50 protein-coding genes (2 of these 50 running past the window's edge) are annotated in these 57,671 nt (G+C 57.2%); 28 read left to right on the forward strand and 22 right to left on the reverse strand.

Going from position 1 to position 57,671, the window contains the following annotated elements:
* From PH558_RS34280 to PH558_RS24775, 3 genes are all read right to left on the reverse strand, one after another.
* Window positions 1-316 carry the 5' portion of a barstar family protein gene (locus PH558_RS34280; RefSeq protein ID WP_350223826.1) on the reverse strand. 128 nt of this gene lie to the left of the window's left edge, so 316 of the gene's 444 nt are visible here — the first part of the coding sequence; it begins with the start codon at window positions 314-316; its stop codon lies off the left edge, out of view.
* 108 nt (window positions 317-424) lie between these two features.
* Window positions 425-1,831, reverse strand: coding sequence for an RtcB family protein (locus PH558_RS24770; protein WP_152094794.1), 1,407 nt, complete (start codon window positions 1,829-1,831; stop codon window positions 425-427).
* Window positions 1,832-2,363: 532 nt separating this feature from the next.
* Entirely contained in the window at window positions 2,364-3,920 is a 1,557-nt protein-coding gene (locus PH558_RS24775; RefSeq protein ID WP_152094759.1) for a TROVE domain-containing protein, read from the reverse strand.
* 210 nt (window positions 3,921-4,130) lie between these two features.
* Here PH558_RS24775 and rtcR point away from each other — a divergent pair, with 210 nt between their 5' ends.
* Window positions 4,131-5,735, forward strand: coding sequence for an RNA repair transcriptional activator RtcR (rtcR, locus tag PH558_RS24780; RefSeq protein WP_285207103.1), 1,605 nt, complete (start codon window positions 4,131-4,133; stop codon window positions 5,733-5,735).
* A gap of 126 nt (window positions 5,736-5,861) precedes the next feature.
* Here rtcR and PH558_RS24785 read toward each other — a convergent pair whose 3' ends face one another.
* A complete protein-coding gene (locus tag PH558_RS24785; RefSeq protein WP_285207104.1) occupies window positions 5,862-7,034 on the reverse strand; it encodes a glycosyltransferase in 1,173 nt (390 codons plus the stop codon).
* Window positions 7,035-7,619: 585 nt separating this feature from the next.
* Between PH558_RS24785 and PH558_RS24790 the strand changes: the two genes are divergently transcribed.
* The 6 genes from PH558_RS24790 (at window position 7,620) to PH558_RS24815 (ending at window position 16,235) form a co-directional block, all read left to right on the forward strand.
* The gene (locus PH558_RS24790; RefSeq protein ID WP_285207105.1) at window positions 7,620-8,369 is read left to right on the forward strand and encodes a hypothetical protein; all 750 of its coding nucleotides are present in this window, start codon (window positions 7,620-7,622) and stop codon (window positions 8,367-8,369) included.
* A 26-nt stretch (window positions 8,370-8,395) separates the two neighbouring features.
* Window positions 8,396-9,085, forward strand: coding sequence for a hypothetical protein (locus tag PH558_RS24795; RefSeq protein ID WP_285207106.1), 690 nt, complete (start codon window positions 8,396-8,398; stop codon window positions 9,083-9,085).
* 160 nt (window positions 9,086-9,245) lie between these two features.
* Window positions 9,246-9,926: a hypothetical protein gene (locus PH558_RS24800; protein WP_285207107.1), complete on the forward strand. Its 681-nt coding sequence runs from the start codon at window positions 9,246-9,248 to the stop codon at window positions 9,924-9,926.
* On the forward strand, window positions 9,923-12,532 hold the full coding sequence (locus PH558_RS24805) for a Tle-like phospholipase domain-containing protein (RefSeq protein WP_285207109.1): 2,610 nt from the start codon (window positions 9,923-9,925) through the stop codon (window positions 12,530-12,532). Before PH558_RS24800 ends, PH558_RS24805 begins: the two co-directional genes overlap by 4 nt.
* Window positions 12,533-12,600: 68 nt before the next feature.
* A complete protein-coding gene (locus PH558_RS24810) occupies window positions 12,601-14,778 on the forward strand; it encodes a peptidase domain-containing ABC transporter (protein ID WP_285207110.1) in 2,178 nt (725 codons plus the stop codon).
* Window positions 14,775-16,235 (forward strand): HlyD family type I secretion periplasmic adaptor subunit, encoded by a 1,461-nt coding sequence (locus tag PH558_RS24815; protein ID WP_285207111.1) that lies wholly within the window; start codon window positions 14,775-14,777, stop codon window positions 16,233-16,235. Before PH558_RS24810 ends, PH558_RS24815 begins: the two co-directional genes overlap by 4 nt.
* A 20-nt stretch (window positions 16,236-16,255) precedes the next feature.
* Here the strand turns inward: PH558_RS24815 and PH558_RS24820 are convergent, their stop codons facing one another.
* Window positions 16,256-17,182, reverse strand: a complete 927-nt coding sequence (locus PH558_RS24820; RefSeq protein WP_483314188.1) for a 3'-5' exonuclease — start codon at window positions 17,180-17,182, stop codon at window positions 16,256-16,258.
* A gap of 161 nt (window positions 17,183-17,343) precedes the next feature.
* The gene (locus PH558_RS24825) at window positions 17,344-17,508 is read right to left on the reverse strand and encodes a hypothetical protein (protein ID WP_285207113.1); all 165 of its coding nucleotides are present in this window, start codon (window positions 17,506-17,508) and stop codon (window positions 17,344-17,346) included.
* A 78-nt stretch (window positions 17,509-17,586) separates the two neighbouring features.
* Between PH558_RS24825 and PH558_RS24830 the strand changes: the two genes are divergently transcribed.
* The 11 genes from PH558_RS24830 to PH558_RS24885 all read left to right on the forward strand — a co-directional run bounded on the left by PH558_RS24830 (window position 17,587) and on the right by PH558_RS24885 (window position 27,536).
* On the forward strand, window positions 17,587-18,033 hold the full coding sequence (locus tag PH558_RS24830) for an HIT family protein (RefSeq protein ID WP_285207114.1): 447 nt from the start codon (window positions 17,587-17,589) through the stop codon (window positions 18,031-18,033).
* 140 nt (window positions 18,034-18,173) lie between these two features.
* On the forward strand, window positions 18,174-18,689 hold the full coding sequence (locus tag PH558_RS24835) for a hypothetical protein (protein ID WP_285207115.1): 516 nt from the start codon (window positions 18,174-18,176) through the stop codon (window positions 18,687-18,689).
* A gap of 140 nt (window positions 18,690-18,829) precedes the next feature.
* Window positions 18,830-19,180, forward strand: a complete 351-nt coding sequence (locus PH558_RS24840) for a hypothetical protein (RefSeq protein ID WP_285207116.1) — start codon at window positions 18,830-18,832, stop codon at window positions 19,178-19,180.
* Between the two features lie 335 nt (window positions 19,181-19,515).
* On the forward strand, window positions 19,516-19,761 hold the full coding sequence (locus tag PH558_RS24845; RefSeq protein ID WP_285207117.1) for a hypothetical protein: 246 nt from the start codon (window positions 19,516-19,518) through the stop codon (window positions 19,759-19,761).
* Between the two features lie 414 nt (window positions 19,762-20,175).
* Window positions 20,176-22,308 (forward strand): type VI secretion system Vgr family protein, encoded by a 2,133-nt coding sequence (locus tag PH558_RS24850; RefSeq protein WP_285207118.1) that lies wholly within the window; start codon window positions 20,176-20,178, stop codon window positions 22,306-22,308.
* Window positions 22,301-23,260 (forward strand): DUF4123 domain-containing protein, encoded by a 960-nt coding sequence (locus PH558_RS24855; RefSeq protein WP_285207119.1) that lies wholly within the window; start codon window positions 22,301-22,303, stop codon window positions 23,258-23,260. Before PH558_RS24850 ends, PH558_RS24855 begins: the two co-directional genes overlap by 8 nt.
* 23 nt (window positions 23,261-23,283) lie before the next feature.
* Complete coding sequence (locus PH558_RS24860) at window positions 23,284-24,453, forward strand: glycoside hydrolase family protein (protein WP_285207120.1); 1,170 nt, start codon at window positions 23,284-23,286, stop codon at window positions 24,451-24,453.
* A 9-nt stretch (window positions 24,454-24,462) separates the two neighbouring features.
* Window positions 24,463-24,993: a hypothetical protein gene (locus PH558_RS24865; RefSeq protein WP_285207123.1), complete on the forward strand. Its 531-nt coding sequence runs from the start codon at window positions 24,463-24,465 to the stop codon at window positions 24,991-24,993.
* Between the two features lie 177 nt (window positions 24,994-25,170).
* Window positions 25,171-26,097: a serine hydrolase domain-containing protein gene (locus PH558_RS24870; RefSeq protein ID WP_285207124.1), complete on the forward strand. Its 927-nt coding sequence runs from the start codon at window positions 25,171-25,173 to the stop codon at window positions 26,095-26,097.
* A gap of 3 nt (window positions 26,098-26,100) precedes the next feature.
* Window positions 26,101-27,030 (forward strand): GNAT family N-acetyltransferase, encoded by a 930-nt coding sequence (locus PH558_RS34285; protein WP_350223821.1) that lies wholly within the window; start codon window positions 26,101-26,103, stop codon window positions 27,028-27,030.
* Between the two features lie 77 nt (window positions 27,031-27,107).
* Complete coding sequence (locus PH558_RS24885; protein ID WP_285207125.1) at window positions 27,108-27,536, forward strand: hypothetical protein; 429 nt, start codon at window positions 27,108-27,110, stop codon at window positions 27,534-27,536.
* Between the two features lie 844 nt (window positions 27,537-28,380).
* Here the strand turns inward: PH558_RS24885 and PH558_RS24890 are convergent.
* On the reverse strand, window positions 28,381-28,728 hold the full coding sequence (locus tag PH558_RS24890) for a hypothetical protein (RefSeq protein WP_285207126.1): 348 nt from the start codon (window positions 28,726-28,728) through the stop codon (window positions 28,381-28,383).
* Between the two features lie 108 nt (window positions 28,729-28,836).
* On the opposite strand from PH558_RS24890, the gene PH558_RS24895 reads away from it, so the two are divergent.
* Window positions 28,837-29,421 carry a hypothetical protein gene (locus PH558_RS24895; protein ID WP_285207127.1) on the forward strand — a complete coding sequence of 195 codons (585 nt, stop codon included), beginning with the start codon at window positions 28,837-28,839 and terminating at the stop codon, window positions 29,419-29,421.
* A gap of 291 nt (window positions 29,422-29,712) precedes the next feature.
* Here PH558_RS24895 and PH558_RS24900 read toward each other — a convergent pair whose 3' ends face one another.
* The 3 genes from PH558_RS24900 to PH558_RS24910 form a co-directional block, all read right to left on the reverse strand.
* Window positions 29,713-30,090 (reverse strand): hypothetical protein, encoded by a 378-nt coding sequence (locus PH558_RS24900; RefSeq protein ID WP_285207128.1) that lies wholly within the window; start codon window positions 30,088-30,090, stop codon window positions 29,713-29,715.
* A gap of 266 nt (window positions 30,091-30,356) precedes the next feature.
* Window positions 30,357-30,977, reverse strand: a complete 621-nt coding sequence (locus tag PH558_RS24905) for a DMP19 family protein (protein ID WP_285207129.1) — start codon at window positions 30,975-30,977, stop codon at window positions 30,357-30,359.
* A 191-nt stretch (window positions 30,978-31,168) separates the two neighbouring features.
* A complete protein-coding gene (locus PH558_RS24910) occupies window positions 31,169-31,756 on the reverse strand; it encodes a hypothetical protein (protein WP_285207130.1) in 588 nt (195 codons plus the stop codon).
* 533 nt (window positions 31,757-32,289) lie between these two features.
* Between PH558_RS24910 and PH558_RS24915 the strand changes: the two genes are divergently transcribed.
* Window positions 32,290-33,075, forward strand: a complete 786-nt coding sequence (locus PH558_RS24915) for an SDR family NAD(P)-dependent oxidoreductase (protein ID WP_095437887.1) — start codon at window positions 32,290-32,292, stop codon at window positions 33,073-33,075.
* A gap of 12 nt (window positions 33,076-33,087) precedes the next feature.
* Window positions 33,088-34,479 (forward strand): FAD-dependent oxidoreductase, encoded by a 1,392-nt coding sequence (locus PH558_RS24920; protein ID WP_285207131.1) that lies wholly within the window; start codon window positions 33,088-33,090, stop codon window positions 34,477-34,479.
* A gap of 36 nt (window positions 34,480-34,515) precedes the next feature.
* Here the strand turns inward: PH558_RS24920 and PH558_RS24925 are convergent, their stop codons facing one another.
* From PH558_RS24925 to PH558_RS24935, 3 genes are read right to left on the reverse strand one after another with little or no spacing between them, the layout of a single operon-like run.
* Window positions 34,516-34,851: a hypothetical protein gene (locus PH558_RS24925; RefSeq protein ID WP_095437889.1), complete on the reverse strand. Its 336-nt coding sequence runs from the start codon at window positions 34,849-34,851 to the stop codon at window positions 34,516-34,518.
* The gene (locus PH558_RS24930; protein WP_285207354.1) at window positions 34,851-35,717 is read right to left on the reverse strand and encodes a DUF6772 family protein; all 867 of its coding nucleotides are present in this window, start codon (window positions 35,715-35,717) and stop codon (window positions 34,851-34,853) included. The genes PH558_RS24925 and PH558_RS24930 overlap by 1 nt, the downstream gene beginning before the upstream one ends.
* A gap of 57 nt (window positions 35,718-35,774) precedes the next feature.
* Window positions 35,775-36,920, reverse strand: a complete 1,146-nt coding sequence (locus PH558_RS24935; protein ID WP_285207132.1) for a mandelate racemase/muconate lactonizing enzyme family protein — start codon at window positions 36,918-36,920, stop codon at window positions 35,775-35,777.
* A gap of 139 nt (window positions 36,921-37,059) precedes the next feature.
* Between PH558_RS24935 and PH558_RS24940 the strand changes: the two genes are divergently transcribed.
* From PH558_RS24940 to PH558_RS24970, 7 genes are all read left to right on the forward strand, one after another.
* Window positions 37,060-37,818 carry a FadR/GntR family transcriptional regulator gene (locus PH558_RS24940; RefSeq protein ID WP_095437891.1) on the forward strand — a complete coding sequence of 253 codons (759 nt, stop codon included), beginning with the start codon at window positions 37,060-37,062 and terminating at the stop codon, window positions 37,816-37,818.
* The gene (locus PH558_RS24945; protein WP_285207133.1) at window positions 37,815-38,603 is read left to right on the forward strand and encodes an SDR family NAD(P)-dependent oxidoreductase; all 789 of its coding nucleotides are present in this window, start codon (window positions 37,815-37,817) and stop codon (window positions 38,601-38,603) included. The genes PH558_RS24940 and PH558_RS24945 overlap by 4 nt, the downstream gene beginning before the upstream one ends.
* Window positions 38,604-38,705: 102 nt before the next feature.
* Window positions 38,706-39,953 (forward strand): ABC transporter substrate-binding protein, encoded by a 1,248-nt coding sequence (locus PH558_RS24950; RefSeq protein ID WP_285207134.1) that lies wholly within the window; start codon window positions 38,706-38,708, stop codon window positions 39,951-39,953.
* A gap of 10 nt (window positions 39,954-39,963) precedes the next feature.
* Entirely contained in the window at window positions 39,964-40,887 is a 924-nt protein-coding gene (locus PH558_RS24955) for a carbohydrate ABC transporter permease (protein ID WP_095437894.1), read from the forward strand.
* Window positions 40,884-41,732, forward strand: coding sequence for a carbohydrate ABC transporter permease (locus tag PH558_RS24960; RefSeq protein WP_095437895.1), 849 nt, complete (start codon window positions 40,884-40,886; stop codon window positions 41,730-41,732). The genes PH558_RS24955 and PH558_RS24960 overlap by 4 nt, the downstream gene beginning before the upstream one ends.
* Window positions 41,733-41,745: 13 nt before the next feature.
* Complete coding sequence (locus PH558_RS24965) at window positions 41,746-42,822, forward strand: ABC transporter ATP-binding protein (RefSeq protein WP_285207135.1); 1,077 nt, start codon at window positions 41,746-41,748, stop codon at window positions 42,820-42,822.
* A gap of 869 nt (window positions 42,823-43,691) precedes the next feature.
* Window positions 43,692-44,834: a polysaccharide biosynthesis/export family protein gene (locus PH558_RS24970; protein ID WP_095437897.1), complete on the forward strand. Its 1,143-nt coding sequence runs from the start codon at window positions 43,692-43,694 to the stop codon at window positions 44,832-44,834.
* An 11-nt stretch (window positions 44,835-44,845) separates the two neighbouring features.
* Here the strand turns inward: PH558_RS24970 and PH558_RS24975 are convergent, their stop codons facing one another.
* The 9 genes in view from PH558_RS24975 to tssE are tightly spaced (at most 20 nt apart) and all read right to left on the reverse strand, a layout consistent with a single transcriptional unit that may run on beyond the window.
* Window positions 44,846-45,757 carry a protein kinase domain-containing protein gene (locus tag PH558_RS24975; RefSeq protein ID WP_285207136.1) on the reverse strand — a complete coding sequence of 304 codons (912 nt, stop codon included), beginning with the start codon at window positions 45,755-45,757 and terminating at the stop codon, window positions 44,846-44,848.
* Complete coding sequence (gene tagF / locus PH558_RS24980) at window positions 45,754-47,139, reverse strand: type VI secretion system-associated protein TagF (RefSeq protein ID WP_285207137.1); 1,386 nt, start codon at window positions 47,137-47,139, stop codon at window positions 45,754-45,756. Before tagF ends, PH558_RS24975 begins: the two co-directional genes overlap by 4 nt.
* 10 nt (window positions 47,140-47,149) lie before the next feature.
* A complete protein-coding gene (gene tssM, locus PH558_RS24985) occupies window positions 47,150-50,632 on the reverse strand; it encodes a type VI secretion system membrane subunit TssM (RefSeq protein WP_285207141.1) in 3,483 nt (1,160 codons plus the stop codon).
* A complete protein-coding gene (gene tssL / locus PH558_RS24990) occupies window positions 50,629-52,152 on the reverse strand; it encodes a type VI secretion system protein TssL, long form (protein ID WP_285207142.1) in 1,524 nt (507 codons plus the stop codon). The genes tssM and tssL overlap by 4 nt, the downstream gene beginning before the upstream one ends.
* Window positions 52,149-53,489 carry a type VI secretion system baseplate subunit TssK gene (gene tssK, locus PH558_RS24995; RefSeq protein ID WP_095437902.1) on the reverse strand — a complete coding sequence of 447 codons (1,341 nt, stop codon included), beginning with the start codon at window positions 53,487-53,489 and terminating at the stop codon, window positions 52,149-52,151. The genes tssL and tssK overlap by 4 nt, the downstream gene beginning before the upstream one ends.
* Window positions 53,486-54,679, reverse strand: a complete 1,194-nt coding sequence (locus PH558_RS25000; RefSeq protein ID WP_285207144.1) for a type VI secretion system-associated FHA domain protein — start codon at window positions 54,677-54,679, stop codon at window positions 53,486-53,488. Before PH558_RS25000 ends, tssK begins: the two co-directional genes overlap by 4 nt.
* Complete coding sequence (tssG, locus tag PH558_RS25005; protein WP_285207149.1) at window positions 54,669-55,694, reverse strand: type VI secretion system baseplate subunit TssG; 1,026 nt, start codon at window positions 55,692-55,694, stop codon at window positions 54,669-54,671. The genes PH558_RS25000 and tssG overlap by 11 nt, the downstream gene beginning before the upstream one ends.
* Before the next feature lie 20 nt (window positions 55,695-55,714).
* Window positions 55,715-57,496, reverse strand: a complete 1,782-nt coding sequence (gene tssF / locus PH558_RS25010) for a type VI secretion system baseplate subunit TssF (protein WP_285207150.1) — start codon at window positions 57,494-57,496, stop codon at window positions 55,715-55,717.
* A protein-coding gene (gene tssE / locus PH558_RS25015; protein WP_095437906.1) for a type VI secretion system baseplate subunit TssE crosses the window boundary here: on the reverse strand, window positions 57,489-57,671 show its 3' end. The gene runs 327 nt beyond the window's last position; 183 of the gene's 510 nt are visible here — the last part of the coding sequence; its start codon lies beyond the right edge, outside the window; the stop codon is at window positions 57,489-57,491. The genes tssF and tssE overlap by 8 nt, the downstream gene beginning before the upstream one ends.

Consider the following 57,671-nt stretch of genomic DNA (forward strand, 5'->3'; position numbering starts at 1 on the left):
GAATATGGTCTCGATTACTGGGATGGCATCGTTGCAGACGGCGCTCGAGTTGCCTCACGGTCTCGGGATAACCCAGTCTTTCCTTCGATCCATCCGAGCGAGACCATCTGATCGTGAAACCTTCATCAGGCGTTCCAAAGCCACCTCGTAGAATGTCGTCAAAGGCATCAAGATTTCTTCCCCAGTAAGCGTCAGGGATCAGCACTCGGCTGATCTCGTCGTAAAACGACTCCAGCGATGTTATCTGAGAACCGTCGATCACGTATTCGGTTGTCATGTGAACTTTCTCATAGTTGCCAGACGAATTGCGGAACATTGCCCTTCGCCGTCATTGGACGTCCTGCGTTCGATCGAGCTCCGCCCCGCTGCGATATTGTAATCGTGCTGTATGCGGGAAAGGCGAACTCGCCGCCTTTCCCGATGTTTATTGGCGTTTCTTCCGCCAAGGCGCATTCTTCTGCCAATCACCCGCCATGATGCTCCCGAACGGGATCACTTCGTCGACCACTTCGGCAAGGCCGTAATGTTCGATTTGTGCCCGCACGTTGGCGGCGCTCTTGTAGGCGCTCGGCAGCTCCGACACGTCCGCGAAGCCCGAGAAGAAGCGCACGTCGAGGCCGCTTGTCTCCTTTTCCAGGATTGCCGCGATGTTGTTCGAGCTGAGCCCACGCGAATCTGCTCCGTACTCCGCCGACAGCTGCCGCATATGCGCGCTGCGCGAGAAGTTGCGGCCCGCGCCATGCGGCGAGAAGCCGAGACCATGAGCGGCATTCGTTCCGCGAACGATGAGTACCGGTTCCGCCATGTTGAGCGGAATGATGGTCAGATCGGTCGCATCGTGTGCCCAATTGTCAAACGCCGGCGTTGCACCCTTGCCGTGGTAGAACAGCCCGTCCGACTTTCGGAAAACGAAGTTATGCTCGTTCCAGAAGCGATCGGCGACCTTGGCCGAGAGTTTTCCCGCCGCCATGTCGTGAAGGACATAATGGTTTTCCTTCGTCCACTGACGGATGGTCTGCAAGGCCGACCAGTAGAGGTCGCCTTCCTCGGTTTCCGCCGGGATCCAGGCATTCTCGCGATGGGTCTCGGGCGAGAGCTGTTCGCGAAACCGGTTGGCGACCTTCATGCCCTTGTCGTAGAGCCGTGCACCGGGAGCTCGCGATCCATGATGGGTGACGAGCGCCGTTTCGCCGGTCGACTTCATGGCTCCGACATAGGCGAAATGGTTGCCGTCGCCCTGGGTCGCGAAGTGCTCGATGCCGGCGCTCAGCGCTCCATCGCGCAAATATGGGTTCTGCTCGAAAGCCGATAGGGTCGCCTCGGAAGGCCTGAACTGCGCGCCGCGCGGACGTCCGCCCGGACCGAAATGCGTCACGGCATGCACGGCGTCCAGCAACGACTTCGGATCGACGCCTGGAAAGATCGATATCGCCATCGAGCAGCAGATATCAGCCGAATGCATGCCTGGATGGATCGCTTCGGAAGCAACCACGCCGCCGACCGGTATCGTACCGATCGGACCTGCGGGGCACGCGTCGGGCATGATTGCCGCGGACCGGACGACAGGCGTGCGCACCAATGCGCGCATCGTCGCGTGGACCTTTTCGACATTGTCCTGCTCGAAAGCGTTCTCGGCGCGGATGTTGGAATAGATCTCGATATCGCTGTCGGCCCGCAAGGCGAGTGTTGGCCCAGGCTGGAAAGCCTTTGCCGCTTCCATTGCATCCGCCATCGAGCCGCCGTTGCTCAAAACCGAATTGGCGGCGTCGAGGGCTGGGCGGAACCATTTCCCCTGGCTCATGCCGGCATCGATCAAATCCTGTCCGCTCATTACCGTTGTCATTGTCTTTTCTGCGTCTGCAGTCCTTCTGTTCAATTGTGTTTCTTTGCCCCCGCAGAGCGAGGATCTGTATGCGATCGATGCAGCGGCGACGAGGGTGGACGAAACCGGATGGCCCCGCTCGTGCCAGAGAGCGTATGCCCAGGAGGAGTCGAACCTGCCAGACCATCCAACTTTGGTGGCTGTAGTTCCGCCCGGCATTCGCCGCTGCATTCGGTCATGGCGACTAGTGGACAAGGAAACTTCCCGCTTCCAGTGAGGATGCGCGATCCCCTTGCAGGGTTCGAACCTGCCGCGGCCATGTAGTTCCCTTTTGCATTCGCCATGTCATTTCCATTCGTCCGTGACGACGAGGTGTGGTGAAACGTCCTGCTCTACCGCTGAGCTACGAGTCCATAGAATGTGGAGGACCCGACGGGATTCGAACCCGCGACCTGGAGAGTAACGATCTGTAGTTTCATCCGGCATTCGTCACGGCCTTCGCGCCATTCGCGACGCGAAGCTATTGCTTTTGACGAGCTCGTCAGAGCTCGATCGCCTCGATGGCGTTCACCCAGCCGTCCGCACCCTGACCGTTGGCCGCGAAAGCCGCGATCACGCCATAGACGGCATCGGAGAAGCCGCCGATGTTGAGTACGTCGACGCGGGTCGGCGCCTGTGTCGTGGCATGGGGCTGGATGTCGAGGCAAACCAGCTTTGCAGCCGGGTTGTGTCGCTTGATCCTTGCCCATTCCGTCATCACGGCGGTCGGCTGACCGTTCCCACGTGCATGCACCCAGGATTCGTTGTCCGAGATGAACACGACGAGATCGACCTTGGCCTTCTCGTTTGCCAGTTTGCGCAGAGGCGCGGAGCAGTTGGTTCCGCCGCCGCCGATCTTCGCGAGCTTTTCGGCATTGGTCATGACCGAATCCCGCTTGTTGAGGCTGACATGCACCACGTCGTTTTCGAACGGCAGCACCCTTGCTTTCGGGTTGCGCTGCAGGAACGCCGCGGTCATCAGACCTGCGACATCGATGCAGCGGACCGAGGAGGTCGCGCCCTTCCGGTAGCCGGTCACGGGCGAACCCATGGAGCCGGACACGTCGGGGCAGAGCACCACATCGCCCGTCAGCGGCGGAACGTTGGAGATGGCGATATCCATCGCATCCTGCAGCGCATCCCGCACGACCTCCGGAACCTGGCCATCGACCATCTTCCACGCCATCATGAGCTGATAGGGGAAGACCTTTGCCCTGCGGACTTCATCCGGATCGGCAAGCCGCGCCGCCAGCGCTTCTGCAAAACCCTTGACCTCGAACACGCCGTTGCGCGCAAAGGTATTGAGGTTCTGCCGCAGCATCTGCCAGCCGCCCTTGCGGGCGATCTCGACCCAATGCTTCCGTGTCAGCGTCAGCGAAGTCAGCATCTGGAACGGCACGTCCGGAACTGCGCCGGTCTGGTCCCGCCGGAAAGCCTCCAATGCCCTGACGAGTTCCGGCAGCGCCGCATGGTCATGCGGCTTGCCGATTGCCCAGGCGTAGAGCGCCTTGCGTTCCTCCGTCGCCGGCTTCGGATGCACCATGCGGATGACATCGGCGAGCGAAGGGTCGTTGCCGACCATCGCACGCAGAACCTGTTCCGTGCTGGCCCGGTCGAGCCATGCCTGCACCGCCTTCTTCGGCCGCGTGCCGAGCGACTTGCGGCCCGTAGCGCCGGAGCGCATGACCTGCACAAAGCCGCGCAGCATCTTGCTGCTCTTGACCACCCGCGGGAATGCACGAGCAAAGGCATCGCTCTGAAGGCTGGAGAGCATTGCAAGCAACGTCACCGGCATATCCTTCATGTGACCTTTTTCGGCCGCATAGACAGCCACCTTGGCGAGGAATTCCGGCTCGACTTCAAGAGCAAGCGCCTTCACCATCTCCAGCTGCTCAGCACCTTCCGCATAGAAGGTGCTGTTGAACGTACCTGTGACGGCATATTGCGCCAGCGCTTCGCGGGGCGTCAGCCGATAGGCGGGGGCAGCTGCGTGATTGTTCGTGTCCGTGCCCGGGAGCAGCTTCCCCAGGTAGGATTTGAAGATTGCCTTGTTGACCATGACGGCACCTCTTGTTTCGTTCGTGCCAGATACCTTTCAAGCGGCGTGCCAGTTTGGGGAAATGAGCGCGGGCGGCGAGAATATTTCTTTTATCCATTTGTTTTAATGTAATAAAATTTTTTGATGCTGCTGGAGAAGTCTGCGGTTGCGAAATCTGAGGTCTGAAAGATATTATCTATTTCTATAGAGTCTTATATTTTTGGATAAGCTATGAAGCGGCGCGTCGCCATCAGTATATTGGGAACGACCCTGGATGCGGGGAAATGGGACAATCGCTGGAGCCGCTGGCGCCCGACCGTCGCGCTCTGTCAACAGCCAGGGCTCTTTATCGATCGGCTGGAACTGATCCACGACAATCATGCACAGCCGCTCAGCCATCGCATCATCGCCGACATAGGAACAGTTTCGCCGGCAACGGAAGTGCGCAGCAATGTCATAAACTTCCGCGATCCGTGGGATTTCTCCGAGGTTTACACAAACCTCAGGGACTTTGCTCGCGGCTACAGCTTTGATCCCGATACGGAAGACTATCTCGTCAACATAACCACCGGCACGCATGTGGCACAGATCTGCTGGTTCCTGCTGACCGAGGCGCGCATCATTCCAGGCCGGCTGCTGCAGCTCTCGCCGCCACGCGATCGGGAGGGAGAACAGGATGTCGTCGGTACCCACCGGATCATCGATCTGGATCTTTCCCGTTACGACGAGATCGCCAAGCGTTTCGCGTCGGAGCGAGAGGATGCAGCCTCCTTCCTCAAGTCCGGCATATCGACCCGCAATGCCGCCTTTAACAGGATGATCGATGAGATCGAGAGAGTGGTGATCCGCTCCACCGCACCGGTTCTCCTGACCGGACCGACCGGAGCCGGCAAGTCGCAGCTTGCCCGCCGCATTTACGAGCTGAAGAAGGCCCAACGGAAAATCACCGGCCCGTTCATCGAGGTCAACTGCGCAACATTGCGTGGCGACCAGGCCATGTCGGCGCTGTTCGGTCATGTGAAGGGCGCCTTTACCGGTGCTGCCAGCGAGCGCGCGGGTCTTCTGAAATCTGCCGATAAGGGTGTCTTGTTCCTTGATGAGATTGGCGAACTCGGCCTCGATGAGCAGGCCATGTGCCTACGTGCGATCGAGGAAAAGAGATTTTTGCCGGTCGGCGCCGATCGGGAGGTTGCGGCAGACTTCCAGCTGCTTGCTGGCACCAATCGCGATCTCGGCGAAGATGTTCGCAAGGGACGCTTCCGCGAGGACCTCTACGCCCGGCTCAATCTCTGGACTTTCCAGCTGCCGGCATTGCGCGAGCGCAAGGAGGATATTGAGCCCAATCTCGACTTCGAACTCAGGCGCTATCTGGAGCGGGAAGGCGAGAATATCACCTTCAACAGGGAGGCCCGCGAACGCTATTTGACGTTTGCGACCGGCCCACAAGCCGTCTGGAGTGCGAATTTTCGCGATCTGTCCGCCTCGGTGACACGCATGGCGACGCTCGCCCCACATGGGCGCATCACGGGCGATGTCGTTGACGACGAAATCCAGCGGCTGAATGCGTTTTGGCGCCGTGCGAGCGAGGACGACGGAACGGATCTGATCCTTGAGGGCGTGCTGGGCGCGGAGGTCGCCGCGCGCCTCGACCGCTTCGACGCGGTGCAGCTTGCGGCCGTTCTTCACAGCTGCCGCGAGCATACGACGGCGAGCGCTGCCGGAAGAGCTCTCTTCGCCATCTCGCGATTGGAAAAGAAAAGCAGCAATGACGCAGATCGCCTGACGAAATACCTCGCGCGTTTCGGCATCAGATTTGAGGATGTCAAGCTACGGTAACGACCGCGGGCTCGGTGAAGCTTCCCTCCAAAATCCCGAAAGGTGAGCTTGATCTAAACAGACACATTAGTCAACGCTGTATCCCTTCAGGACAATAAGAATCTCGCTGTTGAACTTACTAAGCGGCTATAGCCGGCTCTCGACAGCTTGCAAGATCCTATTGATCGCCAACTCCGCGGAGAACGCAACATGCCTTGCGGCGAACGTTTCGGCTGCGGCGGAGAAGCGAGGATCCGACACTAAGATGGACGTTATCTCGGAGATTGCAGGCGCCGCGACCCCGACAGGGAGCAGCAAACCTGCACCCAGGCGGACGACTCGCGAGCAGACCATATATTGTTCCGCATTTTGCGGACACATGAGCACTGGGCACCTGGAAAGCAGTGCGTCGTGAATAGTGCCCGTGCCGTACGTCACCACGAGATCGCAAGATCGCAAAGCTGAGGGCACGTCGACGATATCACGTTGGATGTGGAGATGTTCGCTTTGGTAGCTCGTCATCTTTCCGGGATCGCAGTCGGGCATTACGCAAAGCACTTCAAAGGAGCTTGCCTGCAATCCAATCAGGATTGCCTCCACGTTTGGAACAGAGTTACGAAGGTATGCGAAAATGCGCTTTCGATCTGTCCGGGGCCAATTGTATGAGTCGCCGAGCAAGTACGACACCGGGCCGATATACTCTAGCCCTTCACGAGGCCCATAGTGATCCAATTCCGGAAACGTCGTCATCAGAACTGCTGCGGACGAAAACAGCTGGGCGGTATTCTCTATACCTTGTCGACCACTATCCAGCAGCGTTTGGCTTAGGTTCCTGCAAACCAGTTGCTCTGCCGCCATGATTCGATCCACAGGCGGCGCTTCCCATTCTCTGAAAGTCCGAGGACTTGCAGGCGGCAACTCAAAGCCGATGCAGGTCGCGACGGCCGGGATATCGGCATACCTCGACGCAAGCATAGCGCCCGGGGCATGATTGCAGATAATGACGTCTACCTGCACCCGCTCAAATAGCTGCCGCCACCCGGCAACCAGACTTTTAACTGCAGTACCATTGCCGTAACCGTTGGACAGAAGGATTTCGGCGTAACTCGCCGGCATGAAGGACAGCTTCGGTGGCACCAGGGCGGGAGCCTGCATACAGGAGAAACCCTGAGGTCCAAGTACCTCCTTTGCCCGCGTAAGATCTCGACATGCGAAGTAAACACTGTGACCTCGTGCGCGAAGCGCCAAAGCTACCGGAAGATCTCGAGCGATGTGTCCTAAATTGCTGCCAAGTTCCCAAGCAAAAAGAACAATGCTCATGGACGATCAACCATATCGCTGACGCTTTTGCGCTTGCGGCCCCATGACAATAAAGGAATCATCTATTCTCGCCATGGTAGAGATATCCGTGTTCCATCTATATACTCGCGTCTGACAATTAATACTTTCTGACGATAGAAAATAACCATGCATATGAGAAGATCTTAAGAAGAAGATGGAGGCGTGTACCTCTCAATATCCGAGAAGCGGGTTTATTCTTTTGTAAGACAAACAATCTTGACACACTGGTATGTTGCATCATAGCGTGAAGTGATCGCAACAGGGTAGTAAATTTAATTAGATTTACCGCCGTTGATTGGGTGGTATTCGTCATCGCCTCGGATGGCGGATTGAAATTTTGAAATGCAAATTCCGATCATAAGATTCGGGATTCTACATCCCGTGGTTACTTTCGTGCATATTGTCTTGCTTCTTCCCCCAGGAGCAAACCTAGTGAGGAATTGAACCGCCGCTGCCCGACAGATCGGGGGCATTTGATCACATTCGAAAAAGCCAAATCTCGATCCCTGGTCGCGCTAAGCAACGGCGCACATCGTCAACCTATTCAAATAGGGGCGCACCTATTTGTATCTGATTCTGTTTGGAGGATTATTCATCCTCTACCTTCCGATGCTGGCCTATGCCGCAGGCGGGATAATTATATTGTCCCGGGTCAAGCGCTGGGGACCAAAAAAATCTGTTGCCATATTGGCAATTTTCCTCGGAACGCCCTGGCTTTTCTGGGGCGGGGCTCTTGTATCGGCTAATCTTCGAGAGCGGACGGTCAGCAATTTCCTGGCGGATATTCAAACGACGCAGGTTGGCGGAACTGTACCCGACACAATCTTGATAGAAAGCAACAACACTACCCTGAAGGGACTTCGTGTAGGAGGCTGCATCAAACATGTCCTCGCAGACATGCAGATCCTCGGTGCCTTTGGCCACTACAGCGGCCCCTCGATTGTCGAGGTAGATCCAAAAACCGGAAAGCTATTGGGAGTGGCTGAATTGCCAGCGAGTTATTTGCGGTTCAGCACCGGCAACTGGGTTGTTCCGCAGGTTCCGAATTTGCCCGCCTATCGCCACGGGCCGTGGGAACTGCAAGCCGTCGATGCTAACGGTAGCAAGACTATCGCTTACTACTACGAAGAAGCCGTTCCACGCCCAGCATTTCCTCCCATTCTTGGCATTTCTGGTTGGCTGCCCCGAACCCGACCGCCAGGAGATTTCAAAATTTGGACAGACGTTGATTTTGTCGACCAAGCTCTCACGTCCTGCAACAGATCTCTTGCTGGCGTTCCGCGGTTTACGACCGAGGTGAGTATGGTCGAATGAGGATAATAAAGCGAATACTAATATGTATGGTTCTTATCCTTGCGGCAGCTGCAGGCCTTATCATGTGGCAAAGAAGCGCTGCGACCGTAGATGAATTCAGTTATCGTGTAGAGGCAACTTTCAACGAGAATGGAACCCCGGTGATCGGTTCCAATGTCGTGCATGTTGCAATCCGCCGCAACATTCCCTGTGTTGATATGTGCGGATATACCTTTGCGGTGCATGGCCAGGCAATTCCGGTCAAGTTTTCCAATGGAAAATATGTGTTTGTTTTACTCGGCGTTGCCGAGCAGTCAGTCAGAGCTGGAAACATGCCGTTTCAAGCGCTTAGACCTGCGCCTTTATATAGGAAGATAAGTGAACTTCCTCGCGTTAGTGTGTCTGTGCCGCCCCAGTATGTGCCCACGGTGATCTATTTCACCGATATCGCGGATCCCCGAAGCGCAATCCTCGTCAACGGGGACAATATCTCGACTCTCGTTGGCGCGAACGTGCGCCTCATGAACATATCAGTTGAGCTTACAGATGATCCCGTTTCAACCGGGCTCGATCAATTGCTTCCCTGGATAAGAAGACAGGAGGTAATAGACATATCAAACGGAAACATATCGACGTCGCATCGGCTTTATCCAGAAACAGACAAAAATTCAAAGGCATTGCAATCCGATTATCCACGTTTTCTAGAAAGGAATGACCGGTCATGGACGCGGATATAAAGGATGCGATTCTTGCAGTGAATGCGCATGATGCCGAAGAGCGGCTTCCGAAAAGACTCTCGAGTGTTCCTGGCCAATGGCTGCGGTCGAGCACATGTATTAGATTTGTTTTGACCAATCCTATGGCTGAATCCAGCGCCAAACTGCGGGATCTTCATTGATGCGCAAACTCATCCTGCTGCCGGTGATTGTTATCGTTTGCGCGGTCTCTGCTCTCGCTGCCTTTATCTATTCAAGAGATGTCTTTTATGTCGTGGATGCCTATCGGTATCGACTGACGGTTAATTTCATTGTGGACGGCAAGCCTTTGTCTGCTGCGGGAATAGTACAGGAAACAATTCACAAGCCACCGTGCATCTTGCTGGAACAGACGTGTGGGCGCGTATCGATAAAGGGCGACGCTATTCCAGTTACCTTCCCTAACGGCAAGACGGCGTTTGTCCTTCTGGAGGTTATTGATGGTCACAGAATTACGACCGGCGAATACGCCAGCAGCGCGCTGCCCAGCCCACCAAAAAATCAGAAGATGAATGTATTGTTGAACCAAGATTTCGGTGTGAGCAATAATCTTTTGCCTAACATTATCTATTTTTCCAATTTAGACGACCCTTATTCGATGACTATAATTGATCCGGAGAAGATTGCCGAAGTCGCGGGACAGAACGCGAGTTATCTAAATGCTACCATCAGAGTAACAGAGGAGCCAATTACCAGGACTGTAAGCAATTACCTTCTGTGGCTTTCTACGTTCAAGCCACGACTTGACGCCACTAAAGTAGATTTTTTCCGTTACACGCAGATGCAAAACCTAGTCAGTTATCTAAGGAGAGATGACCTATGACTGATGACTTGATGAATGCAATTCTCGCGATGAATGCGTATGATTTCGGCGCGAATAAAACATTAGATGGTTCGCAAAATATGCAAGTTGGCAATTGGACGGTCGAGAATGTCGCACCATCCAATGATCACAATTTTAGTGCTGTAGAATATGTAAATGGCTCAGACTACGAGATCTCATATAGAGGTACTACCGATGTTCTGGGCAGTGAGTTGCTGGATGGTGACCTCTGGAATGGCTGGACTATCGGCGGTGGCTCCGATGAGGCCGCTGATGTCAATTCAGCAATCTCGTTTTATCAGTCCGTGCTTCAGACAGTAAAGGATAGCGGAGGAACGAGCGCCAACATAACGCTGACAGGTCATTCTCTCGGCGGGGGACTGTCCGGGCTCGTTGGATCAATCTACGGAGTCAAGGCGTATCTGTTCGATAATATGCCATATGAACAGGCCGCAGCGAACGCCTACGCGGACTCGGTCCCTGGGAGCGCGCAAAATCCTGCGTTGGCTGCGTTTATCTATGGAAATTCTGCGCCGACTCCAATTGATGAATCGCAGCTGTCAGCTTATGCGACAGTTGGAGAAGCTCTGACAATCCTCCGCAATTTTCAAAATCAGCCGGTCACCGGGCTTGATTCCGGCGCGGAAAGTGTTCTCAATTCCGTGCAACTTCATAGCATGGCACTGGCAGCCATGCTGCTTTATGCCTCAGACAATAATTTGACCAATTGGTCGGCCATCGCTCCATATTGGATGCCAGAATTATGGAATGACGACGTTGCTAGCGCGGCTGGAGTCGATGTTTACAAGACCGCAACCGGCTCGTCCTCAACCGCGCTTCAGGAAATGATCGCCTATTCCGCGATTGATGAAGGCACTATGCTCTATGGTGACGTCGCTATTGAGAGCTTTTTTGACGATGCCACTGATCTTGCAACGCTAGTGCCTGGCAATGTGGGCGATATCTCCAGTACCAACGACATGGTCTATCGAGACCTTTCCCAGGTAGCAATTCAATATGCAGGTCACCTTGCGGCCGACAAGTCAACGGATGCGGCGCTCGTAACTGGGATCGTGAATTCATCATTAGGCATCGTCACCGTCAACCTCAATTCATCCACTTGGCTCGACGGCCAAAGTGCGGCAAGCGCTCCAGAGATAATTGGTGCAGAAAATCTCGTTCGTGACGTCATTATGAGCACCGTAGGCACGCCAACCCCGGAGGACTACGATGTAGGATTCCAGAATCTGTTCAAATCTGGCGGAGATGCTTTGATCGCGGGTATTACAGAAGTCAAGGCAGCGGCCAGCCCTGCGGGCGTGACGTTGGACGGAAGTGATGCACCAGATACTTTCGCGGGCACCGTCGGAGGTGCATTGCTCTTCGGTTCGCCCGATGGCAGCACCTCGTTTGTCGGTGGAAATGGCACAAATATCATGCTTGGTCAGGCTTCCGATACGTTCGATGTGGCCATCGGGAACAATATCATCCTCGAACAGAACGCGGGAACGGCAACGCTGGACGCATCGACTGCAAGCGATCCGTCGACGACATCAAACTGGAATATGGTGGAGAGCAGTCCTGATGGCGGTGAAAGTTTCGTTTTTCAGTCTGCGAATCTCGCGCCTCTGACGGTTGTCTACGGTGCTAACGGCAACGACACCTTCGACTTCGAGTCCGCCGCTGACGCGAATATCGGCGTCTACATTCTCCAGATGAACGATATCAATCAGGCGAACTTTCTTGCTCTCGATCCCAGCAAGATCGATGCCTACATCGATCAGAATTTCGGTTCAAACGACGATTCCGGCTACGGCGGTGGTTTCGATGACAAAATCGTCCTGATTAATCCCACAGCGAGCGACATCCTGAAATATAACGGACAGATCATAGGCGACCCAACGCGTTACCTCCAATATTCTCAAAGCGCCGTAGGCGGTTTTTCAGACTACAATCCCAACATGCTTGGCGGTTCCAACGGCATGGGCGAGAGAAGTGTTGACCCGACAAACAATCTCAAGCTCGTCGGCGACGCCAATGCTGCAGGTGGAACGGAAGCGTATTATACCGACGCTTGGCAAGAGTATTCGTACACGAGAAACGATTACGCGATGAAGTCGGGGAACGTCGATGTCCTGCGTGACTTTGCATATTCGAATCAATACCTAACCCAGGGTCCGCAAAACAAGCTGGTGTTGACCGGATTGACGCCCGATCAGTCGTCATTCACCTATAACCAGCAAAACTGGGACGGATCAGAAACGGATACGGATAAGTACTATTACGATTCCAATCCTGGCAGCCTTTCGCTGATCGGTTTCAACGTTGGTGATTTTGGGATCAACTTCGCCAACAATGCGGCAGCGTCCGATTATCAGGAAGCCGACCAGACCTATGCGGTGTCCGAATGGGCACAGGCTAACGTTGATACATTCAATGGGCTTCCGGACATCGTCGGTATCCAACCGGCGACACTTGGCGCAAGTCTCGGCACGTCCTCCACGCCGCTCACACCATCCTCTTGGAATTTAATCGGAGATGATGCGTTCACGTCCCAGTATAATCGTCCGTCATTGACGGCGAGCGATTTCATGCGGGCAGCGTGAACGTATAGCGATGACAAAGGCGGCGCTTCTCCAGCGCCGTCTTTTTACTTTAGGGGCGAGCCAGGGCAATGAACGAGATACCGTCAGGGGCGCAGATGCCGACGGCCGCGATCGATAGCGGTTTGGTCGCATTAAGTGCGGTAGCGGGTTACTACCGCATCGTTGCCGATCCGCTGCGATTGGCAAGAGAACTCGTGCTTGGCGACCGCAGCGCCAGCCACGGCGACGTGCTGCGAGCGGCCAATCGCATTGGTCTTAAGGCGCGGATTGTCACCGTGCGAACTGGGGCTCGGTTGCGCGCAATCCCTGCGCCAGCGATCGTCAAGCTCAAGGCGGGTGGATACGTCCTCTATGGTGGACTCACACCGACTGGTGAAATCAGACTGGTCGATCCGGTAAGTCGGATTGCGCGGGAGGTGCCAATCGCAGCCGCCTTAGGGGAGATCGAGATTGAAGCCGTTCTGGTCCAACGTCGGTTCCGGGGAGACGGTGTCGACCCAAAAACCTTTGGCTTTAGCTGGTTTTTGCCGTCAATTTGGCGGTATCGCAAACCTTTGGCGAATGTGCTTTTGGCATCCCTTTTTGTTCAGCTGTTTGCCCTGGTCACGCCACTTTTCTTCCAAGCAATCGTCGACAAGGTGGTTGTTCACAAGGGTTACTCCACGCTTGCCGTGCTCGTGGGCGGGTTGGCCGTGCTGGGCATCTTTGATGTCAGCCTGCAATATCTGCGGAGTTACGCGCTGTCACACACGACAAACCGTATCGACGTCGAGCTAGGTCGTCGATTATTTGCTCATCTTCTAAGGTTGCCGCTCGGTTATTTCGAAACTCGGTCCGCCGGACAGACGGTCGCGCGCGTGCGGGAGCTTGAAACCATTCGCTCGTTTCTGACCGGGCAGGCCCTGTTTTCTGCAATCGACCTCTTTTTCGCGCTTATCTTCATTGCGGTTCTATTGGCCTATTCATGGCGATTGACGCTCATCGTCGTGGCGTCGATCCCGCTCTACATTCTGATCACCGTCCTGATCCGCCCTGCCTTGCGCGACAAAATAAAGGAGAAATTCAATAGAGGCGCGGAAAGTCAGCAATTCCTTGTGGAGTCGATCGTTGGCGTGCAGACGTTGAAAGCGGCCGCCGTGGAGCCGGCTATGCAAGCCCAATGGGAAGAGAAACTTGCCGCCTATGTGAAAACGTCCTTTGAAGCGTCCATGTTTTCCGCGGGCGGCCAAAACGCCATTCAATACGTGAACAAGCTCGTAACAGCTGGCATCTTGTACTTTGGCGCGACGGCGGTGATGGACGGTTCACTTACCGTCGGTGGGTTGATCGCCTTCAACATGATTTCGAGCCAGGTCATGCAGCCGGTGCTCCGGCTATCGCAGCTTTGGCAGGATTTTCAGCAAGTCCAGGTTTCTGTCGAGCGGCTCGGAGATATTTTGAATACGGCCACCGAACGCGCGCCTTCGGCAAGTATTGGAAGCCTGCCGCCTCCGAAAGGGGCAATCGAATTTCGCAATGTCCGCTTCCGATATCGTCCGGGAGCCCCTGAGGTGCTGAAGTCGGTTTCGCTTTCCATTCGGCCCGGTGAGGTAATCGGCATCGTCGGGCCTTCAGGATCGGGCAAGTCTACGCTGACGAAGCTCGTGCAGCGTCTCTACCTTCCGGAAGAAGGCCAAATCCTCGTTGACCGCGCAGACATTGCCCAAATCGATCCCGCTTGGCTTCGCGGGAACATAGGGGTGGTCCTTCAGGAGAATCTTCTATTCAATCGGAGCATTCACGACAACATTGCTTTAGCCAATCCGACCACATCTCGTGCCGTCGTCATGCAGGTGGCGCGTTTGGCGGGAGCCGACGAGTTCATCGACAAGCTACCAAATGGGTATGACACCATCATCGAAGAGCGCGGCGCCAATCTTTCCGGCGGACAACGCCAACGCCTGGCAATCGCGCGAGCGTTAGCTACCAATCCTCCCATTCTGATATTTGACGAGGCCACCAGTGCGCTCGATTATGAAAGCGAGCGCGTCATTCACCGCAATATGAAGAGCATTGTTCAGGGTCGAACGGTCATCATTATTGCACACCGGCTCGCAGCGGTGCGCCCCTGCAACAGGATCATCAGCATGGCCGAGGGGCGGATTGTCGAGATCGGTTCACATGAGGAATTGGTGCGTCGGCCGGGCGGGCTATATGCCCATCTCTGGGCGCTGCAGACCGACCAATTGCAGGAGGAGCGGGTGTGAACGAAATCGTTCCGACGAAAGCGGTAAGGCGAGCTAAACGTCTCGCTGTTCACCGGCAGCGCTCAGATAATGAGTTCCTGCCGGCAGCCCTCGAGATTATCGAAACGCCTGCGTCACCGACACAGATGGCATTGATCGTTATCATCTGTCTGTTTGCGAGCGCCACATTGGCCTGGAGCTACGTTGGGCGCATCGATATTTTCGCGGTCGCTACCGGGAAAATCAGGCCGGCAAGCCAGGTCAAAGTCATCCAGCCTTTGGAAACGGGCCGTGTACGTGCTTTCAATGTCGCGAACGGCACGCGCGTTCATGCCGGAGATATTCTGCTGGAACTCGATCCGACCGAGGCTATGGCGGATGCCAACGAGCTTTCCGTTAGCCTGGCCTCTTATCGCGCTGAAATTTTGCGCCGGAATGCCGTTATTGCAGTCGCTCAGGATGGTGGTACTGATTTCAGCCCTACCATCAACTGGCCGGAGGATATCCCATCGGATATTCGAAGTCGGGAGGATCGGGTGCTGGAGCACGATATCGGTAGTCTTCGCGCGCAGATTCGGAGCCTTGAGGCACAAAAGTCTGAAAAGCTTGCGGAGCAGGCGTCGCTGAAGGCCACCACTCAAGCCGAGGCCAATCTCATTCAGACACTTCAGCAAAGGGTGGATCTTCGAAACGCTCTCATTGCTGACAATACCGGCACGAAATCGACCCTGATAGATGCTCTGCAAAGCCTCCAGGATGAAGAGGCAACGTTTGCCACGGATCATGGCCAACTCGAACAGACCGCGGCGTCCCTGGACACCCTAGCAGCCGAGAAACAGAAAACGCTCGAGGCGTTCAAAAGCGAAAATGCACAGAAGCTCGCGGATGCCGAACGACAGGCAGACGATCTGGCCCAACGGCTCGTCAAGGCTCGAGCGGCAACGAGCCATATGACCCTGGCAAGCCCTATCGACGGGATTGTTCAAGGTTTGGCTGTTACCACCATCGGTCAGGTCGTAACGACCGGCCAGCAAGTCATGCGAATAGTCCCAGACAACACTCCACTGGAGATCGAGGCCTACGCGGAGAACAAGGACATTGGTTTTGTGCACGAGGGCCAGCAGGCAATCATCAAAATCGAATCTTTTCCGTTCACCCGCTACGGGACGTTGAACGGGACCGTTACGAGCGTGGCTCGCGACTCCATCCCCAGCTCCGACGCGCAGGTGGCTGAAAACGATCCGACGCAACTGGCCAAGTCCAATACCAATAATACTTCTGTCGGTCAGACTCAGAACCTCGTCTACCCTGTTATCATCACCCCTTCAAAGGCGGCAATCAGAGCTGATGGGCGCGAGGTTCCATTGTCGGCTGGTATGACGGTAACCGTCGAAATCAAAACCGGCTCTCGCCGACTGCTGGAATACGTCTTCTCACCTTTGATCGAGGTGGAATCAGAGGCAATGCGCGAGCGTTGAGATGAGAAGCAATAATGAAACTAGATGCGCCCCCTGAATCGATCGAATGCTGTCAGACGCTGGACCGGCGGATCGGCATCCTTCCAGCGGTAGATCTCCGTTCGCAGGAAGCGGAGCTCGTCGTCCATGGCATCTTCGCCGATCTCAATCCACCATGATTTCGGCCGGCCGTCGCTGCCGTCGGACCAGCGATAGCCTCGCTCTTTCAAGCGATCCTTGAGATCGAAGGGTGAGTTCTCCGCGAAGATGCGCACCCGAGAGCGCTGGCTTGCCTCGTAGAGCTCGGCAAAAGGTGTTTGAGCGTTATCGCTCTGAGGGAGTGCCAGCACCTCCAGCAATGCGAAGCAGTCATCGATGGCGCGATGGCCGACGTGAAAATAACCACTCTGGTTGATGAGATAGCCGAGCTTGGTTCCCTCATATCCCCTAGCGCTCCAATCGATCTCGGAATTGGAACACGCCCAGGCCTTGCTGGCAAAGATGGAGGAGAAGGCCTCGCAAAAGGGCCGATCGAAGCCGGCATTGTGGGCAATGACGAGATCGGCAGGCTCGATGAGCGCACGCACCGCTGACATGTCGATCATCTGGCCGAGGACCATGGCGTCTGTGATGCCGGTCAGCCTGATAACGTCGGTCGGGATGGGAATGCTCGGTTGCTGCAGCCCCCCATAGATACCAGTGACATCGCCGATCTCGCCGTCCTCATTGAAGGTGAAGCCGATCAGGCCGATTTCGATGATCTCGTCCTTCCTCGCATCGAGCCCGGTCGTCTCGGTATCGAGGATGACACCCCGGAGCGGATAGCCAGGTCTTGGAACAGCGGCAATCGGGCGAGCTTCGAGTTTTTTCAGAACCTGGTAGCGGCCGGTCGCTTGCAGGATCCGCACCATCTCGGCCTCGTCAGGCGCTGATCCGGCCTGCCGAGCCCGCAGGTGTGGCGCCGACATTCTGCGAACGGCCTGTGCATTCTCCGAAAACATGTCCAGCTGAGACGTCATGTGTTGATTTGTGTCACGATTTCACCCAGTTTTGCATTTCGCCGTGACCCTCGAACGAAATCGATATAGCAAATGCGCCAATGAGTTCATGACGACTGAATGGATCAACGTCAAATGAAAATGCGGGTCAGAACGTTGTGAAACTCGACACGCTGGATATCAACGCGACCGCTCGAACCACCCAGGACGAGGATGCCCCATTCGTTCGGTTGAGCCGGTGTCAAAAGCTCGCCCTGTACCTTTCCACTGAGTGTCATCTGTCCGTAGGTCTGCATCGTATTCTCCGGGTTGAATGTCCGGCTCGGTCCTCGATATGCTTATCCGCACAAGCGGGCTGGACAGGACGGTACGTGATGAACATCAAGAATTCTTCGTGCCTCTTTTGCGACATCGTGAACAATCGGATTTCATGCGTCCCCGTTTTGGAAAGCTCTGAGTTATTAGCGTTCCTCGATACCTCTCCGATCCGTCGTGGGCATGTTCAAATCATCCCTCGCGATCATTTCAACTATTTCGATGATTTGCCAGCCGACCTTGCGGGCGAGATCGTCTGCACAGGGCAAAGGATTGCTCGTGCTCAAAAGAAACTTTACGGCGTAGATCGTGTCGCTTTCCTTTTCTCAGGTGGCGACATTCTCCACGTGCACGCACATGTTGTGCCGATGAGAGAGAAAACTGATATTACGTCAAGGCTGTACATTGCTGAGGAAACGTTAACCTTCAGGTCAACTCCTGCTGCTTCGCGACAAGAGCTGGAGGCTGTGGCCCGAGAGATGAGAGCCGAAATTACCCCCGTTTAGGCAGGATGCGATATCGAGGACCGTTGCCGAAAAGGGGTTTGTCGTTTTCAGAAGGAAGGGATTAGCCACTGCAGCCGAGACTTGCATGCTCTGGAACACGACCTAACTTGCTCTCCGATAGCAACCCACGGAGGCATGGCGTGAGTTTGAAATACCCGAATGCCTTCTGTGGGGCGTGGGCATTGGCAATAGGCACGTTGGTGCTGGGGGGAGTGTCTATCGCGGCCCCTCAGACGTTGGCACCCAAGCGTCTACTTGAGGTTTGCAGCTCTGAAACCATCGCTGAGGTCACCTCAAAGGGCAACCAGCTTGGCTGGGAGATCATCCCAGCAACTGACCCCAGCACCATAGAATGGCGACGAAGCTTCGTGTCCTACAATGGTGGTTCCGTCGATGTCGTTGGTTGGCGAAAGACCACAACCGAAAACGTAGAGACGATTTCGTTTCGGGTGGCGGAGGGTCCGAATGCGCACAAGGCATGTTCTTACTCGGTCAACGTTGCTGACGGACTGCTTGATGCGCTGATCGAGCTTCTTGGCCGACCGTCATCCCTCTATAAAGATGAAGTAAGCACGACCGCTTTTTGGAAGCAGGGCACGCGCGAGATTTCCTATTCGCAGGTCGGCTCGGCGGCAGGGGTCGTCATTTCTCCTTAAACTGGCAACTGCTAGGTCGGACCCGTCCGTCCGTTCACTTTGAGGTAAGGCGCAATAATGGCTACGATCTTCATATTACTCGAAAACTCAATTGGTTCGACGCGTCTCCCTCCATCGATCTTAACGAATGGCTGGCGTATGTGGACAGCGATCCTGAGCTTCGACATGATGGTTCTGCCGAAACACACGTTGGCGAGGGGGCTCTCCTGCGCATTGAAGGCGATGGCATTTGCGTCTGGACGAATTATTCGGGCGGATCAAATTCGGAAAACAAAGCACGTCTCATATGGAGCGCGGGCAATATTGTTGCGAAGAACCCGGACGAGGAGATCCGCCGAAAAATGTGGCGCATCGCGCAAGTGCTCGGCGCTAGGGTTCGGGGAGATGAGGGTGAGCAGTATGGGCGGGATGGAGAGATGATTGAAGAGGCGACGCCTCCGCTCCATGAACCGCCATCCAATTCAATGCGACCTTGGTGGAAGTTCTGGTGAGGTCGCGCAAGATGTCGAGCTTCCCAAAGTGATGCAATTTAAGTCAGTACGTTGAGCTGAGATTTTCAAATTTTGGCCTGCGTTCGGAAACTGCAATCCAATAAGCCGAGTTGGTTTCGATCATTACCTCCTCAAAGAGGTCGGCCACATCATGAAATTGGCCGACAAAAAAGGCAGTGAGTCTAACCAACTCGGCACGATTCATAAGTGACTTCGGCATTTTGCAGCTTTCATGGTGCGGGCCACCCTCTGCGGCAAGGCCAGCTCATTCAGTCGCGGTTCAGTTCAGTGATGCATAAATTTCGGCAGTCGAGTCATAGCCGAGGAGAAACCACATGAAGAAAGCTATGATTGCCTTAGGTCTGCTGGCACTTGTCGGCGCAAGTTCAGAAGCCCACGCCATCGGCTGCATCAGTGGCGGCGCGGCGGGCGCTGTTGCTAGCCATTATGCCGGACACCATGCCGTGCTCGGTGCTGTCGGCGGGTGCATTGCTGGACATGAACTCCACAAGAAACAAGTCGCCGCTAGGAAACTGAAGCAGCAACAAGACCAACAGCAGAACGTAAAGCCAGCGCAATAACCGAGCCATACCGGATGATCGGATGCGCTGCACGGCCTTCCCTGACACATAAAGTTTAAGTAAATCTGGTTTCACGGGTTGCCGTAAAAAGTCATGACTCTACCAAAGGTGGAGCTATGACAACGATTTGGGGAGCGGGGTGCAGTACAAAGTATGCTCAAACTCCTCCAATCGCCGGGTTTCAACTCAATGGCACCGCATATCGCTCCTGCGTGAAATCGGGACGGATTTTGAAATCTGCTCTCTATCATTCGTGCGGCAAGAACATCGTGATCCGGTGTATCTTGCGATCAATCCCGCCCTTGACGGTTCGCGCGAACGACCTAAGTTGCACACGCGGTCCGGGAATTACTCGGATTAGTCGTTAAGCTTGGCGGCTTGCAAGCCAGTGATTTCGTATGCCATGGAGCTTCCATGAACACCCAACCTTCTGCTGCCGATTTTATTCAGGCATCTCGTGTTCTCCGTCTCCATAGCCCACTTGGCGAAAACGTCCTCCTCCCAGAACGGGTACATATCAGCGAGGGCGTGAACCAATTTTTTGAGATCGAAGTTGCAGTACGATCCAAAGTAGACATCGCGCCAGCCGACTTGATTGGTAAGCTTGTAGATATCGAGGTGGAGATCCAGGCTGGAGAGGGCGATGATGAACCGGTCTACCGTTGCTGGAACGGTCTGGTCACCGAACTGCATGAAGGCCCTGCCGTAACGAGAGCACTTCGCTCATATCATTTATTGCTCCGTCCCTCGCTTTGGCTTTTGTCACAGACCCGGGACTCGCGTATTTGGATGGACGTTACCACACTGGATGTCCTCGATACCTTGTTGAACGAGCACGGACTTAACCGGGCCGACGCTGGCGGCGTGCTGAAACCGGCGGCGGCAATTCATTTTTCAACCCAGTTCAATGAGAGTGATCTGCGCTATTTGTTGCGTCGCTTTGAGCAAGATGGCTATTTCTGGTGGTTCTCGCACAAGAGAGGTGCTCATACGCTTCATGTCGCCAACCATCCATCAGGCTGGCTTCAGCCATCTGATGCTGTCGGCGGCGACGGCCGCGTTCGCCTCGCAATGGGGTCGAGCGACCGCAATCACATCCGCGAATGGACGCGCCGGTTTGCTTATGTGCCGGGGGTGCGGGCTGGAGCAGATTGGAACTACAAAACTTTCGGGTCCATTCCCCTGAACTCAATGCCATCACAAGTCGATTTGCCAGACAATGCCAAGCGCGAGGTATTCGAGTGGCCAGCTAGGGCCATGGCCTTCGATGAGGCGGAACAGTCTCAAAAGTTACGTTCACAGGCGAGCGAAGCGGATTACGAACGGGTGGTTGGCTCCTCGACGGTGCGCATCCTCGAACCGGGTCGTCGATTTACCCCCTATAACGTGGCGAATCATGAGGCGAAGTTCGAAGAGCACGTTGTCACCGCTGCCAAGCACGTTGTGGTCGACCGCTCTTACGAGACGGACTCCAGTTCCGAGCCCGAATACCGAAACAGTTTTGAGGCCATTCCATCAAGGATTCCGCTGACCCCACATCGGTCGACGCCCAAGCCAAAGATCGAAGGCTTGCAGGTGGCTGTCGTTGCCGGGCCTGTCGGAGAGGAAATTCACTGCGACGAAGACGGCTGTATCAAGCTCTGGTTCCCATGGCAGCGACATCGCGCCAAGAAGGACGGCTCTGATACCAAGTGGATCAGGGTGGCGACGAACTGGGCCGGGCAGGGCTGGGGTGGTCAAGTCATACCCCGCATCGGGATGGAGGTGCTCACTGCATTTCTGGATAGCGATCCTGACCGGCCGGTCGTCGTCGGCGTTGTTCCCAATCCTGCGAATGCGGTTCCTTATGACTTGCCGGGCAATAAGACCAAAACAGTCTTCCGCACCAATACCCACAAGGGAAGCGGCTTCAACGAGCTGACTTTCGAGGACGAGCGAGAACAAGAAGAGATCTATGTTCACGCTCAAAAGGATATGAATATCGATATTCTTCACGACCGTACAAAGGCAGTCGGTCATGACCAAAGCGAATCCGTCGGAAACAATAAGTCGATTTCCGTCGCTCGAAATCACACGGAAACCATCGGCGCGAACAAGACGCTGAGCGTGACGAATGCCTTCGCCAGATCTGTTGGCAAGGTTTCCACGGAGCAGGTCGGTATTCTAAAATCGACGTTTGTGGGAGGCGATCAACTCGTAGTCGTCGGTGCTAATAAGGAAGAATCGGTCGGCAAAGGACTCAATTACTCTGCAGGTGAGACAATCGGCTTTGATGCGGGTCGGGTCTTCGAAATCAAGGCTGGGGACACCTTCCGCGTCCGGGTTGGCGACGCCCGATTCGAGATGGACAAGAGCGGTGTCGTGGTAATCGAGGCACCGCAAACGACGATCGTCAAGGGAGGTGGGGCACAGCTGACGGTGGGGCCGGGTCCGATTCTCCATAGTCCTGACATCGTTCCTGGTAAAGCGCCGGTTCCCCCAGCCCAGTGCCTAAGGAAGATGGCAGCCCAGCGCGTTCCATTCATCAAGCAGGACAAGAATGCATAGCGAGATAGATGTCACTGGCAGGAAGAAGGACCTCCTGCCTGATGCCGAAATGTCGATCCTGGAAGGCTACCGGAAGATGCCGCAGCCGGTTTATGCGGTTATGGATGGTGCAAACTTCTTCGATTTGCCCAAGGCCCTTGAGGACGAAGGAATATACAGTCGATCATTGTTTCTTGAACATGCGGACGAGGAGATCGCGCGAGCTGCGGGCTGGTTAGTGCCTATTGACGACGAAAGCATGCTGAGGAAGGTTTTGGGCTTGTCGAAAGCGGTCCACTCGATGGCGCTTTGGTCTAGCGCCGCAGGCGAGGACAGGCTTTTCCGGCATCTACGTAGCATTAACCTGATCCTTATCCCCGATGACGATGAGCCACCAACAGATGGAGAGCAGGAACCTGGCGGAACCCATCGGGGCGAGCAGTCGGTCCTGTTTCGGCATTACGATCCCGAAGTATTGAACTCCGTCGTACCTCTTCTGACGCAAGACCAGTTTATACGGCTCATGGGGCCGTGCGATCAGGTCATGTGGTATGCGTCGGAGTATGGTGGCCGACGAAGAGCTGTGAAGCCAGTCACCGACGCAGTGATGCCCCGAGGACCGCTTCGCCTGTCAGACGAACAAATAGAAGAGTTGGAGGCCAATCGGAAGACGTCGTCACAAATGAAGACCGTGCGCTACCTTCGCGAGACCGAACCGCTGCGCACGAGCCAGATGACCGATGCGGAACTCCGAAGGTATACGATCCGGACTTGTGCAGAGGGGGAAGAGCTGGGCTTGAGAACGGAGCGTGGGCTCGCTTTATGGGCCTACCTGCAGCTTCATAGTGGCGGAAAAGTTGGGCGGGATCCGGGTTTGCGCGGATATTTGAGGTCCTTCCCTGAGGATGGCACACCGGATGATAAGGTGTATGCCCTCATGACCCGTCTTTCCAAAATTCCCGCTTCGAAATGACCGCTGGACAAGGATGTTCGTGAATGTCGGAAGATTTTTTCTCGGCCGTTGACTTTCGACGAATGTTGCAAGGGGACACGCTTGGAGGGGACCCGGTCTCTGGCTTCACGCCTCTCGGCGGACTGTTAGCTCCGCCGACGGACCGCTTTACCGAATGGGCAAGAGAAAATGATGCTCCGACTGGACAAGCCGCTCAGGACGCCAATGCCAGTGCCCAGCAAGCGACAACGACTGCGGAAGCCAAGCCTTGCGCCACCTGTGATAAGAACGGTCAGTACAGCCTGGCATTTCGGGTGACGGATACCAAGGATGATGGTGAAACCTGTTCTGCGGGCAGCATCTGTGCCGGGATGTATTATACGATCAAGATGGAGCAGTCTGGTCTGGTTTATCAGGGAACGACCGATGAGAACGGGCTGACTGAACGATATTTCACCTCGAGTAGCACCGAGACCGTTTATCTTTATCTCGGGCATCGCAGCGAAGACGACGGGTATCCGACAAGCCAGGATACCGACGAGAACAAGATTGATGAGGCTCCGCTCTTCAATGCTCCTGTTGCGGCGATTGCAGAGCAGAAGATTGTCGATGCATTGACCAAGCGGCAGTGGAAGCCTTGGAAGGCATCGAAGAAGTATAAAGGCGTCTTGAATAAGAGCGAAAGCCCGGAGCCAAATCAGTATCCGTCTCCGGAAGGCGGTAACGACACAATTGGTATCGGCCACAAAATCACCGATGCCGAGATTGCCTCGAAGCGCTTCACCGAAGGCGAGTGGGCGCAACCGCTATCGGATGAGAAAATGGAGCAGCTGAGAGACGAGGACATTGCCAAGAATGGCGGAAATGAAATCGAAAGAAGAGTTTTCGTCCCGCTCTATTACTACGAAGTCGATGCAATGCTTGATCTGTCTTTCAACGGTGGGCCTGGCGCGTTGAAGTCCGATGCTTCGTCTCTCTATGACGAGAACGGCAACAAAAATCCGCCAAAGACCCAGGTGCAGAACCTATCAAAGCTCGTGAATGCTGACCGATATTCACTTGTGCCGAATTATCTCAAAAATCATTTTAATACTTCGAATAAAGTATGGAGTGCAGGCGTGCAGAACAGGCGGGACATGGATGCACGCATGTTTGCAAATGAAGAGAACGGGTACACCTTCCTTGCCACCCATTCATCGAAAAAGAAAAAGTGAGACACGTTTATGCAGACCGGCAGGAGAATTAATTTATATATCCGCTTCATGGTGTTTGTTCTTGCGGCTTTTGCCTTTTCTCATGCCGCAAAGGCTGAGGGATTTGATTTATCGCTCCTTCGCTCGCCTCTCAAATTGAATGCTATTCCGAAGTCCGACAACGGCAAGAACATCGGTATGAGTGCGACGTTGACGAATGACGGATTGGAATACAAGGCCATCAAGGGCAAGTTCTTGCTAAGCCCCTATGGCAAATTCGATTTGCAGAAACTGCTTCCGAGGTATCAGCCGGTTTACAAAAATGCCGATGGCGCTTTCATATATACAATACAAAATTGGAAAGAGATTGCAGATTCCAATAGAGACTACATCTATATAAAGGCAGGGCAAATACCGAGGTACGTTTATACTTATAAAGGGAAATATGTGCCCACGGGACAGCCCGGGATTTTCGTTTGCCTCGTGTCAAATCCGGATTTCGAAAACTTTTACCAGACGGCGGCTGGTCACATGCGATGCGATGTTTTCAAAAACAAGTAGGTTTGCCCGGCCCGTGTAGCATCCAAGTAGCCCTTTGACCCACTCCGATCGAATGCGCCGGAAATGCGGGATTACTGTTTGAACGGGAGCTGAGAAATGGCGGTTCAAAGCGTTGAGGCGGTTTTTCCCGCCAGCGAATGGGAGGGAGCCAGTCCGTCAAACCAGTCCGCCAATCTCTTGGCGCAAGCCGAGGCAGCATTCGCAGCCTTTGGCTCGATCGGGACGATCGTTGTTCATGAGGGGCGGATTTTCCACGCCAGCGGTGCGACAGACCAGAAAGTTCTCATCCGTTCCATTCGCAAAAGCTTTCTCAGCGCACTGATCGGGCTGGAGGTGCGGCGGGGTAAAATTCGCCTTGATGCCACGATGGAGGATTTGGGCGTCGATGACATTGACGGTCTGACCAAGACTGAACGCCAAGCGACCGTTCGGCATCTCCTTCAGGCTCGATCCGGCATCTATCATCCTGCGCTGGCTGAATCGAAAGAGATGACTGCTGCAAAGCCGCCCCGAGGAAGCCAGGAGCCAGGAAGTTTCTGGCATTATAACAATTGGGATTTCAACGCTCTCGGGACAATTTATGAACAGGCGACCGGTCACACGGTATTCGACGGCGTGATGACCGACATTGCAACTAGGATCGGAATGCAGGATTTCCATCCGTCCGACGGAGCCTATCTTCGGGGTCCGCTGTCCCAACACCCAGCCTATCATATGCACATGACGGCCAGGGACCTTGCCCGCTTCGGATGGCTCTATCTCAACCGTGGACGTTGGAATGGTGTGCAGGTCGTACCTGAGCAATGGGTGCATGACAGCGTATCGGCGCATTCCTTCGACGGACAGGCAGGCTATGGCTACATGTGGTGGACGACAGGTCACAATGGGGAAGCACAAAATCAACAGACGTCGAAATATCGTGCCAATCTCCCGCCATTCCGATATTTCGCTCACGGAGCACACGGCCAGATGATCGCAGTTATGCCTGCCAAGCAGGTCGTGATCGCCAATCTCGCCCAATCCATCGAGAGGTCGCTCGAGCAAAATGAGAAATTGTGGGAGGGCGTATCGCTGGCGATGGAGGCTGTTACTCGCAACGGATGACCGATGGCATTTGAAATTCGACGTGCTTCAGAACGAGATGTCCCGGGGATTGCAATCGTTGTAGTCGAGACCTGGAGATCGACCTTTGCTGGTCTCCTTCCTTCCGAATATCTCTACGATCTTTCCTATGCGCATCAGGAAAAGCGGCATCGTCGCGTGTTTGGCCAATCCGACGCAATCTACCACGTTGCCGTTGATGACGACGCAGTAGTCGATTTCGCAAGCGGTGGGCCATCACGGCATGATCGCTTTTCGCAAGGCAATGAGCTTTACGCCATTTACGTCCTGCCGACCGCTCAGCGGCGGAATATCGGCTCAATCCTTTTTCGGCGCGTCGTCACAGATCTACAGAATTTCGGCCGTGAGGGTTTGGTCACAATGGCCTTGGCTCTCAATCCTTATCGGCATTTCTACTCCCGTCTTGGCGGAAAAGAAGCGGACGGCGGTGCGATTACTTTTGGTCCTGTTGAAATCGATCAAATCGCTTACACTTGGGCCGATACCTCACAGCTGACCCTGCGGGTGCTTCCCGTTCTCACCCCAGAAGATTGGGCGGCCTATCACGAAATCCGCCGTACCGTCCTGTTTGATGCTCGCGGTCTCGATGGCTATGATCCCGACCATCCGGATGATCGAAGGAACGACCACTTTCCGCTCGTGCTTTTAAGGGGCACCACTATTGTCGGCGCTGCCAGACTCGACTTCAAACAAGATAATCATGCCGTCGTTCGGACGGTTGCCATCAGGCCTGATTTTCAGCGGCAAGGCCTCGGTCGGGAGCTGATGTCAGGAGTTGAAAGCTTTGCAAGAGATCGCGGTGTACGCTCGTTGACGGTGTATGCGGCACGAGATGCAATTGAGTTCTATATGCGGTCTGGGTGGCTTATGGTTGATGAGACGAAGCCTGAGCGCGTCTTGGTGAAAGAACTATAGTCAGCGGCGGCCGAAAATCACGATATCCGTTGCTCGGGATCGATTTCGGCGGCAGTCATGTGAAATGTTGAGGTAAAATGACACGCTTCACTTGGTTGATCCTTTTTCGCGACGGATTTGATGATTTGGCACCGCTGCAAGCGGCGCTTGCTAGGTATCGGGAACCTCTCAAGGAGATCACATCAGAGCATTTCAAGTTTGGAGCACGTGCTGAATTGGATGTCCGATTGAGCACGGAGGCAAACGTCTTGGATGAATCTCGGGAGATATCCAGAAAATTCCCCCATAAAGACAGTAGTGCGATAGCGCTCTGCAATCAGCGTATTGAATTGTCTTGGGACAGCAAGGATGATCCGGGTTTGATTACCAATCTCCTTGGTTTCGTTGAACCTGAAATACATCGCCTGGTCGGCAGCTGTTGGACTTTTGACTGCGACAACTGTGCCTGGTTTTCCGTCCATGCTTATACTGCCCTTCCAGAGCGGCCATGGTGGAAGTTCTGGTAAAGTTCAACAGAAAAGCGATTTCTCGCACCGTTCGTTCAAGTCCATAAGCGGGCCGTCGTCGGACGTTCGTACGCCTCTATCCCCATTTCATCGAGATCAGGAAATTCGCCTTCGCCAACAACTTGGAAGAAATCGAGGCAATGCTGCCATTGGGATGCTGAGGGGTTTTCTTCGAGCCAACAGTAGTAGCCCAACCCTTTGAAATCCAGAGTTGGGTCTGCATTTGCCCTTCGCAGAAGTTCTTGTCCCACTTTCTTACCCCAAGCGAGGGCGCGTCGCTTGTTTCGGCCTTAATGAAGAGACCTGTCGAAGACTCGCAATCCTTGACAAATCCCTTTTGCTAAAGCGCAATCGATTCCGGCTCGTGATAGAGGATGCCAATCAGAAATTTGGCCAACCGGCCTTCCATGTCGCCTTTGCGAGTTATCGTCTGTTTCGGCAAGAGACCAAGCGTCTTCACGTCCTCATTTCCTACGTCGCCTCGCATGGATCAGTTAAATCGAGTGCCTTGCGCGTAGATTTATTTCATGGGGAAGCCTCGCCAGATCCAGACGACGCCGTGGTACCAATCTATCGCGGCCTTCGCCTGACCATTAATTATGTGGTTCTTACGCCAGCGGCTAAGGAAGGCACCAGGTATAGCTGGGAGGAGCGCAAGCGGTACGATCATGAAGATGTCGGGATAGAAATACAGGCCCAGCGACGGCAAGCCCACAAGAGCTAAGCGATAAGCCGCCAGGTGACGTTGTATGATGTTCAGCAGCTGAATCATGGAAAGCAACAGTTTTTGGTTTGCTAGTAGGGTATTCTCACCGCTGACCGAAAGTAGCCGAAGGGCCGTGGGCTAACTTGTTCTGGAGGTGACTGTCCAATATGCGATGAAATCGGGGTCGCGTACGGCATTGCCAGCGTGATCGGTATAAATACATGGCTCCGCCCGTTCAAAGACTTCAAGCATCGGAGGAAGGTTGATCTCCTCCTGAACGTCGTTGCCTTCGAGCCTGGTTGTTATTCCCCAGCGCTGATCGACGGATTTGACGTAACCGTGAAATTGCTCTTCCTTTATTACGGTCCCGTCGGTCTGGCGATGGGTAATCCCAAAGAGAACCAAGGAACCGAGGATTTCGTCAGCGAAGGCTTGATCCCAGTTGGGGTCAATCTCATTCTTGTCGAGCCAGTCGGTACGTTCCATCGAATCATCCATGATTTCTAAAATTCGACGCGGGTTCTCAGGACCCGGCGAGCATGAGCCTTACTTTTGCGATTGACACAGCTGATAGCATCACCATCAAATTCGAATATGCGATTATCGACAATCAATGAAAACCTGGCCGCACTTTTTCGACAGGTGTCTGACACGAATGACGCACGGCAGATATTCGAGGAGATATTTCAGGCCTGCCTACGCAGGATGAAAAATGTCCCGTACGACTTGCCCGAAAATGACCGCCTTGCCATTCTGATGGCGGCAGGTGAACGGCCCCAGGGCGTCGATTTCAGCCTGCTGAGCGCCGAAATGGACGAAAAATACTTCGATGCTGAAGAGGGTGGACGAGACGGGGAGGCGGCAGAATACTTCCCCTTGGCTCGCCTAATGTCGGCCCTGTCGTTTGCGGTAACAGCAAATGAAATCGCCGCCTATGCAGAAGCGACGTATGAAGCCCTCATGGCGTTGCCAATCCAAAAGAAGATTCTGCAGAGCTACTTCGGTTTCGGGATCAACCTTGATCTATCGCCACTCCGAAAGCACTTTGGATCGTCGAGGTTGCGCTTTACCACCGCCTCTGCCGAGTCAGCCACTGTTGAAAATTATTGCGCCTCTGAAACTATTCGGACAAATGGCGAATGGCGACCGCCGCGTATGAGGACGCGTCCGACAGCGTAATTGGGGGCGGCCGTCGGACGCTGTGCTGCCCGGCCCGGGGTGGCGTCGAGCCGGTACGATTAACCTATCATCCACCAGAGGTTTAATTTAGCTACCTAAAAGGGCGGGGGTTTCGGTTGAATCGTGACAGCACGTTTGTTACAAAGCCAATGGCGGGGCGGATGGGCAAGACGGGATAAGCCCGGAGGGATGATGCCCGGAACGCGGCCCGTGCCGATGCTAACCGGATTCATGCGATGGGTTCAAATCCCACACCGCCAATAACGATTATTCAGCTTGGAAATGCTGCCACTATGAAGCACGCGCGAGATCGTTTCTGACATATCGTTTGGAGAGCTTCTTGCCATTTTGCGCAAGATAGTAGTGCGCTTCTCCATCTTTGAAATGCCAGATAATGTCTCGGATGGTTGCGTGGCCGCCGCTGAACTCGACATCGTCGCCGACATGAAAATGCAACGGCTCGATAAACCTCAGGCACTGTTCCCTGACTTGGAACTGGTCTGCGCCAAAGTAAATGTCAGCCCATCCGTCTTTACGTGCGGTTACCTGCACGACGCGCTGATGCATGTTCGAGCGCGAAAGCCGCTCTACACTGCCAGGTGCAGCAAGAGTCGGGTCGGTTTCGGTGGTCCAGAACAGGATTGCAGAGTCTTTTTGGAAATGAAGCATGACCCGGAAACTGACGGAAGTTCCATCGGAGAGCAAGACGCTATGGCTTTACCCTTGCTGCGTTTTCCGTAAGTCCGAGCAGTTAACTCTACCACGCAATGGGTGCTAGCGAAGCCAACCAGTAGCGCAAAGCCGTTTACGCTCCTCGGCTCTTGGCGCTGGATAGGATCCGGTCGTCGTGTTCTACCGATAGCAGTGATCGCCGCGTGACCGAAAGTCGCATAACAGCGAGTCCGTTCAAGTCGCCTGATCCCTCTTGTGGGGCGTTAGTTAAGTCTACCCCAAAAGGCCGATAGGCGTGCCAGAAGGCCAGTTTTTCCCTGATGCTCGGGGGTACTTGCTTTCGCTGCAGAGGATTGCGGTTGTGGCTTGCGCAATCTTTGATTGTTTTCCCGGTATTGTTCCTCTGTCACGATCTCTGTGTCGCCGTTGGCCCTGAGCCAACTGGCGGCAAGATGACGGACAGTTACTTCTTCTTGGACGTTGAAAAACTCGTCGGTTAGAAGTTCCAGCGCTGGCTGCTTCACAAAGCTACGCGTGTTGAGCATGCGACGAACCTCGCTAGGTTCGGTTTTCGTCCAATAAATCATCCTGCCAAGGACGTCGGCCTGCTTGCCAGCGCCGACGCGCCTTAGGCCAGAAAGTGCGATTGCGAACTCTTCCTGATTTCCATCAAGGTTGTTGATATACTGGTTATGACCGCCATTGCTGACTTCCCCCTCGTAGCGGAAAGCGCAGTAAATCTCGATCTCGGGACATTGAATATCCTGCAGTTCCTTTCGCAGTTCGAGTACCTGCCCCTCGTAGAAGGCCCACATTGCGTCATGAAACCTTTCAATCAGGGCGAGATCGTCTGTCATATCGTGGGGAGGGAGACAAATTTTCATTACCGTGACTGGCTCCTGGCAATTGAAAGAAGTACCGGTGCGACATTTAAGTTTATTCGGCAGACCATGTTCGATTCACCCGCTGTGAGCGCCCGGCGTCATGTGAACCTGGTTGGGAGACGCCGTCCCATTGGTCGGATTGAGATCTTGAGAAAACACCCGCCGTCTCCGAGCAAAAACGTCCTTCGACATCACTGAAACTCATCCCGTCTATAGAAGCTGCCATAAATATGGGTCACCACCGAGTTTGGTGATTCCAGGTCAGCCGGATCGCCTTCGCTATAAATCAGAGCGACAAAATGGTTGGTGGTCACGCCAGCGATGCCCGTCGTAATGTCTCGCTCCTCGATGAGCGCAACTCTTTGCCCATTTTGTACCGAGCCATTCACGGCTGCGGTGGATTCGAAACTCGACTTGTTGCAGACCACATACCATAGCCAGGGATCGAAGATGGGTGCGCTGACGATCGCCATAAGGCTGGCCGGAACTATCGCAATCGCAACAAAGCTGCTTAAAGCTCCACGGAAGCGCCGATAGAACAAGTCGACAAATGCCCGAATGACCCAAAAGAAGAGCATTCCGGCCACTAGCATTAAGAATACTGGGAACCCGAACAAGTCGAGAGATCCCCGTAGCTCGTCATTTGAACCAACGGGCCAAAAATCAAAGACGCGAATGTACGCGGCACACGTAACCCCAAGCAGGCCAGCGACAGCGATACTCCGAATATTCCAAACGTCTATCTGCGGAACCGGTGCGTCCATCTCAGTGTTCTTCATTGTTCAATGCTGTTCGTCGAAGTCAAAGTTTTTGAGGGCTAAAGCCACCAAAGCCGTCTTTACCTTTCCGAAGTAGCTGGTCAGGCTTGCACGAATATAAACTGCATCAAATAGTCGCTCTTGGCGCGAGCCGAGGCAGAGATCTTGATCCTTTTGACAGGCAGCACATTGCCTTGATGAAAATTGTCGTGGGCGAGGACCGGACCGTCGCTTATGCTAAGAAGGTAGAAGTTTCCCTTAGCAACCTGTTGTAGACGGTACGTCGGGTCGGAGCTGCCACTGTCTCGCCAATCAAGCGGCAAGTCCAGTTCCATAAATCCGATTACGCCGGGTCGGATGCCTAAGTCATTGATAATGTGGGATCCGACACGAAAGGGGCGGTTCGGATCCCTTCAAGAGCTTGGGTATCCTCCATTGCACATTCCTTCCAACAGACGCTGAAATTCTTCAAGACATTTAAACATAGTTGCTAAGCTGTCTTGTCTGTGTTTAGATCGCGATCTCTCTCCCGCTGACACGCAAGGACATCGCTAATGTCTCCGAATTACTCCGTCTTCGCAGATGACGCTTTCGCTGGAAAAACGGTACTCGTCACCGGCGCTGCCAGCGGCATGGGGCTGGAAACGTCACGTGCCTTTGCCTCCAAAAGTGCGGAAGTCGTCATGGCCGATCGCGATAAGGAAGGTCTCGAACGGCATTCCCGCGAATTGCTGGATGGTGGCGCGAATGTGCATGCGGTGCCGGTCGATATCTCCGACCAGGCGAGCATTGGCAAGCTCTTTGACTACTGCGACACCAATCTCGCCAGGCTGGACAACGTGGTCACTTGCGCAGCGATCATTACGGCGAAACGGATGTTCGAACAGGACTGGGTGCATTGGCAGAAGGTGCTGAACATCAATCTGCTCGGAACCTTCTTTACCGTTCAGGCAGGCGTCAAACGCATGCTTGATAACCCGGACGGTGGAAACATCGTCTGCGTTGCGTCCGACGCCGGTGTTCATGGGGGAGGTGGGTTAATCGCCGATACGGCTTACGCGGCCTCGAAAGCTGCCACGCTTTCGATGGTCAAATCGGTCGCTCGCGAGCTTGCCGGCAAGAAGGTTCGCATCAATAGCCTCAACCCGGGGCCGACGGATTCGCCGATGCATTCGCATATCGACCAGTCACTGAAGGACCGGATTGCCGGGAACCTCCCGATGCGCCGCATGGGCAGGCCGGACGACATGGCAGCTGGCATCATGTTTCTCTGCTCCGATGCGGCAAGCTTCGTCTATGGCGCTGCGCTCGACGTCGATGGCGGCTCGATGTTCCGCTAGGGAGGATATACGATGACGGAGACAAAGCGGCGTTATTCCTATGCGGCCGATATTCCTGAGTACGATGACGTCGACGTTCTCGTCGTCGGTGGCGGACCGTCGGGCCTATCAGCTGCTGTTGCTGCTGCGCGTCTCGGCGTAAAGGTCCGGCTCGTCGAACGCTACGGCTTTCTCGGCGGCAATCTCACCGCAGGGCTCGTCGGACCCTGCATGACCTCTTACTCGCTCGACGGCAGTCAGCAGCTGATCCGCGGCATCTACGAGGAATTCGTGCACCGGATGATGGCCCTCGGCGGCGCGATGCACCCGAGCACCATCCCCGCCGGGTCGGCTTATTGCGGCTTTATCGTCTATGGTCACGACAAGGTCACGCCCTTCGAACCCGAAGCGGCGAAGGTGGTGGCACAGCGCATGTGCGTCGAGGCAGGGGTGGATCTTCTGCTGCATACGATGGCCGTTGATGCGATCGTCGATCATGAGGCGGGAAATCCGAGAGTGCTCGGCGTTGTCTGCGCCGGTAAAGGCGGGCTGAAGGCGGCCCGATCGAGGGTCGTGGTCGATTGCTCTGCTGACGGGGATGTTGCGCATTTTGCCGGCGTCCATACGCGGCATGGCCGCGACAGCGACGGACTCGCGCAGCCGCAGACCCTGTTCTTCCGGGTACAGAATGTCGATGACCAGGTGGTTGAGGACTATGTGCGCTCCCACCCTGACGACTACCGCCCATTCGCCTCGATCGTTGCAAAGGCGACGGCCGAGGGACGGTTTCCTGCGCCCCGGCGCGGCATCGGGCTCTACAAGACGATGGAGCCTGGTGTCTGGCGTATCAACACCGGCCGCGTGCTTCGCCGCAACGGAGCGGACGCGCAGGAGCTTACGCTTGCCGAGATGGAGGGCCGTGAGCAGACGGTGGCGCTTCTCGATTTCTTCCGCAACAATCTGCCGGGTTTCGAAAATGTCGAGCTCAGGGACACGGCGACGCAGATCGGCGTGCGCGAGACCCGGCGCATCGAGGGTGATTACGAGCTGACGCTCGAAGACCTGCGCAGTGGTCGTGCCTTCGATGATGTGGTCGCCCTGTGTGGTTATCCGCTCGACATTCATGATCCGACGGGATCGGGCGGCGGCACTGGCGGCGATGCACCGGCGACCGCAAACGCCTACCAAATTCCTTACCGCATGATGGTACCTCGTCATCACGAGGGTCTGCTGGTGTCCGGCCGGGCGGTCTCGGCGACGCATGAAGCTTTGAGCGCCATCAGGGTTATGCCGCCCTGCTTCGCGCTGGGCCAGGCGGCAGGCGTGGGCGCGGCGCTCTCGATCGGCAACCGGGCTAGCCCGCGGCACGTGGACTATGCCGATCTCAGGAGAGAACTCCTGGCGCAAGGCGCCTATCTCGGCTGATAGCAGCTTCGCCTGGGCGATTGCACCGCAGCTCGCTCAAGCCTTCAGGTGCAGCGTTAAAAGGACGGTGCATTCGGCGCCGTCTTCGAAACGAGCGGCGACGCGGAGCCAGTTACCGAAATGGGCGATGCGGGCCGCCGCAAGGCCGTCGATCTCCGATGGCATGTCGAATTCCGTCCCTTCGCGAACCCAGCGCATTCCGTCGGGCGAGATCTCGACGAAAGCCTTGCCCGGCCGACCAATGGGCGCCTTGAGCGCACGCAGGAAAAACACCGCCTCGCGCGCCCAGCCCGCTTCGTAGGGTTCGCTCGCCGCTTCGCCGCTCCAGCGCTCGTTTCGGGCAATGATGGCGGTAATATTTTCGGGCAGCATCAGAAGTCCCCTGAAATGCAGACGGAATCAACATAGAGAAAGGCGCGCTTGGCCGCGTCTGTTTCCGCGAACATGCAAAAATTGAGCATACACCAGAGATTTTTCATGGCTGGAATGCGGATGGAATCGAAGCCGGACAGATCGAAGCGGCGATCGTTGCACTGAAAGTCGGTGGCTTTCATCGTGGCCAGATCGAAGTCGAAGCGCAGATAGCTCCAGTTCACCTTGGTCGGGATCTCATTGTAACAGAGCCGCTGGTCTCCGCCGGGCAGGTCCAGCCATCCCTCAGGCGCAAGGTGGTAATGGCTGACGGTCTTCTCTTCATTGCCAATCGGCTTCAAGGCTGTGGTCTCGCGCTTGTACTGCCACTTCTGGATATGTCTGCCATTCTCGGCATTGAGAAAACGAAGGTGCGGCATGACGCGTTCGCCGTCGCCATCCCGGTCACCACATTGCAGATCGAACAGGAAACCGACCGAGCGAACATCGGTCTCGGAAAGCTTCAGCTCCGTCGCCTCTGGCTTGAACGTGAAGAACACTTCAAAGCGGATAGGCCCGCGAGCGCGAAACGTGTGGCGCTTTATTGCGACATTCTGGGCGCCCGGCTTCGGCTTCGTGGCGATCTTCAGCGCATAGGACGAATCCATGCCGCCATGCGAACCGGCGTCCCAATGGCCAAGCGTCGAAAGCATTGCGCTCGAGTGCTGGGCATAACCGGGCAGCATCGAATCCAGCGTATCCTCGTAATTGCCGACAAGTTGCGACCAGCCGCAGTGGCCGCGCGCGAAATCGTCGAACGATACGATGCGTGGCAAGGGATCGAAGCGGCTGAGCGCCGGGTCTGCACGTAGCATGGCAAGCCGCATCGCCTCGGTCATCTCGGCCGCCGTCGGAAAAGTGGATGTGGCCATTGTTTCAGGTCCTCACTGGATGCGGAGCCGCTTGACGGCGTCCCAATCGATTTCGATGCCGAGGCCCGGCCCGGAAGGGACATCGAGCGTCCCGTTCTTCTGGCGCAGGCAGCCCGGTGCGAGATTTGCGAGATCACGCTTGAAGGGGCTGAGATCGCATTCGCATTCCATCAGCAGGAAGTTTGGCATCGCCGCTGCCAGATGAATGCTGGCCGTCTCGCAGATGATGCCGGACATACCGATATGCGGTGCATAAGCGACATCGTGCAGGCTGGCAAAGTCCGCCATCCGCCTCGTTTCGCTGATCCCGCCGGCGCGCGCGACATCCGGCTGCAATATCGACAGCGTGCGGTTTGCCACGAGGCGCTGCACCTGATCGGCGGTGAAATTGCTCTCGCCGGCTGCGAGCGGCACGTCGCAGCGTTTGCGAAGTTCCTCGTAGCCCAGTTCGTTTTCAGGCGCGAGCGGCTCCTCGAACCAGAAATAGCCATTGGCCGAAAGCGCCCGGCCGACTTCGACGGCCTCGTCCAGCGTATAGGCCCAGTTGGCATCGACGCAGAGGGCAAGGTCGTCCCCGGCGCGCTTTCTCAATCTCTCGATCCGGCGGCACGCCTCCTTGACGGGTTTTGCCATCTTCACCTTGATGCGTGGGAAACCTTCGCCCGTATAGCGTTCGAGCTCCCGGTCGGCTTCGGCATCCTCCACCCAGTTGATGGCTGCGGCATAGACATCGATCCGCTCGCGGCCGATACCGCCCAGAAGCTTGGCGACCGGCAGGCCTGCAGATTTTCCGAGAATGTCCCAGAGCGCGATGTCGACACCTGCAATCGCCTCGATCAGCATCCCGCCGGCGCGTCCTGAAAGAGCGCGGCGCATGGATTGCCACAGCGCACCGATATTGCGCGCGTCTTGCCCGACGAGCCTGGGCTTCAGCGAAGTGTCGATCAGGTCCGCATAGGCTTTGGGGGAAAACCGCGCCAGCGTCTCGCCGACGCCGACGATGCCGTCCGCGGTGCGGACTTCCACCAGCACAATCGACACCTGATTGTAGGTGCCCCACGAGGTGACGGTCGGCTTTGGCAGCGTCTGCGTCAGGGGATGGGCGATCACATCGGTAATGCGGATCGCGCTGGTCATGCCGATGTTCCCGTCGTCCATTGGCCTGCTCGCTTGATGTTTTTCTAGCCGCTTCCGGCTGTCTCTGTTAGTTCTAGCCACAGATCTTCATCTTGGCAACTGATAAACCTAGTTGCTAAGTTGGAGACTGAATGATAGCGTTGAGGTCGATGAGGACAAAATGACAGAAAACCAGGGACGGAAAACCGTGTTTGCTGCCAAGCCAGCCAGCCCCTCGCGCCTTGCGGATGGCGTTTCCGACGCGATCGCGGCCGCACTTTTCGATGGCCGTATCTCACCCGGCGAGCCGTTGCCGCCGGAAGGCGAGATCGCAAAGGAGTTCGGGGTATCAAAGCCGATCGCCCGCGAAGCGCTACGGCAGCTGACGGCGGCTGGCCTGATCTTCACGCAGCAGGGCAAGGTCGCCCGGGCAAAGACGCTGAGCGGCGAGCCGATGGACAAGATCTATGGCTACGCAGTCCGCTCCAGCCTGAAGCGGCTGCAGGAGGCCAATGAGATGCGCCGCGTCGTGGAGACCGGCATTGCGCGTCTAGCCGCCGAGCGGCGCGACGCCGATGGCCTGTCCGCCATGCGCCAGGGCCTTACCCAGATGTCGGCTTCGCTTCTCGATCCGGCCGGCTTTACGGACGCCGATATTCTCTTTCATCTCGGTCTTGCCATGGCGACCGGCAACTTCATGATCCGGGTGCAGATGGAAGGCATGCGCTCCGTTCAGCGGGAAGTGTCCGAGCTGTTCTCGCGGCGCGCCAACCGCAGCGATGCCGACTGGCGTGCCACGATCGCCCGCCACCAGGCGATCTATGATGCGATCGCGGCCGGTGACGCCAATCTTGCCGAGGAGAAAATCCGGGCGCATTTCGACGCCGCGGATATCGCTTCGCTCGAGGTCGCCGACAAGCTTTCGGGTGATCCGGCATGACGGCGGCGCGCTTCTCCCTGGCGAAGAGACGCGCGCTGGTGACGGGCGCTAGTTCGGGCATCGGGCAGGCCGTCGCGCTCGGCCTTGCTCAGCACGGCGCCGAGGTCGTCCTGCACCACTTCGGCAATGCGGAGGGTGCGCGGAAAACCGCGGCTGAAATCGGCGGCAATGTGCCGATCCTGGAGGCGGATTTCACAATGCCCGGCGCGGCGGAAGCTCTTGCAGAAAAGGCGCTGCGTGACTGCGGCCCGATCGACATCCTGATCGCCAATGCGGCAATCGAGCGGCGCATGCCATGGACGGATGTCGATATGGCGCAGATCACCCAGCATATGACCGCGAATTTCGCGACGCTGATTTCGCTCGCCGGCAAACTGGTTCCGCTGATGGCCGAACGTGGCTGGGGACGGGTGGTCGCGACGGGCAGCGTCATGGCTGCAAGGCCACGTGCCGAGACGCTCGTCTACGCCTCGCTAAAAGCGGCGCAGCTGACGGCTGTCCAGGCAATTGCGCGCGATGTCGGTTCCAATGGAGTGACGCTCAATGTCGTCTCCCCTGGGGCGATCGAGATCGAGGCGAATGCAGAGCGCTATGGCGATGCCGCGTTTCGCAAGGCGGTTGCCGCCAAGATTCCCGTCGGCCGGCATGGTCAGCCGGAGGATCTGGTCGGAGCATTCGTCTTTCTGTGCAGCGATGCCGCAAGCTACATTACCGGCGCCAACATTCCCGTCGACGGAGGATGGTCGATTGGCGATGCACCCGGTTCGCTTCCGGGGACGGCATGAGGAGAGAAAAGACAAGCAGGCAGAACGCTCTGCCGCGGCAGTCCGGCCTTTGAAACCAATCGCCCGGACAGCCTGACAACCCATTGACCAAGGGAGGAAACCATGAAGGCCGCACTAGCAGGTATTGCCGCATCTGCACTGACACTGTTGCTGACGACGACCGCGGCATTCGCGACCGATCTGCGCATGACCGTGTGGACGGGTAACGACGCGCATCTGAAGATGCTGAACGGCATCGCCGAAGGCTTCAAGAAAACCCACCCCGACGTCAATGTCCGGTTCGAGACCGTGCCGGTCAACGACTATACCCAGAAGCTCACCTTCCAGATCGCCGGCGGCAACGCGCCCGATATCGCCTGGATGATGGAAGACGCAGCGCCTGCCTTCGAAAACGCCAACCTTTTGATGGATCTCGGCCCCACCCTCAAGGCGACCGAAGGCTATGATTTTGCCGACTTCTCCGAGCCGGCCATGGGGCTCTGGCAGAAGGACGAAACGGTCTACGGCATTCCGTTTTCGACGTCACCCTTCCTGATCTACTACAACAAGGACATGTTCGACAAAGCCGGCATCGAGGATCCCGAACAGCTTTATGCCAAGGGCGAGTGGAACATGGACAAGTTCCAGGAAGTCGCCAAGAAGCTTGCCCAGGCCAACCCGGGCAAATGGGGCTTCGAGTTCAAGGACGGCGAAGGCTATGCCTCGCGCATGACCCACGCCTTCCTGCCGCCGATCCGCGCCTATGGCGGCGACATCTGGTCCAACAAGCAGTGCGGCTTCGATAAACCGGAAGCCGTCAAGGCGATCAAGCAGCTGCATGACATGGTCTTCAAGGACAAGTCGATCGTGCCGCCCGGTGAGCAGGGCGACTATTTCTCCGGCAATTCGGCGATGACGATCAACCAGATCTCGCGCGCATCGAAGATGCCGGAAGCCGGCTTCAAGTGGGGTCTGGCACCGCTGCCGGCAGGGCCAGCGGGTGAATCTCCTGTTATCGGGCAGGCCGGTCTCGTTGTCTTCGCCTCGGGCAAGAACACCGAGATTGCCGCGCAGTTCGTCGCCTACATGACCAACAAGGAGAACGTCGCCACGATGGCACAGTTCTTCCCGCCGGCGCGCAAGAGCGTTCTCGCCAGCGATGCTTTCGTCAACAGCAACAAGCTCGTCTCGGCCCAGCAGATGAAGTACGTGGCGGACGCCATCGCCAAGGGTCGTGTCCACCCCGCGCATGAAAAGGCGCCGCAGATCCAGGCGGCAATGGCGCCGCGTGTCGACGCGCTGTGGAAGTCCGATGCCGATGTGGATGCCGCCGTCAAGGGCATCTGCGCGGCGATTCAACCCCTGCTCTAAGCGACAGATCATGACCGAGATAGCAAGCGGCACGAAGCAAAGCGGGGAGCGGCCTTGGCTCACGCTGAAGATTAGGGAGACGATGGAGGCGTGGCTGTTCGTCAGCCCCACTCTTATAGGCTTCCTCATCTTCTTCCTGGGGCCGCTCTGCGCCGTCGTCTACTATTCGATGACGGAATGGAACCTGCTCACCCAGCAGGCGACGTTCGTCGGGCTGCAGAACTTTCAGAACGCACTGGTAGAAAACCCGGATTTCTGGCATGTCGTGCGAAACTCCGTCATCTTCGCTCTGGGGCTGGTACCGCTCAACATGGCGCTTGCCCTAGCGCTCGCTCTAGCACTTTCGCGCCCCTTCTTCGGCGTCGTGTTCTTCCGCACCGTCTTCTTTGCCCCCGTCATCACCTCGGCGATCGCCTGGGCGATCGTCTGGAAATTCATCCTCCAGGGGGAGGGGGGCTTCATCAATCAGGTGCTGGCGTTGGTCGGCATCACGGGGCCGAACTGGCTGCGCGAGCCGAACTGGGCGATGGCGGCCGTGATCGTCACCCGCGTCATCAAGATGGTCGGCCTGAACATGATCCTCTACATCGCCGCCCTGCAGGCCATCCCGCGTGATTACGAAGAAGCTGCCCTCTTGGAGGGTGCTTCGCGCTGGCAGGTCTTCCGCATGATCACCTGGCCGCTGCTAGCGCCTGCGACGCTGGTCATCATGGTCATCACCACGATCGGCTCGTTCAAGGTCTTCGACCACATCTACCAGATGACTGGCGGTGGGCCTGAAAATGGGACGCTCGTCCTTGCATTCTACATCTATCAGCAGGGCTTCAAGTTCTTCAATGTCGGCTATGCCTCGGCGCTGGCGCTGATCATGTTCGTCATCGTCATGGTCTTGACGCTGCTTCAGGTAATACTGAGACGGAAGGGATCGGCATGACGACGACGCGCCGCCCGATTGTCATCCTCTACCGTGTCTGCTGGACGCTCGCGCTCCTAGTCGCGGCGGTTCCCTTCGTCTTCCCGTTCATCTGGATGATCTCGGCCGGCTTCAAGAGCGTGACCGAAATCTTCGGCGCTCCGACGCTCATTCCAAGTGTCTGGCGCTGGCAGAACTATATCGAGGTTTTCACCTATCAGCCCTTCGCCCGCCAGTATTTCAATTCGCTCTATATCGCGATCGTCGTCACCAGCCTTACCCTTCTGATCTCTTCGCTGGCCGGCTATGCGCTTGCCCGCCTGCGTTTTGCCGGCGCTGGCCTGCTGATGCTGTTCCTTGTCTCAGCGCTTATGGTTCCCGAGGAGGTGACCATCATTCCGAACTTCTTCCTGATGCGCTGGTTGGGTCTCGTCGACACGCACTGGCCGCTCATCCTGCTGCCGACCTTCGGCCCGCAGGGCGTGATGGCGACCTTCCTGATGCGGCAATACTTCCTGGCGCTGCCGAAGGAACTGGAAGAAGCGGGCAAGATGGACGGTCTTAGCCGTTTCGGCATCTGGTGGCAGGTCGCCCTGCCGATGTCACGGCCGGCGCTTGCCGCCGTTGCAATCATCACTTTTCTGCATTCCTGGAACCTGTTCCTCGAGCCGCTGATCTTCGTCAGTTCGCTCAAGATGTTCACCTTGCCGCTCGCGCTCTCGAATTTCAACGACAGCTATGGACTTCCGCTCTGGAACCTTCAGCTCGCCGCAACCAGCCTGGCCGTGGTGCCGATCCTGATCGTCTATCTGATCGCCCAACGCCAGATCATCGAAAGCTTCGCGCTGTCAGGCGTGAAAGGATGAGAAAGCACCTCGTATGACCAGTCTCTCGCTCAAGGGAATTGAAAAGCGCTTCGGCTCTGTCGACGTAATCCGTGGCGTCGATCTCTATATCCGCGATGGCGAGTTCGTCGTCTTCGTTGGCCCGTCCGGCTGCGGCAAATCCACGCTGCTTCGGCTGATCTCTGGCCTGGAACATATCAGCGATGGCGAGCTGCGGATCGGCGAACGCCTGGTCAACGAAGTTCAGCCCGCTCAACGCGGCGTCGCGATGGTCTTCCAGTCCTACGCGCTTTATCCGCATCTCACCGTTCGCGAAAATATGGGCTTCGGCCTGAAGGTACGGAAAGTAGCGGCCGAGGAACGGCAGCGCCGCGTGAACGATGTTGCAGCGACCCTGAAGCTCGAAGCGCTGCTCGACCGTTATCCCCGCGAGCTTTCGGGCGGCCAGCGCCAGCGGGTCGCGATAGGCCGTGCGATTGTCGGCGAACCCGACGTCTTCCTGTTCGACGAGCCGTTGTCGAACCTCGATGCCGAATTGCGGGTCCATATGCGCTCTGAGATCGCCGGGCTGCACAAGCGTCTGTCGACGACGATGATCTATGTTACCCACGACCAGGTCGAGGCCATGACTCTTGCCGACAAGATCGTTGTCCTTCGCGACGGCCGCATCGAACAGGTCGGTTCGCCGCGCGACCTATACGAACACCCCGCCAACATTTTCGTGGCTCAGTTCATCGGCAGCCCGAAGATGAACATCGTGCCAGCAGCGAATGCCCAGCTTCTCGTGAAGCATGTCTCTCTTTCCAGCAACGCAGCGCAGATCGGGGTTCGGCCAGAACACCTGAAGATCGTCAATAACGACGATACCTCAGCCAAGGCCACCGTGACGCTGTGCGAATACACGGGGGCTACGACACTGATGCACGTGATTTTGGAGGATAAGACCCCATGCCTCGTTCTCTGCGATGATCACCGGGGGATCGGGCCCGGCGACACAGTCCGCATTAAAGCTGATCCAGACAAGCTTCACTTTTTCGGGGCAGACGGTCGAACCGTAGAAAAGGATTGGGCTGCCCACAGTCTACCAGAAGAAGGTCGCTCACTTGATTGAGCATGCGACTGTCGCATGAACCTAAGGGATATCACTATCCATGCGTCTGCTTAATATCAGTATTACCGCTCGGCGATATGAAAGATATTTGAGTCGCGGCTCAAGCAGCGCGGCTATCGAAGCCTGACGGTCAACGCCTGTCGTGCCAGGAAAAACCGCCGCAAGGTCTTCGCGCTGTGCTTGACCGGGCCATCGCTGCCATACTCGGTAAGGCTCCGCCGCGGTAGTCTCTGCTCGTGGAGAACACGTCAATCTTACGGGCGGAATCTCGCTGGCCAAAGCCTTAGCTTAGTATTTCGCCCCGCCTGCAGACGATCCTAAGTGTCATATCGTGAGTCTTTGCCAGCTGCCGCTTCAAAAGGGCTTCATTTCAGCCGAGGCCGGGTGGTTTATAAGTTCTCGGAAACACACAGTTTCCCGTAAAGGTGGCATTCCGGCTCGAATCCCATCAACCGCAAAAAGCGATCAGGTCAACGACATCCCTTGGTAGCAGGCGCTCTCAAGACCGTAATGAGAGGAATACAGCAATGATCAGCACTTCAGATGTTACCAATACGCGAAAAACGATACCCGGCCGATTGGAAAATCCGACCGATTGAGCGGCTGGGCTGCCCATCCGCATAAGCGACGCTCACGTGATTTTTGAAATTCGATTCGTTCTGGCGATTCATATTTCAGGCGCGCAGGAGCCCTGAATTCGGCTGCCACGAGAGCGTTAGAGAGGTGCTGAACTGCCCTTCGGTTGCCATTTGGACACAATGGTAAACAACCGAACTGTCACAATTCACTATTTGTTAGGTCCGGATATTGCCTCCCGCCTTCTGGTTGATATTTCTGCCTTGCTTCTAACATCCGAAGGAGATTCCGGAATGCGGAAATGGGCGGCGATTTTACCCTTGGTTGTCCTCAGCGCCTGCGCAGGGCCGTCCGATGGACCGAGCGCCCTCAATATCCGCAATGCAAGGATGCCCGACACGCAGCGGCAGATTCCGGTCGTGCCGCTCTCGGAGGCTCCGATGGGTGCTCAGGTTGCCGCACCGTCCTATGCCGCGACGGATCAGGGGTTGGCCAGCCTGCGCTCGGGCGGCTTTTCGGATGCGCGCCTGCGTCCGGGCGACGTGTTCGACGTCACGGTGCTGGATACGGGAGAGGATGGATTGCTGTCCGCCACCCAAAGCAAGTCCCTCAATCTCGGTCGCTTCACCGTCGATTCCCGCGGCTTCGTCACCATGCCCTATGTCGGCAAACAGCGCGTCATCGATTCCACGCCGGAAGGGCTGCAGTCGAAGATCGTCACCGCCCTCAAAGGCTCCTCGGTCAACCCTCAGGCCGTGGTCACGGTCGTCGACAAGCCGTCCAGTGCCGTAACGGTCGATGGCAAGGTCCGTTCTGCCGGCCGCTTCCCGTTGACCGCCCGGGGGGAGCGGGTGCTTGATGTTCTTGCGCTTGCCGGCGGCGCATCGTCTGCGCCGGCCAACACGACGGTGACGCTGACGCGCGGTTCGCAAAGAGCAAGCGCGCCGCTGGATCGCATCCTCCAGGATAGCAAGCAGAACGTGCGCCTCCTGCCTGGCGATCAGCTATTCGTCAGTGGCTCGTTGCAGACCTTCACGGCACTCGGCGCCTTCAAGAGCGTCGGCGAGTTCCCACTTGAACCTGGCCAGACCACCTTGGCGCAGGCGCTTGCCCGCGCCGGCGGCCTGCTCGATGACCGCGCGGACTCCCGCAACTTCTATCTTTTCCGAAACCAGAAGATCTATTCGCAGGCTGCGTCGAGCCAAGCCAAGAGCGCCGGTGCGCCGACTGTCGTTTCAATCAAGCCAGTCATCTACAGCGTCAATCTTAAGCAAGTCTCAAATTTCGTGCTGATGCAGCAGTTCAAGATGCAGGATGGCGACACGATCTTCGCCAGCAATGCAGACACCGTCGATTTTGCCAAGCTGTTGACCGTCTATCAGAAGAGCGCGCCGACCGCTGCCGCCCCGCTGCCGGGCAGTTCATCGTCGAACTGACGGGGTTCGAACTAGACTGTTTCTATCACAGCAAGAGCCGCCAATGCGTTTGGCGGCCTTCGGGATGGAGCAGGGTCTGCTAGATGTTGAGCGGCCGCCCTTATTGCGGCGATCGATTGCTCGGCCGGGTCGCAATGTTGCAGAAGCAGGTTGATGACGCGTCCGGCCGAAAAGAGGTCGGCGCTGAATTGCATGGCGGCATCGGCTGAAACTTCTGGCGCGGTGAAGCCTGGTGTTACCGCTTTGGCAATATCGAGATCGCTGTATCGGCTTCCACATTCTACCGTTGTCCCGAAATCGGCGATTTTCAGCTGATTGAGATCGCCATTTCGAAGCAGAAGATTGGCCGGCGAAATATCTCCGTGGACATAACCGGCGTGATGGATCGCGCTCAGTCCGGCGAGCAGGGATTTCGCCGCCGCCCTGACATCCGCCTCCGACAGAGAAACTTCCGCCAATCGTTGAGACAAGGACGGCCCAATCCATTCCATAATGAGCGCCGGGCGTCCATCGGGCAGGCGGATGGCACACTGAGTAGAGGCAAGGTCGTTGCAGCGTAGCGCCATGCCGATGCTTGCTTCACGCAGCAGTAAGGCTTTGGCGGTTGCCTCATTCGCCCGATCCGGCGGGATGGTTTTCATGGCATAAAAGGTGCCGAGATCGCGATGGCGCAACCGACTGATTTCCGTCCGGCCGTTGCGGTGAACAATCGCTTCGACAAGAAAGGTGTTTCCGATGAAAACCGTTTCACCCTCGGGAAGCGACGGCAGGCGTCGGTCCAATGCATCGCGCAATCGATCGATCAGAAGATCGCGCGTCATCTTCGGTCGCTCGACGTTGCCATCATGGGTGAGGAGATGCAGCAGCTCAGCAAAGCTGGCCGCAATCCTTTTGATACCCTCGTCGTTGGTATCGCCACTCATGTCGCGCCGATGACGATCGCGCTGACATTCTCGCGGCAATTGGCGATGAGTGCTTCCTGGACCAGCGCCGCGGCCGCTTGTTCCAGCGGCGTCTCGATCAGGATTTCGGCGATGACGCGATCGGTCAGCGTGCGCGAAAGCGGACCGCTTGCAAGCAGGAGCCTGTCGCCGCGTTGAAGCTGGTCGCCAACGGCTTCCGAGACGAATTGATCCTTCAGGCCCAAAGCTCGGCCAAGTGTGCGCCGCAATCCTATGTCGATATGGTCATGGGTCAACAGCCGCATCATCCCGTCGCGAAGCAGATAGCAGCGTGCATCTCCTGCCCATATCGCCACAAACTCGCTATCCAGCAAGGCTGCGGTCACGACGCTGGCGACAGGAGGCTCGCGTTCGGCGGTGGCAGCCTTGGCGCGTAGGATCGCATGGGCATGGCTGAGCTTGCTCTTGATATCCTGTACCAGCGGCTGCAGCGCTTCACGTTGCGGAATACCGGCAAGGATTCCCGTCGTTATTCTTGCCGCCTCGATGGCGCCGATGCCATCGCCGACACCATCCGCTATTGCGAAGATATGCGGTGCGGCGCTTATAAGAAGTGCATCGGCATTCAATGAGAGACGTGTTCCGGCATGGCTGGCATGGCTATACGCTATCGCAAAATCTGACGGTCCAGTCTTCGCCGTTTGCGGCGCTTCGATTGCGGCGACGGCAGCAGAGTATATATCCGGCTCGACGCTGACAGGGATTTTCGGGGCTTCTACCGTGACGAGCTTGACGAAATCCTGTGCGGTGGGAGCGGCTGCAGTGCGGAATCCTTTACCTTGGCGCGTGCCGGGATTGATACGCCACCAAAGCGAGCCCGGTGCGGGAGCATTGCTCATTGCGGCGGACTGCATCACGGTCGATTGCTTGTCGATGAATGGCGGGCGAAGCCGCTTGATGCCCTCGACGAAACGTTGCATCTCGAAATCGGCCTTGTCGGAGGTCTCCGCCAGGGCTTCGGCAGCGGTAAACCAATTATCGTCTTCGCACAGATCACGCAACTGTCCGGAGAAGCGCTGCAATTGAGCGGCGATAATCAGAGGAAAACTTCGGCCGACGCGGTCACGGCTGGGCAGAAGGACGCCTGCGACAGCAGATGGCGCCCAGACGCCCTTCCCGACGACGAAGCGCCAGGCGGTCGTCGCATGAAACAGCCGGCGCCAATCCGATCCCAATGTTGCTTCCAGTGCGATCAAGCCATTGTGAACCCATCGGTCGAGTTCGCTCTGGAGACGCGAGCCGAGCGCGGCGGAAACGAAATCTCCATGCGTCGGCAACTTTCCGAAAAAGCCGATCGTGTCGGCTTGCATCGGCGATTGAGTGCGGGCGAGCGGTTCGTTCATCGGCGGACCGTCAGAATTGCGCCGGGCAGCTGAAATCGGACAATGCCTGCAGCCGGAAGGGGTTGAGCACGGAACCGAACTGCACGTCGAATTCCGCCGTCTGGCCCTTGTCTTCAAATCGAGCCCGGAAAAGGTCGGGGGCCTGGACCGTTACCTTGGCGGCATCGAACAGGCGGAAGGGCGACCAGTCGCCGGTCTGTGTGATGGCCGGTTGCAGATCTCCCGGGAAAAATCTGACATTGGACTGATTCACTGCGCCAGCGGGTGGCCAGGCAATGGATTTTGGCACTATTTGTCCATGATTATAAAGGACATGCTCGCCGACGATATCAACCATCACTGAATTGGCATTGTCCGACAACGAAACGGGCTTGATATTGATCGATATCGAGGGTTTCTCACTGCCGGCCGGAAAGAAGGCATGCTCGATCTTGCTGGCATTTTCGAACTGCGCGATTGCCTGGCTCGGAATGCTGTCGCCGCCGAACGTACCACGCCAGCCCCAAGGCTGAGCGCTCGTGTCGACAAATGCATCCAGCCGGTTCTTGAAGAAAGACTGGAACAGGCCTTGCGGTCCGAACAATCGGATGAAATCCGCCATGGCGATGTCCTGGCTGGATTTCCGGTCGAACGGGTAGCGACCGGTAACGATGCGAGCGCAGAGATCGGCGCCTTCCGCAGCCCATAGATCGTTGATGCGGGCGCGGGCCGTCTTGACCGCCAGCGAGCCGATATCGGCGGCAACTGCCACCATCCATGCATCGGCGGGCGCCGGCAGCCCGCGAGCCTGCTGCAGCAAGTCCTGATTGGCATTGGCGAGTTGGCCGCCGGCGTCGAAGACGCGTGCCACTTCTGCTGTCGAGTTCGCTGCGCGCGACAATTGGCCGTAGATATTCTGGAGGATCGGCTGGAGACCTTGGATCTGGGAGCGCGGCTTATCGCTGGCATTGGCGTTGCCGTCCTGGGATGCCGGTTGCGCATTGGCGGCATTCGCCTCGAGCGCGGCCCGCAACGGACCGTAAGGATCGGGCGCGCTGACCGTGCCTGTGGTGGCAGCCGTCAGTGCTGCGTCCGGAACATCGTCAACCGAGGCAATTTCGGCACCTGCGACAGGGCGCAGGTCGGTGGCGGCTGCTATGGATTTCAACGCCATCTCCACCGGGCTTGGATTGGCCGCCAGGATGCGCGCCGTCTCGGTCGCATCGGCAAGGTTGCTCGACGGGCGCACCTGAAGATCGGCCAGCAACGAAGACCATTGCTGCTGGAATGCGTCGAAATAAAGCTGCAGCGTCGCCTGGGAAATCGCGTCCGCGGTCATTGTCGAAGGAGCCGCTCCGCCGTCACCGCGGACCCATTGTTCCTTGAGCGCTTCCGAGGCTGCAGTCGCAACCATCGGCAGCACCACGTCACGATAACCTTTGCCTGTGAAAATTCCCGGAATGCCCTCCCGCAGCGTTGATTTAGATTTGCGTTGGAAAATCTGGGCTCCGAGCGGGCCCAATGCGTCGGTAGGGAGCCAGGGATCAAGCTGGCGAGCCTGCCGGGAATGGATGAGGATATCATAGGCTCGGGCTGCAAGACTTTGCGAGTGGATCGTTTCCCGTGCCTTGGCAATCAGGGCATTGTCAAGCTCGATTGCGGGCAGGCTGCCCGCTGCCATGGCCTCTACGTGGGCAGCCAGCGCTTTGCGCGTGGCCGAGCGCCCTTCACCGGGGTAAAGTGCTGCAAACATGTCTTCCGATTGCTGCGAGACGAAATCCCTGTCGGACGGCCCCAATCCACCCAGCATGCCGTACAGTTTCAAGGCGTCGAAAGTCTTCTGAACGTCCGATGTCTGCTTGAGCTCATTTTGAACTCCAACGAGCATGCGAGGCAGAAGCAACGCATTCAAGGCACGCTGATAGGCTCCGCGCTGGCGGCTGGCGATCTTATCCCCCTGGTCGAGGCCGAAACTCGTCGGCCAGACGCGTGCCTCATCGAAGCCGTTGGTGACCGAACGCAGATTGTCGAGCGCCGGCAGGATCCGCAGAAAATCCGCATCGGTGACATCGCGCACCTGAATGCCGCTGGCGAGCTTCTCATAATTGTCGATCCGCCGCTCTGCTGCCGCGATCGCGCGCGAGTTCTGAAAATATGTTGCCGTCCAGCCGGTGAAGACGATTGCCAGCGCGATGGCGGCTGCGCCATAAGCGATCCGTCTGATCATGGCTTGCCGGCCCGAAAGGCGCCTGTCGCGGGCGACCAGCGACGCCTCGCCGAAGATGACCTCCTTGAACAGACGCGACAGGAAATAGCTGCGCCGGGTGCGCGGAGTATCCGTCTCGCGGCTCTGCGTGCCGGAGGCGAAATAGACACCGCGAACAAGGGGGGATTCGATAAGGTTGGAAGAGGCGCAAAGCTCCGTCAACAGCTCCTGCAGGCGCTCTCCCAATGAGGCAAGCTCTGCGGGAAAGCGGAAGATACGGCCGCGAACCTCGATATTCGGCTCCTGCTGCAGGCGCTCGATCAACATGGCATCGACCCGCTGCTGCAACAGCGCGAACTCTTCCATGAAACGCTCGGGTAGGTTCTCGCCCTTATAGCTCTCGTCGAGATCGAAAGTCGTGCCCCAGATCTGCTCGCGGTCGGTCTTGGCAAGACCGTCGAAGAACTCGACAAAGCCGGTCAAGAGATCGGCCTTCGTCAGGACGACATAAACAGGCACGCGCGCATGCAGGAACTCGTCGAGCTCCGACAGGCGTTTGCGGATGGAGCGCACCTCTTCGAGCTGTGCCTCATGATCGCGGCTGAGAAGATCGCCGATCGAGAGCGTGACGAGCGCGCCGTTGATCGGCTGCGAGCGGCGGTACTTGCGCAACAGTCCGAGAAAGCCTTCCCATCCGGCCTTGGACGCACCATTCAAATCGTCCTGCGTGGTATAGCGGCCAGCGGTGTCGATCAGGATCGCCTCGTCGGCAAACCACCAATTGCAGTTGCGGGTGCCGCCGGCGCCCTGCACGGAATTGCTGCCCATGGCATCGCCAAGTGGGAACTTCAGCCCCGAATTGGTCAGCGCCGTCGTCTTTCCCGATCCCGGCGCGCCGAAGATGACATACCAGGGCAGTTCGTAGATATAGCCGAAACGCTTCTTGCTGATACGGCGCAGAAGGAGCAGGGCTTCTTTCAGACGGCTATGAATTTCGCCCACTTCCGCCTGTTGGCTGGCGGCATCGTCGGCAATACCTTCTACGAGCGCCTTGTCCCTTTTGCGCGCGCGTAGGGTCGTGACCAGCATATAGATCAGCCAACCCGCTATGATAACGCCGATCGCGATCATGCGGGTGGTTGTGCTCGACAGCGGCTTGAAACTGCCATAGCCGGCCATGGAACCATAGAACCAGATGACGACGCAGATCGCCACGACCCAGATCAGCGAGATGAAGCGCTGGCCGAGAAGACCGGCATAGGCCGAGACATAGGAGCGAAGCGTATAAAATGCGCCAAGCGGATTCATCGGGCTCCTCCCGTCCTCGCAGATGTCGCCGGTGCATTCGCACTTGGCGTTTGCGGCGTTGCTTGCGGATTAAGGGCGGCATCGCCGAGGCGTTGTGTCGGATCGGTCAGCACCAGGATCTCCGTCCGGCGGTTAGCCTCGCGTCCTTCCGCCGTGTCGTTGCTTGCGAGCGGATCGCTGTCCGCGCGCCCCTCGGTCAGGATGGCATCTTTGCCGGTATAGGCAGCAAGGACATCGCCGACGGCGCGGGCGCGGGCCTCGGAAAGGTGCCAGTTCGACGGGAACTGAGCTGTGCGGATCGGCACATTATCGGTATAACCGACGACGACTGCGCGGAATTTTTCCGAAGCCAACGCTCCGCCGATACGCTGAAGGAGATCGCGGAATTTATCGCTGACTTCGGCGCTGCCCGTGTCGAACAGGCCGGAATTGTTGATGCGCACCAGCAGCCTGCCATTGGAATTCGATAGCGTGACCAGCTTGCGGTCGACTTCCGGCTGCAGGAAGGCGAGCAGATTGTCCAGCGGCGTCGGTTGCGCCTTGACCGGAGGCGGTGTCTCCGGCTGCTTCCTCACAGGCGGCGGCGTTTGTGCGACTTCTTTCGGCTTGGGCGCGTCGATCAGAACGCTCGGCATATCGCGCGGCGGCAGATTGGCCAGGCGCTCGAAGGTGGCGTCGGAGGCGTTGTTGAGCGACAGCGTGAAGAACATGTAGCCGAGCGCAAACAGAAGCGCGAGGACGGAAAGGATCGTCCAAAGCGCGATAGCCGTGCGCAACGGCTTGTGGCGCGCCGAAACGCCGCGCCAATGCGGCGATAGCTCGCGTTCGAAAACGCCATATTGGCCCAGCAAGGTCTTATAGAGGCTGTCACGGATGCGCCCGAGTTCGAGCGATCCGCGCGGCGAAACGCGCGTGCGGCCTTCGAAGGCGAGCGACAGGCAGAGATAGATGAGGAGAAGCAGGTCCTTGTTGGTGCCGGGACTCTGCTGGAAATGATCGAGCAGATCGAAGACTCGATCGCCGCCGGTTACGTCCATGTGGAAGGTCGAGACAAGGCCGGATCGCGCCCAGCCGGCGCGCACGCCCCAAGGCTTGCTTAAAACGACATCGTCGATCGTCGCACAGATGACATAGTGCGCCGCGCGTGCCCGTTCCGGGCTGATGCGCGCGCTCGCAAGATCGCGCTCGTAACGCCCGACCGCGTCGATCGTCACACGCCTGAGTTCGGCAATGTCGGGCTGTTCTTCGGTGTTGCGCAGGCTGTGAGCGAGATTGAGCAATGGTGCGGCCGAGCGCACGATGGTCGGAACATCATCGCCGCCGAAGCGAAAGCCGCGGATCAAGGCATCGACGGACCAGCCGCCGGCTGCATTGTCCGATTTGCCGTTCGGCTGCTTATCCAGCTCTTCATCGAGAATATCGACCATCTTGCGGGCGGCTTCGTTCTTGCGCGCGCCGTCCTCGGTCAGCTCGATGATCGTCGGCAGCTCGTGCCAGGGTGTTGAGCGCGGTGTGTTCATTCTCTGAGAGCCCACAGTTCCATCTCCAGGCCAGGAAAGTCGCCCGCAAGATGCAGCGCGATCGCACCGGAGGTATCAAGCTGTTTCCAAAGCGGATTTTTCGTATCGAGTTCAAAGTAGATTGTGCCTGACCGATATGGCAGCTGCCGTGGCAATACAGGAAGCGGACGAACGGGAATGCCGGGCAGCGCGACATTGACGAGTTCGGCAATCCGCTCCACAGGCCCAATCTTGATCTGCGCGGGCAGCTTGCGTCGCACGTCCTCGGCCGACATCTCGGCGCGAACGGCAAGCACAAAGCCCGCATCCCTGAGCAACGAGCGGTCGTTGATGGTCCCGACGCGCACGTCGTGACGCCGTTCGATGAGTTCGATTGCAACGGCTGCTTGCTCAAGCACTGCGGAAAGAGACGCGCGCAGATCGTTGAACACAGCGGCAAATGTCGCCTTTAGATCGTCATGGCGATAGGGCGGGAAATCGGTCGCCCGCTTGCGATCAGTTGTGAACGTGGCGAGTTCGCCTGCTAGCTGGATGCACTCCTCGTAGAAGATGATCGGATGCATCCGCGAAGCATTCGCCGCGATATGCCGCAGCATCGGATCGGTACGATTGAGAATATGCAGCAGAAAATAATCGCCGACCTCGGCAGTCCCACGCACCGTCGGGTCACCGATGCGCTCGGCGATCGCTTCGGCCCGATGCCGTACGATTCCGAGCAGTTCGGTAATGAGCTCATTCAAACGTGCTTCGGCCGCGCAATTCAGCGATGGGGCGATGTAATCCGAATCGAGAATGACCGAACGGTCCGAGCGAACCTCGATGATGCGTGCAAGGCCAATCAGGTCGTATCCAGCGAGTTCGTCGCCGGTTTTCAGGTAGCGCAGATTCAGACGGCCGACATCGATCGGCGCCATGAAGTCTGTCTCCAAATTCGCATCCGGCGCCTCATATTGCGAGGCGGTGATGCGCACGCTATTGCGCGTGGCGCTGCCATTCATGGCGACGTCGGCTCTTCCAGGCTGACGCGACGGCAGAGCAAGATAAACAACGGCGTTCTTTGTGGAGTCGTCGAGCTCCAGCGGCGCAGGCAGATCCGCATCAACAGGCGCCTCGAATGGCGTGCCGTCGGGCAGGATGCCGCGCAGGTTCGACAAAGCAAACTGGCCGATCGCGAGCGCGCTGCGATCGATGCCGATTTCTGCAATACCCCAGGGGTAGGGCGCGAGCCCCCGCGCGGTCGTGCGAACCAGTCGTTCCGTCCAGCGGTCGGCCTGCTGAAAATGCTGCACGCGAAGGAACATGCCCTCGCTCCAAGCCACGCGATTTTCGTTCTTCATCGGGTGTTGCCCGTCCTCTCTGCCAAACTGGTGGTATCGTCTTCGTCGCGATCATTGACGGAGGCACTGAACGCCTCGGCCAGCAGATCGCGGACCGAAATGTTCTTGCCGCCCTTTTCGAACTGGGCCCGATAAGCCTTCCAATAATCGCCATTGCCACGCCAAAGAGCCTTGCGCTGGGAGGCATCGACGCGCGCCTCGATCATGCGCGGCTCGAACATGCGGTTGGCCTCGCGAAGAAGGTTTTCAAGACCTGAATTGAGAGCGGCTTGCCTGGAAATGAGCGATCGAAGCCGTTCGGCAAGCCGCTCCGTGCGTTCGCGGCTGAACAGTGAAGCGGACGCATCGACCCGGCTGTCCTCAATTCCGAAGATGGAGGTTTCGTCGTCGAGCGTTTGCTCCAAGGTCGAGATGAGCGCTTCAAGCTGGCGCAACGGGTCGAATTGCAGTGCGAAAGTCGTATCCTCCGCGCCTTGATCCGTCCCGTCGGCAATTCGCGCATCATTGGCCGGGACGATCGTCTTGGCAGTCTCAACCGTCTCGGAACCGGAACTGCGGGCAACAGCGACGGAGATATGGGTTGCCGCGCCATGTTCCAGTTGGCTGCCCAGATCGAAGTCCGAATTCCAATCATCCGGAAGTATCGGCTTGATGCCGTTGACATCGGGCGGGCCGTTCCATCCGATATCGACGTTCCTGCTTGGCGACTTGCCCTTTTTTGACGATTGCGGAAGTGCGGTTATCCAATCGTCACCGGGCCGCTGGCCGAGCACGCCAGTCGCCGTGCCGCCGCCAGGCGCGATGTCAGCAAGGATCGACGAGATCGTCATGGTTTCATCGCTGAGACGCAGGTCGTCTGCCGGATCCTCGATATCGCGGTCGGCTTCCCCGGTGATGACGACATTGAAGGCGATATTGCCGAATGCGATCCTGGATTTATCGGCCAGCCGTGCCGTCTCGCCTTCCAGAATGGTAACGCCATCCACGCGGGTCCCGTTGGCGCTCCGGTCGCGCAGGAGGAAGCCGGCACGAACGCGTTCGATCACGCAGTGAACCTTCGAGATCGACCGCTGCTGATCGGTAATCTGCCAATCGCAATCCGGCGACCGCCCGAGCGTGCGCTTGCCACGCTCGAAGAACCATCCTTTGCTGGAACCTTCTCCAGATGTTTGCCGTAGTTCAAGCCGCATGGAGGTCTCCTCGGTCGGATTGTCCTTGCGCCTTACGTGGCTCCGCGACGATAGCATCGCCGCTATCGCGGTCTGCCGCGGCAACGCGTGCCCAGCTGTTCCATCCAAGCCTCGGCGGGTCACCGCTTTCGCCGAGCCGGCAGAAGGGGATATACTCCTTCTTCAGAACCACTTGAATGTCGAACTCGAGCGAGGGATCGACATAAAGCCGCGTCAGGGCAAACAGCGCATCGATATTGGCGCTGCCCGGGGACAGAGATCGGTAATCCTCATAGTCGACAGGCCCGACAACGACACGGAAGCTGCCGCCGAAATCATGGATTGCAGTACCCGCCATTGAGTTGATGCCGAGCTGTATGCCATGCGGCGGCCCCATGCGGCTGCGCTCGCTTTCGGGAATGGTAAGCCATCTGCCCTTGAACAATTCGATCGCGACCGGCAGCCCGCTGAACTCCTGCAGCATGGCCTGCAGGTTGACCGCATTGCGGGTCCGTGCCGCAAAGAAACCGGAAAATCTGAGGACCAGCTCGTCGTCGGGGCGAACCTTTTCCTTCAGCCGCGCCGTGCCGAAGCCCGCCAGCGAGAACAGCGTCTTGATGAAGGCATTGCCGTTCCTGTCCGGGCTCCATCGCAGCCGCCGAGCAAGGCGATATTTCTCGCTTGCATCGACGAAGAGCTCGGCGAGGCGGCTTGTGAAGAGATCGAAGAAGCTCGAGAGGCCATGAGCCCGATTGCGCTGTTCGCGGATGACCAGCTCGTTGTAACTTGGGGGCATTGCGCCAAGCGGGCCGAGCAAGCCAGCCATGCTGGCCTTGACCGATCCTGTCGCGCCCTTCCTCTTGAAGTCGCTGACAGCGAGCGGAACCGGCGAAACGCCGACGGGTGAGGACACTGTCAAATGATCGCCAGCTGCGTGCTGGGCAACGCGAAACGCCGTCGACGGTTCGAAGCGACCGGGGTCGCGTTCGAGCAGCGCAGCAAGCATTTCGCTATCACTTGGCCGGAACTGGTCCATCGCTTCCGATCACCTCTTCGTCACAACAAGGGCCGCTCGGCGGCGCGGGCCGGCCAGACGGCGATTGGTTTCGATTGCCCCTTCATCGAGATGGAAAGGCGGGTGAAACTGTTGATCGAGGTGTAAAGCCCGAAAAACCGGTCGAGGACACTGCCGAAGAGATAGGCCGAAGGCCTGTCGATGGCGGCCGGGTCAAACTCCAGCCGGATATCCGTGCCCGTCACCATCCCGCCGCTGCCAAGTCGCGTCATCGAGCTTTTTGCGTCGACCCGCACAAGAGCGTCGGCAAGTAGTCTGGTTTCGCGGCTGTCCCTGAAGGCATAGAGCGCAAGAATATCCTTCAGCGCGGCACCATCATTGTCGAAAATGGAAAGATGATTGAGCTGGAGATGCGACATGAGCCGCCAGTTGCGCCCTTGCTGCTCGTTCATTCGCACAGAAGGCGTAGGTGCCATCAAGGCTTCGACCGAGCCGACTGCCTCGCTGCCGGACGCCAGCTGCAAATAGGGATGGCCACCGCCAAAAGGCAGTTGCTCCGGCAGTTCGCGGTTGAGGCACAGGGCGTCGATGCTGGCGATCTTGTCGAGGGGACCGCTTGCCCGGCGGGCACGGTCTACGAAGGTGATTTCCATATCCGAGGTATGGTCGTCGGCATCGAAACGGCGCGCGCACTGCCAGAAAAGCGATGAGGCTCCGCCCTTCAGGCTGCGGCCGAAGAAGGGTTGGCATTCTTCCTCGTCTCCGGTGCGCGCCGATACGACCACCTTCTCAATCGCATAGATCTCCCGCGTCTTCTGTCGTCTGGCATCGGGAAGCACGCGATATTCGGTGCGCGCACCGTCGAGTGCGATCGGTTCGCAACTCTGGCGAAACAGATTGACGATCGGCGTCGCATTTAAAAGGAAATCCCGGGCGGAGATGGCGCGCTCCAGCTTTACGCTGGTCTCATCGAGATAGATGAAGATTTCCAGTGTCTCACCGCGCCAGGCCTTCAGCCCGACGATGTCGATGAAGAGGAATTTTTGTGGCAAGGCAAAGAATTCCGTCAGCAGACGATAGCCGGTAAAGCTTGAGCTTGGATAGGGCAGGATCGCTTCATCCGGCTCGAAACCGACAGCCTGCAATGCCTTGGCCGGCAACATGATCGGAGCACGGTCATCGGCGTGGTGGGCAAGGGCGACGCCGAGCGTGTGATTGACGAGAAGCTCGTGGATGGCGACAGCCTGCTGCCAGGACGAACCGATATGAAGCCGCAGCCTGTCGAGGCCGATCTCGCCGAGAGGCTTGTTTGCATCCCGCGCCCGGATCGATAGACGCAGGCAACCAGCCGCACCTGCATGAGAGGAGGGCGGCGCGCTGATCGGGTGGCCGGTCAACGATGCGGAAACGATCTCGATCGGCGCGACCTGCGTATCCTGCGTCGTGCGGAAACGGCAGCTCTCGCCGCCGATCGGCTCTGCGAAGATTTCGGTGTGACGCGGCACCGTCTGCACCGATGTCAGCGTGCTGCTTGGTACGAAGCGCACGATGCTCATCGAGGGCAATGGCGCCAGATAGTGCGGATAAAGGGTTTCCAGCAAGCCATCCGTCAGTTCCGGAAACTCGTCATCGAGCTTCTGGCGTACGCGGGCGGCCGAATAGGCGAAGCTCTGGATCAGCCGTTCGACATGCGGATCGTCCGCAACCTCGCCGGTCAGGCGTAGCCGGCCGGCGATTTTAGGGAAAGCGTCGGCAAAACGTGCCGCACGCCGACGGATCGCAGCCAGCTCGTCGTTGTAACGCTGCAGGAAGCCGTCAGCCATTATTGGCCTCCACCAGGAAGCGCTGCGTGGACGGATCGATCGTCGATTCAAAGCTGATCGGCGGCATCCCCTCATGCACGCGGAAGGTCGCGTGGATGCGCAGCCGCAAGGCTCGTTCGCCATTTCCGCGGCTCTTGAGGATACTCACCTGCACGTCGGAAAGCCGCGTTTCGAA

This window comes from Rhizobium pantanalense (assembly GCF_030182525.1).
Taxonomy (GTDB): Bacteria; Pseudomonadota; Alphaproteobacteria; order Rhizobiales; family Rhizobiaceae; genus Rhizobium.

Bases quoted from the DNA above. Each gene is read 5' to 3' on its own strand.
- PH558_RS24770 (WP_152094794.1), bottom strand. From the start codon at position 1,831: ATGAGCGGACAGGATTTGATCGATGCCGGCATGAGCCAGGGGAAATGG.
- PH558_RS24775 (WP_152094759.1), bottom strand. From the start codon at position 3,920: ATGGTCAACAAGGCAATCTTCAAATCCTACCTGGGGAAGCTGCTCCCG.
- rtcR (WP_285207103.1), top strand. From the start codon at position 4,131: ATGAAGCGGCGCGTCGCCATCAGTATATTGGGAACGACCCTGGATGCG.
- PH558_RS24785 (WP_285207104.1), bottom strand. From the start codon at position 7,034: ATGAGCATTGTTCTTTTTGCTTGGGAACTTGGCAGCAATTTAGGACAC.
- PH558_RS24795 (WP_285207106.1), top strand. From the start codon at position 8,396: ATGGTTCTTATCCTTGCGGCAGCTGCAGGCCTTATCATGTGGCAAAGA.
- PH558_RS24800 (WP_285207107.1), top strand. From the start codon at position 9,246: ATGCGCAAACTCATCCTGCTGCCGGTGATTGTTATCGTTTGCGCGGTC.
- PH558_RS24805 (WP_285207109.1), top strand. From the start codon at position 9,923: ATGACTGATGACTTGATGAATGCAATTCTCGCGATGAATGCGTATGAT.
- PH558_RS24810 (WP_285207110.1), top strand. From the start codon at position 12,601: ATGAACGAGATACCGTCAGGGGCGCAGATGCCGACGGCCGCGATCGAT.
- PH558_RS24820 (WP_483314188.1), bottom strand. From the start codon at position 17,182: ATGTCGGCGCCACACCTGCGGGCTCGGCAGGCCGGATCAGCGCCTGAC.
- PH558_RS24825 (WP_285207113.1), bottom strand. From the start codon at position 17,508: ATGCAGACCTACGGACAGATGACACTCAGTGGAAAGGTACAGGGCGAG.
- PH558_RS24830 (WP_285207114.1), top strand. From the start codon at position 17,587: ATGAACATCAAGAATTCTTCGTGCCTCTTTTGCGACATCGTGAACAAT.
- PH558_RS24845 (WP_285207117.1), top strand. From the start codon at position 19,516: ATGAAGAAAGCTATGATTGCCTTAGGTCTGCTGGCACTTGTCGGCGCA.
- PH558_RS24850 (WP_285207118.1), top strand. From the start codon at position 20,176: ATGAACACCCAACCTTCTGCTGCCGATTTTATTCAGGCATCTCGTGTT.
- PH558_RS24855 (WP_285207119.1), top strand. From the start codon at position 22,301: ATGCATAGCGAGATAGATGTCACTGGCAGGAAGAAGGACCTCCTGCCT.
- PH558_RS24860 (WP_285207120.1), top strand. From the start codon at position 23,284: ATGTCGGAAGATTTTTTCTCGGCCGTTGACTTTCGACGAATGTTGCAA.
- PH558_RS24865 (WP_285207123.1), top strand. From the start codon at position 24,463: ATGCAGACCGGCAGGAGAATTAATTTATATATCCGCTTCATGGTGTTT.
- PH558_RS34285 (WP_350223821.1), top strand. From the start codon at position 26,101: ATGGCATTTGAAATTCGACGTGCTTCAGAACGAGATGTCCCGGGGATT.
- PH558_RS24885 (WP_285207125.1), top strand. From the start codon at position 27,108: ATGACACGCTTCACTTGGTTGATCCTTTTTCGCGACGGATTTGATGAT.
- PH558_RS24890 (WP_285207126.1), bottom strand. From the start codon at position 28,728: ATGGAACGTACCGACTGGCTCGACAAGAATGAGATTGACCCCAACTGG.
- PH558_RS24895 (WP_285207127.1), top strand. From the start codon at position 28,837: ATGCGATTATCGACAATCAATGAAAACCTGGCCGCACTTTTTCGACAG.
- PH558_RS24900 (WP_285207128.1), bottom strand. From the start codon at position 30,090: ATGCTTCATTTCCAAAAAGACTCTGCAATCCTGTTCTGGACCACCGAA.
- PH558_RS24905 (WP_285207129.1), bottom strand. From the start codon at position 30,977: ATGAAAATTTGTCTCCCTCCCCACGATATGACAGACGATCTCGCCCTG.
- PH558_RS24910 (WP_285207130.1), bottom strand. From the start codon at position 31,756: ATGAAGAACACTGAGATGGACGCACCGGTTCCGCAGATAGACGTTTGG.
- PH558_RS24915 (WP_095437887.1), top strand. From the start codon at position 32,290: ATGTCTCCGAATTACTCCGTCTTCGCAGATGACGCTTTCGCTGGAAAA.
- PH558_RS24920 (WP_285207131.1), top strand. From the start codon at position 33,088: ATGACGGAGACAAAGCGGCGTTATTCCTATGCGGCCGATATTCCTGAG.
- PH558_RS24925 (WP_095437889.1), bottom strand. From the start codon at position 34,851: ATGCTGCCCGAAAATATTACCGCCATCATTGCCCGAAACGAGCGCTGG.
- PH558_RS24930 (WP_285207354.1), bottom strand. From the start codon at position 35,717: ATGCGGCTTGCCATGCTACGTGCAGACCCGGCGCTCAGCCGCTTCGAT.
- PH558_RS24935 (WP_285207132.1), bottom strand. From the start codon at position 36,920: ATGGACGACGGGAACATCGGCATGACCAGCGCGATCCGCATTACCGAT.
- PH558_RS24940 (WP_095437891.1), top strand. From the start codon at position 37,060: ATGACAGAAAACCAGGGACGGAAAACCGTGTTTGCTGCCAAGCCAGCC.
- PH558_RS24945 (WP_285207133.1), top strand. From the start codon at position 37,815: ATGACGGCGGCGCGCTTCTCCCTGGCGAAGAGACGCGCGCTGGTGACG.
- PH558_RS24950 (WP_285207134.1), top strand. From the start codon at position 38,706: ATGAAGGCCGCACTAGCAGGTATTGCCGCATCTGCACTGACACTGTTG.
- PH558_RS24955 (WP_095437894.1), top strand. From the start codon at position 39,964: ATGACCGAGATAGCAAGCGGCACGAAGCAAAGCGGGGAGCGGCCTTGG.
- PH558_RS24960 (WP_095437895.1), top strand. From the start codon at position 40,884: ATGACGACGACGCGCCGCCCGATTGTCATCCTCTACCGTGTCTGCTGG.
- PH558_RS24965 (WP_285207135.1), top strand. From the start codon at position 41,746: ATGACCAGTCTCTCGCTCAAGGGAATTGAAAAGCGCTTCGGCTCTGTC.
- PH558_RS24970 (WP_095437897.1), top strand. From the start codon at position 43,692: ATGCGGAAATGGGCGGCGATTTTACCCTTGGTTGTCCTCAGCGCCTGC.
- PH558_RS24975 (WP_285207136.1), bottom strand. From the start codon at position 45,757: ATGAGTGGCGATACCAACGACGAGGGTATCAAAAGGATTGCGGCCAGC.
- tagF (WP_285207137.1), bottom strand. From the start codon at position 47,139: ATGAACGAACCGCTCGCCCGCACTCAATCGCCGATGCAAGCCGACACG.
- tssM (WP_285207141.1), bottom strand. From the start codon at position 50,632: ATGAATCCGCTTGGCGCATTTTATACGCTTCGCTCCTATGTCTCGGCC.
- tssL (WP_285207142.1), bottom strand. From the start codon at position 52,152: ATGAACACACCGCGCTCAACACCCTGGCACGAGCTGCCGACGATCATC.
- tssK (WP_095437902.1), bottom strand. From the start codon at position 53,489: ATGAAGAACGAAAATCGCGTGGCTTGGAGCGAGGGCATGTTCCTTCGC.
- PH558_RS25000 (WP_285207144.1), bottom strand. From the start codon at position 54,679: ATGCGGCTTGAACTACGGCAAACATCTGGAGAAGGTTCCAGCAAAGGA.
- tssG (WP_285207149.1), bottom strand. From the start codon at position 55,694: ATGGACCAGTTCCGGCCAAGTGATAGCGAAATGCTTGCTGCGCTGCTC.
- tssF (WP_285207150.1), bottom strand. From the start codon at position 57,496: ATGGCTGACGGCTTCCTGCAGCGTTACAACGACGAGCTGGCTGCGATC.